This window comes from Alistipes senegalensis JC50 (genome assembly GCF_025145645.1).
GTDB classification, from domain to species: Bacteria; Bacteroidota; Bacteroidia; order Bacteroidales; family Rikenellaceae; genus Alistipes; species Alistipes senegalensis.
In genome coordinates, this window is record NZ_CP102252.1 from 3,805,443 (window position 1) to 3,863,113 (window position 57,671).

The following is a 57,671-nucleotide window of genomic DNA, read 5'->3' on the forward strand; positions in this document are numbered from 1 at the left end:
ATGGAGAGGTAATCGGTTTTCAGGCAAAATATTTTGAACGTACGATTGATGAGGCCCAAATCAGGAAATCTATTGATGCGGCGCATGAGGTCAATCCGCGACAAACAAAACTTTATTTATATACGAATATGATGTTCGGTAATCCACCCAAAGGAAATTCGATTACCGAGAAAGAGAAAAAGCTCAATGAATACGCCCAAAGTCGATCCATGGAAATAGAATGGGTAGTCGGCTCAATGATCTTGGATCAAGCAGCCAAAATAACATGGATTCGAGAACTGTTTTTCGAGGTCGGCCCCAATATGGAGACTTTGGTAAAAGAAGAACAAAGTCATAGCGGCAGTCTTCTTGCTTCGATATGCGACCGGATTGCATATTGCGGTCAAGTTATTAAGTTCAACCGAAATACATTTATAAAAACGATATTCGATACGATAAATAAGCACGAACATCTTGTTATCCATGGTGAAGGAGGTGCCGGAAAAACAGCTGTGATTAAAGATTTTTATAATCGATATAACAAGGATTTTCCGATTTGTGTCCGAAAAGCTCAAGAACTAAATGTTGCCGGTATATCAGATATTTTCAAGCATACATCGAATTATGATTTGTCGCAGTTTATCGAGGCGTATTCGCGGGATGATAAGAAAGTGTTCATAATCGATTCTGCCGAAAGGTTGCAGGATATTGAAGATGACTATCATATCAAATTACTGCTGCAAAAACTAACCGAAGCGGGGTGGTCTATTGTATTTACGGTGCGCAGCATATATGTCGAAGACCTCAGAAGCGATCTTCAATATACATATCATCTTGAATGTAAATTCATTTCATTAAACAATATTAGCGAACAAGAGTTAAATGAATGTGCCTTACAGTATCGGTTTCAGCTACCCTGTAACGACCGGTTTAAGGACAGACTTAGAAATCTCTTTTATTTGGATTTATATCTTCGACTATACGATGCGGATAGTCTCAATGAAACATATACGTCATTTATTAAAAGAGCTTGGATTGAAAAGATTGCAGGCCGCATTCGTAAAAACTGTTTGAATACGCAGCGTGAAAAGTGTTTCTCTGAAATAATTTGGGAGCGTGTAAACAGCGGCCAATTTTATTTAAGACCTGACGCCTATACTGATGAAGTGGTTTATGCCTTAAAATGTGATGAAGTTGTCGCCGTCGAAGAAGATAAAGGACTGTTCATCACTCATGATATATACGAGGAATGGGGGTTGAGCCATATTCTCGAATTGGAATGGACGCATAGGGAATCCATTCCCCTGTTTTTCTCGAAAATCGGCTCTTCGTTGTTGATGAGACGAGCATTTCGGTCTTGGCTGTCAGACAAAATAGATGAAAATAGATCGGACATAAACAGCTTGGTCGATTTTGTTTTCAAGCCGGAGCTGGAATCATTCTGGCGGGATAAAATTCTCGTCTCCATGCTGCGTTCCGAATATGCCGAGACATTTTTCGAAAGCCATAAAGAGATACTGTTGGCAGATAACGCCAAACTACTGAACAGAGCTATATTTCTATTGCAGATTTCGTGTAAATATATAGCCGAGGTTTTGTCGTATGAAGGGACTGAACATCCGATACTTAAGCCGCTTGGGAAAGGCTGGAATGCAGTCATCGATCTTATTTACGAGTCTCAGGGTAAGCATATTCCCATTGCGGGTTCTATCAAAATTATCGAAGACTGGACGGAATATTGCCATTCAGGGAAGACGACACGACAAGCAGGTTTAATTGCATTATCCGTATTCAAGAAACGAGAACTACTGGACAAGTATTATATTTCCAGTGAACTTGAAACTGCTTGCTTGCGTATAATCTGTCATGCTGCACATGAAATTAAATCGGAGCTTAAAAACATTTTTGACAAAGTGCTGAATAATAGGTGGCATAGACATGGCGATCCATATTATGCGTTGTGTTCTCACATATTGAAAAATTCGTTCTTTGCTGCCTATATATTCGAAGACCTGCCGAATGAAGTTCTTGCACTTGCTGAGTTGTATTGGAGAAAAGTCAAGATCAGACATGAAGACGATGGTTGTTCTTGGCATATGGAATTGGAAGATGAATATGCCTTAGACCATCGTGGTGTGCAACTTGATTTTTCAGGTGCGAGTGCATATTGTACACCGATATATAGTTTGCTCTATATCGACTTCCAAAAGACTTTGGATTTTATTATTCGTTTTGTCAATCAATCCATCGATAGTTATCGGAAATCCAAACATGGAAAAGAAGATGTAGTTTCGGTCGAGGTGCATATCTCCGACACGAAAAAAGTAACACAGTATTTAAGTCATGCGATCTGGTGTACCCATCGGGGAATTGGGTCTCCAATTATTCCGTATTTGCTTCAATCAATGCATATGGCTCTTGAAAAGTTTTTACTGGAGCAAGTGGGGCAGATGAAAGATCACTTGTTAGAGCAAATCCTAATATCTATTTTACAACGCGCCCAATCGGCCTCTTTGTCGTCGATAGTATGCAGCATCGTATTGGCTCATCCAGATAAATTTTGGAAAGTCGCTTTAATCTTATTCAAGACGATCGAATTTTTCCATCCGGATTTGATGCGTAGTATGCGTGAAACCGAAGTTAAAAGTTTATGCGGAATATCATTTTATTCGAATCCGCTTTATACGCGAGAGCGATTGGAAACTTGTGAACACGGGTTCCGAAAAGAGAATTTGGAAGGATTATTCATCAAATACCAATTTGTGAATATTTGTGGATTTACGGAACAAGAAGAACAAAAATTTTTAGACGAAATCTATTCTATAATCGATTATCACAAAAGTAAAGTCTAGTTATTGCGAAAAATTGAACGGCAGAAGCGAGAAATACTATTAGCTCGAATTGACAGACGGAATTTCAATCCCGAAGTCGAGCAGACCCCGAAAGGATTGCAGATTCATCTCAACCCAACTTTAACACCGGAACTCCAAGCAGTTACCCAGCAAGCAGAAAAAATGCAAGAAGAGTTTTGGCGCTATTCGGATTTGTTCTTTTGGGCAAGTTGGAAAGCGGAAGGAGATGCCAAAGCAAGTACCTATCCTCAATATGACCAAAATCCTCTCAAAGCATTGGAGGATGCTAAAAGAATGATTGAAGATGTGAATAATGGGTTATCGATTGCCCCAAATGAAGTTTGGACTCCCAACATCGTATGTTCTGTTCTTATACGATTTTATGCGAAAGACTTGAATGACGATGATCGGAAATATTGTAAACAAATTATCGAATCATTTATTGTTGAGTCATTTGAGGATGGATACCATTTCCAAACGGGCGATGGTTGGCCCAGTTGCGTACAAGCGATTCCGAGCTTAATAGGTCTATATCCACAAGAGTTAGATCATTACATAAAATTGCTGCTATTTGCATTATATAATCAACAATCGTATGGCAATATGATGTTATATGAGTATGCTGTGGCGGCAATCAATAAATTATGGCAAACATATCCGGATGATATGCTTCGTCTTGTATGCCAATTTATTAAAACAAAAGAGTTGTATTACAAATATAATCGGGAAAATTATAGAAAAAACAGAAGCAGATTTGCAATATTACAACGTATTGATCGTGAACTTCCAGATATAGATGCAGACATAAATAATCTTGATGTGGAAATTGTTTGCGCTCTACATTTGCACGATTTAGAGGTATTGTTGAGTTTAATGTCGGGACACTCTGCGCAGCCTGTTTTTCAAGCTATCGCCGAGAAAATTATGCAGATTGCATCTCGGTTATTGATTAACGAGGATGATCGTTTCGATCCCGCCAATCCATCTATTTATAAACGGTGCGCAGATTATATTTTGCCAAGTGAAGATGTTCCAATAGAGAATCTGCTTCGTCCATTTATGGAAAATCTGAGAAATTCCAGAGACGGAGAAATGTTTATTTCCGAATTTGTTACTGCTGCGACAGAAATTCAAGATCGTTCCCGGTTTTGGAACATTTGGCGCATGTTATATACTCCCATATTATCAATCAACGAAGGAAGATATAAAGATAAAATAATTGAGGAGTATCTTTTGGCAGGAGAATACCAGAATGTTAGACAATGGTATGATCTTAAAGACAATTTGGGGTTGTACGGAAATATTGCGAAAGATTTAGGGGACAATCCCATTGTACTATATTCTATTTCGAAAGTTGCTGATACGGGAATTATTCCGATTGACAAACTGATGGATTTGATACTCTTAATTATCGAGGACTATTCTATGTTGAATTTAGGATATAGAGAACAATCGACAATTCTCTATTTGGAGAGAATATTTCGACGGTATATTGGCGATAATAAGATATCCATTAAACGCAATGTGGAGTTAAAAAAGAAATTGATTCCGATTTTGACATTTATGTTAGAACGAGGTTCGGTGCATGGATATTTACTAAGAGAGAGTATCTTATAAAAGGTATTTGTTATAAAATCTTGCCCTTTTTTACCATTTCTGAATGTGATAAAAAGATCATTTGCATTGTTCTTTTAGAATCTATTCGTATATTTGCATTGTATTGAAAGGCCGATACATCGGTAAGCAATCCGATGTTCTTCACGCATGACCAAAGCGTGGTACAACGGAACCGTTCTTTTGCAATACGATTGATATACAGGGACTTCAAAATGCGGATGCGGCACCGTTTTCCGCTCACGAGGTCCTTCTATGAAGGACCTTTTTTGTTGGGCAGACATCTGGTACTCTGACCGTTGAGTGCGTTCGAATTACGAAGTAAGTCTATTTACGGCCTCCTCTTTTGTCGTGACAAAAAACACATTCGCGCCTTTATTGCTTTCGTACATGAAATCTTTCAGCGGTTTGCTCGTATAAGACGAGAAATCACCGTATATGGCAATACGACCGCCGTAATTGACGTATTTCTGCAAGATTTCACCCGCGACTCCGGTGCTGAGGATGAAAAAATTACGATGTATCCTGTTTTTGGCAATAGCAATGCTTTTCGTGCCGGCATCGAAACTGACATTCATAAGCAGCTCCAAAGCGGATTGCACATCCGCAATGACCGTTTCATCGCTTTCCACTACGGCGCACACCCTGCTATTTCGTTCGATTTTTATAATTTTCATACCCGCGATTTTCAGATTATTCGACAGCATGAAGTTAAGGAAAATCATTCGGGACGGCAAACGACCGTTCCGGACTTTTTCGTCGAGTTTCGAAAAAAAACTTTGCAGTTTTGATTCGAAATGATATTTTTTTGGTAGATTTGTAATCGGAGGTCTGCCGGGAACCGCCGGACAGAGATTCCGCGACAATCATAAAACCGAAAGATATGGAACAGTACATTTTGTCATTGGACCAGGGGACGAGCAGTTCGCGGGCTATCGTCTTCGACCGCAAAGGAGAGATCCGCTCGATGGCCCAGCGGGAATTTCCCCAGTATTTTCCCCAGCCGGGGTGGGTGGAGCACAATCCCCACGAAATATGGTCGTCGCAGGCCTCGGTGATCGCCGAGGCGATCTCGGCCATCGACATCAACGGACTGAACATCGCCGGAATAGGTATCACCAACCAGCGTGAAACCACGATCGTATGGGACCGCGAGACCGAAGAACCGGTCTACAACGCCATCGTCTGGCAGGACCGCCGCACTTCGGAATACTGCGACCGCCTGAAAGCCGACGGGCAGACGGAGTTCATCCGCGAACGGACGGGACTCATCATCGACGCCTATTTCAGCGCCACGAAGATCAAATGGATTCTGGACAACGTGCCGGGCGCCCGCAGACGCGCCGAGCAGGGCAAGCTGATGTTCGGAACGGTCGATACGTGGCTGATCTGGCGGCTGACGCGCGGCGAGGTCCATGTGACGGACGTGAGCAACGCCTCGCGTACGATGCTGTTCAACATCCACACGTTACAATGGGATGAAGAGCTGCTGAAGCTCTTCGACATCCCGGCGTCGATGATGCCCGAGGTGAAGTCGTCGAGCGAGGTCTACGGAGCGACGAAAACCACGATCTTCGCCCACAAGGTGCCCATCGCGGGCATCGCCGGAGACCAGCAGGCGGCGCTGTTCGGACAGATGTGCGTCGAGCCGGGATCGGTCAAAAATACATACGGCACGGGGTGTTTCCTGCTGATGAACAGCGGTGAAAAGCCCATCGCCTCGAAAAACAACCTGCTGACGACCGTGGCGTGGAAAATCGGCGACAAGGTCAACTACGCCCTCGAAGGAAGCATCTTTGTCGGAGGTTCGGTGGTGCAATGGCTGCGCGACGGGCTCGGGATCATCCGCTCCTCGTCGGAGGTCGAGGAGCTGGCTGCCTCGGTCCCCGACACCAACGGGGTCTATTTCGTGCCGGCGCTCACGGGGCTCGCGGCCCCGCACTGGGACCAGTACGCCCGGGGCGCCATCAGCGGCATCAGCCGCGGCACGACGGCGGCGCACATCGCCCGTGCGGCGCTGGAGGGAATCGCCTACCAAACGCTCGACATCGTGGGCGCCATGCAGCGCGACGCCGGCATCACGCTACTGGAACTGAAAGTCGATGGCGGCGCGGCACGCAACAACCTGCTGATGCAGTTCCAGTCGGACCTGCTCGGCACGAAGGTCATACGCCCGCGTGTGACGGAAACCACGGCGCTGGGAGCCGCCTATCTGGCCGGACTGGCCGTGGGCTACTGGGGCAGCGTCGCCGAAATCCGGGAACAATGGCAGGCGGAGCGCATCTTCGAACCCGCGGAGGAGCGCACGCAGATCGACAAAGCCGTCGCGGGGTGGGAAGACGCCGTGCGTCGGGTGCTGCACACGGAAAAAGACTGAGCGATGGAGACGACACTGATGACCAAATGCCTGTTCGAGTTCATCGGAACGCTGGTGCTCGTACTGCTGGGCGACGGGGTGGTGGCCTCGACCGTCCTGAAACATTCGAAAGGTTACGGCGGCGGCTGGATCGTGATCACGATGGCCTGGGGACTCGCCGTGATGTGCGGCGTGCTGATCGCCGGACCCTGGTCGGGCGCGCACCTCAATCCCGCGGTCTCGGTCGGACTGGCCGCCGCGGGCTCTTTCCCGTGGGAATTCGTGCCGGGCTACGTTGCGGCGCAGCTGCTGGGCGGATTCTGCGGAGCCGTGCTGGTATACTTATATTATAAAGACCATTTCGACGCCACGGACGACCCGGCGACGAAACTGGGAGTCTTCTGCACGATGCCCGCCATCATGAACAAACCCCGCAACCTCTTCTGCGAGGCGGTCGGCACGTTCCTGCTGGTATTCGTCATCCTCGTGATCGGCAACGAACAGAACACCCCCGAAATCGGGATGGGCAGCTTGGGGAGTTTTCCGGTGACGATGCTCATCATGGCGATCGGCATGTCGCTGGGCGGCACGACGGGCTATGCCATCAACCCCGCCCGCGACCTTCCGCCGCGGCTGGCCCACGCCGTCCTGCCGATCCGGGGCAAAGGCCCGAGCGGCTGGGATTACAGCTGGGTGCCCGTCGCAGGCCCCCTCGCGGGAGCGATCGCGGCCGGACTGGTCTACGGGTGCATCTACATCTGCGGATAAAAAAACGCCCGAACTCCTGAATCGTTCAGGTTATCCGGGCGCAGAACGGGCGGGAGAGCGTTCCGAAACAAATCGTCCGCCTCCTAAAATCCGCTTTTCAAACGGGCACGGACCCACTTTTCGACGGCATCTTTCGAACTGCCCACCGCACCGCCGCGGACGGGAAGTCCGTCGGGGACCTGCGACTTGGGACAGAGTTTGCGGATATCCTCTTCGCTGCGGCCCATGCGGCTGCCCTCGTGGGTCATGAACGGCACGACGGTCTTGCCGGCGAAGTCGTAGGAAGTGAGGAACGTCGCCACGGGAGGCGCCACGGTAGCCCACCAGCAGGGCGAACCGATGAAGATCACATCGTACTGCGACATATCCTCGACCCGGCTTTTCAAGGCGGGACGCGCTCCGGCTTCGATCTCTTTTTTCGCCTGATCGACCACCGTCCGGTAATCCGAAGGATAGGGCGTGACGGGGACGATCTCGAAGAGTTCGCCGCCCGAAACCCCGGCGATCTGGCGGGCCACCTCGCGGGTGTTGCCGCTGTGGGAGTAGTAAGCCACCAGCACTTTTTTGGCGGGAGCGGGCTGCGTCTGCGCACCGGCCCCCGAAGTAAGGATTGTTGCCATCGTTGCTAAAATCAGTTTTGTTTTCATCGCTTTCAGGGATTTAGGGATTTCCACTCTGCAAAAGTAGGAAACGGAAGGACAGCGGAGCTTACCCGGATTACGGGTCGTCGTACCATAATTACCGATTCGGCGCGGAACGGGTTCGGAACGAGGAAAAAAGTGATAACTTTGTGTCGAACAAAACCATCCGGAATATGAGCGACATCGTCAAATACGACAACATCTTCCAGTACAACGAAGCGCGCGGCGTCGAGACGCTGCACCCGCTGGTCAGCGTCATCGACTTCTCGAAGTGCGGTCCGGCCCGCTACGAACGGCAGGTCTACGGGTTTTACACGGTCTACCTCAAAGAGGTGAAATGCGGCGACCTGCGCTACGGACGCAATTACTACGACTATCAGGAGGGAACGCTCGTGTTCCTGGCCCCGGGGCAGGTCATCGGCTACGAGGACAACGGCCAAACCTATCAGCCCAAAGGCTGGGCCCTGCTGTTCCATCCCGACCTGCTGCGCGGAACGTCGCTCGGACGCAATATCGGCAGTTACTCGTTCTTCTCCTACGAGGTGAGCGAAGCCCTGCACCTCTCGGAGCAGGAGCGGAACGTGGTGGTGGATTGCCTGCAAAACATCCTCGCGGAGCTGAATCACGCCATCGACAAACACAGCCGCACGCTGATCGTCTCGAACATCGAGCTGCTGCTCAACTACTGCACGCGCTTCTACGAACGGCAGTTCATCACGCGCGTCAATGCCAACCGCGACGTGCTGGCCGGCTTCGAGCACCTGCTCGGCGACTATTTCCGGGACGACCGCCCCGAGCGGGAGGGAGTGCCGACGGTGCGTTGGTGCGCCGAGCAGCTGCATCTGTCGCCCAACTATTTCGGCGACCTGGTGAAAAAGGAGACCGGAAAATCGGCGCAGGAGTACATCCAGTCGAAGGTGATCGACATCGCCAAGGAACGCATTTTCGACACTTCGCGCTCGATCAGCGAGGTGGCCTATTCGCTGGGGTTCCGTTACCCGCAGCACTTCACGCGCCTGTTCAAAAAGGTAGTGGGGTGCTCGCCCAACGAATACCGGACCGCCAACTGAAACTGAAAAAACCCTTCCGCCGAACGGAAGGGTTTTTCACACACAAACATTAACAATACAAACAATGCAATGGCTGAAATCTGATTCTCATTGTTTCTGAGACAAAGGTCGGGCAAAATTTCGTGCGGCACAATCGCTATTAATAGGTATTTCGAGGGGCTTTTCACCCCGCATATAGGTAATTTCATCCGCCGGACGCGGCGGGAAACGCTTTTTTTATTTTGAATTTCGAATTTATGCATTATCTTTGCAAGCGAATTCGAACGAACCGGGCGACCGTCCGGTTTTTGAAAATCACATTGAACAATACAACGATATGCAGGATCTGAAAGCGCTGGAAGGAAAAAGCCTTGCCGAATTGCGTGAAATAGCCAAGGCTCTGGGCATCAAGAACATCATGATCAAGAAGCGCGAACTGATAGCGGAAATAGCCGGAAACGCCCCTTCGGAGGAGGCCGCTCCCGCAGAACCGCGACAGGAAAAGAAAGAAGCGGAAGAACCCCGGGAGAAAGCCCCTCGCGGGCGCCGTCCGCGGTTGTCGAAAACCGAACCGGCCGCTGCGGCGCCGCAGCCCGGAGTCGCAACGGAACCCGAACTTCCGATGGAAATATCACCCGCCGGGGAGCCCGAAGCGGCAGCCCCGGCCGCGGAACGGACGGAACAGCCGGAACCGGCAGCGCAGGCTGCACAGCCCGTCGCCGAACCCAAACGCCGCGGCCGCAAACCCAAAGCACAGGCTCAGGCTCAGACTCAGGCACAAGCCCAGGTTCAGGAGGCCGCCGCGCCCCAGCCCGCAGCCGAAACGCATGCGGAAGAGCCCGCACCCCGCGCCGTCGAAGAGGAGGTCATCACCAAGGACGACTTCGCAGGCGAGATCGAGGGCGAAGGCGTTCTGGAGATCATGCCCGACGGCTACGGATTCCTCCGCTCGGCCGACTACAACTACCTCAATTCCCCCGACGACATCTACGTTTCCCCGTCGCAGATCAAACTTTTCGGACTCAAACCCGGCGACACGGTGAACGGCGCGATCCGTCCCCCGAAGGAGGGCGAGAAATATTTTCCGCTGGTGCGCGTGAACGAGATCAACGGACTCAAACCCGAGTACATCCGCGACCGCGTGCAGTTCGAATACATGACGCCGCTGTTCCCCAGCGAGAAATTCTGCCTCACGGGCAACGGCCACAACAACATGTCCACCCGCATCGTGGACCTCTTTTCGCCCATCGGCAAAGGCCAGCGCGCGCTGATCGTCGCCCAGCCCAAAACGGGTAAGACGATGCTTCTGCAATCGATCGCCAACGCCATCGCCGACAATCATCCCGAAGTCTACATGATCGTCCTGTTGATCGACGAGCGTCCCGAGGAGGTGACCGAGATGGCCCGCAACGTGAAGGCCGAAGTCGTGGCCTCGACGTTCGACGAGCAGGCTTCGCGCCACGTGAAAGTGGCCGAAATGGTGCTCGACAAGGCCAAGCGCATGGTCGAGAGCGGTCACGACGTGGTGATCTTCCTCGACTCGATCACCCGTCTGGCGCGCGCCTACAACTCGGTGCAGCCCGCTTCGGGCAAGGTGCTCTCGGGAGGTGTCGATGCCAACGCCCTGCACAAACCCAAGCGGTTCTTCGGCGCGGCCCGCAACACGGAGGAGAAAGGTTCGCTGACGATCATCGCCACGGCACTGATCGACACCGGTTCGAAGATGGACGAAGTGATCTTCGAGGAGTTCAAGGGCACGGGCAACATGGAGTTGCAGCTCGACCGCAAACTCTCCAACAAGCGCGTCTACCCGGCCGTGGACGTCATCGCCTCGGGAACCCGCCGCGAAGACCTGCTGCTGCCGCGCGACGTGATGAACCGCACGTGGGTGCTGCGCAAATACCTCTCGGACATGACCCCCGTGGAGGCTATGGAGTTCCTGCAAAAACAGATGAGCCTCACGGATTCCAACGAGGAGTTCCTCGCCACGATGAACCACTAATAGCGACGTACAGAAACTGCAACACCCGCCGAATCCATGAAAAACTACCTGCTTTTAGGCATGTGCCTGCTCTTCGCCCGCGGCGCCTCCGCATGGGGACAGAAGGGGCACGATGTTACGGCTTACATCGCCGAATGCCACCTGACGTCCGAAGCGGCCGAGAAGGTTCACAAAGTGCTGGGAGGCTACTCTCCCGTCTACTTCGCCAACTGGCTCGATTTCGCCAGCCACCGGCCCGAATACGCCTACTCGAAGACTTGGCACTACCGCAATGTGGACGAGGGCGAAACGCTCGAAAGCATGCCCGAGAATCCCGATGGCGACGTGCTGAAAGCCGTGACCGAGATCACCGAAAAACTCAAATCGGGGAAACTCGCCCCCGACGAAGAGGCGCTGAATCTCAAAATGCTGATCCATCTGGTAGGGGACATGCACTGCCCGATGCACTTGGGACGTCTGAGCGACCTGGGCGGCAACCGGCGTCCGGTGCGGTTCTTCGACCGCGAAACCAACCTGCATTCGGTCTGGGACACGAATCTGCCCGAAGCGGCTCACAACTGGAGCTACACCGAGTGGAAAGAGCAGATCGACCGGCTGACCGACGAGGAAAAAGCCGGAATCACGGCCGGAGAGCCCGCCGACTGGGCGAAGGAGACGCACGAAATCTGCAAGGAGGTCTATGCTTCGAGCCCCGAAAGCACGAAGATCGAGTACGACTACATTTTCAAATACACGCCCGTCATCGAGAAGCAGTTCCTGCGCGGCGGACACCGTCTGGCACGCCTGCTGAACGAGATTTACCGATAGGGGAGTCCGGACGACGAAAACGCCCGCGGACCGCAAGGTCTGCGGGCGTTCGGTCTTACGGGAATGCCGGAGGGATGAAAACTATTCTCCCGGTTCGTGCCGGTACCCCTCCTCGTCGTATACCGGGCGGTCGTCCGCTACGATCTCGCCGATACCGTCCGGAATCCGGTCGTCAAGCGGAATTTCGGTATCCGTCAAATCTTCTTCGATCAGATTTTCGTCGCGTTCGTCGCCGGCGAAACCGTTGTTCTGCGTGGAAAGAATCGTGCGGTCGTTCCGAATTTCAATTTTTCCCATGATTTTCGTCTTATCGGTTATACGGCTTTCCGCCGCAACAACGATACCACGATAGGCCGTCACCCGAAAACGGCGTTCCGAGGGGCTTCACGGGCTAATGCCTCTTATTGTTTATAATTTGTTCATTAAAAATAGGGGCGTTCGCTTGCCCGTCGGGGAACTATGCCTACATTTGTTTCCGTGCAAGGTTCTCCGCCGGTCGCAACCGGCATGGAGATCAAAAGGGAACTCCTGTGAAAATCAGGGACTATTCCCGTAGCTGTAAGCTCCGCAACGGTCCGCACACTCTCTGAGCCACTGTCCGCAAGGGCGGGAAGGCGTGCGGACGGAGCGAGTCAGAAGACCTGCCTTGCCGGAAAAGGTACCAGCCTTCGGGATATAGGGCGATACCCGGACAAGATTTTACGAAACGACATTCAGGAAGACCCGACGGGCCTGTCCGCCGTGCGCGGAGAGGGGCGGAGCGTCTTTCGCACGGATGAAACACATAACGGATTTCAGAAGAATATGGGTATTTCAGAACTTTACATCATCAAGCGCGACGGCAAACGTGCGCCTTTCTCGGTCGAGAAGATCAAACGCGCCATCAGCAAGGCATTCCTTTCGGTCGGCGGATACGCCACCGACGACGACCTCACGTCGGTGCTGAGCCGCGTACACGTGTCCGACGGCATGTCGGTCGAGGAGATTCAGAACCAGGTCGAGGTGGCCCTGATGGCCGAGCGCTATTTCGCCGTGGCCAAGAGCTACATGCTCTACCGTCAGAAGCACTCCGAAGACCGCGAAGAGCGCGACAAGCTGCGCTTCCTGACCGACTACTGCGACGCCAAGAACCCCGCCACGGGTTCGAAATACGACGCCAACGCCAACGTCGAGAACAAGAACATCGCCACGCTGATCGGCGAGCTGCCGAAGCAGAACTTCATCCGCCTGAATCGCCGCCTGCTCACGGACCGGATCAAGGAGATGTACGGCAAAGAGCTGTCGGACAAGTATCTGCGCCTGCTAAAAGATCATTTCATCTACAAGAACGACGAAACCTCGATGGCCAACTACTGCGCCTCGATCACGATGTATCCGTGGCTGCTGAACGGCACGCTATCGGTCGGCGGCAACTCGACGCGCCCGACGAACCTCAAATCGTTCTGCGGCGGATTCGTCAACATGGTCTTCATCGTGTCGTCGATGCTCTCGGGGGCCTGCGCCACGCCCGAATTCCTGATGTACATGAACTACTTCATCGAACAGGAGTACGGCGAAGATTACTACAAGCGCGCCGACGAGGTGGTGGACCTCTCGAAAAAGCACCGCACGATCGACAAGATGATCACCGACTGTTTCGAGCAGATCGTCTACTCGATCAACCAGCCGACCGGAGCGCGCAACTTCCAGGCCGTGTTCTGGAACGTCGCCTACTACGACCGCTACTATTTCGAGTCGCTCTTCGGGGAGTTCGTTTTCCCGGACGGTTCGAAACCCCACTGGGAGTCGCTGTCGTGGTTGCAGAAGCGGTTCATGACGTGGTTCAACAAGGAGCGGACGAAGACCGTGCTGACCTTCCCCGTGGAGACGATGGCGCTGCTCACCAAGGACGGCGACGTGATGGACAAGGAGTGGGGCGACATCACGGCCGAGATGTACGCCGCGGGCCACTCGTTCTTCACCTACATCAGCGACAACGCCGATTCGCTGTCGTCGTGCTGCCGCCTGCGGAACGAGATTCAGGACAACGGATTCAGCTACACGCTGGGCGCCGGCGGCGTCTCGACCGGTTCGAAAAGCGTGCTGACGATCAACCTGAACCGCTGCATCCAGTACGCCGCGAAGAACGGCATGCACTACCTGAAATATCTGGAAGAGGTCGTGGACCTGGTGCACAAGGTGCAGACAGCCTACAACGAGAACCTCAAAGAACTGAAAGCCAAAGGCATGCTGCCGCTGTTCGACGCGGGTTACATCAACCTTTCGCGCCAGTATCTGACCATCGGCGTCAACGGGCTGGTCGAGGCCGCGGAGTTTCTGGGCATTCCGATCAACGACAACGACGAATACGCGGCGTTCGTGCAGGAGGTGCTGGGGCTGATCGAGCGCTACAACCGGAAATACCGCACCAAAGAGCTGATGTTCAACTGCGAAATGATCCCGGCGGAGAACGTCGGCGTGAAGCACGCCAAATGGGACCGCGAGGACGGCTACGCGGTGCCGCGCGACTGTTACAACTCCTATTTCTACGTCGTGGAGGACGAGTCGCTGAACGTCATCGACAAGTTCCGGCTCCACGGCCGCAAATACATCGACCACCTCACGGGCGGCTCAGCGCTGCACATGAACCTCGAAGACCATCTGTCGAAGGAGCAGTACCGCCACCTGCTGCGCGTGGCGGCGGCCGAGGGGTGCAACTACTTCACGTTCAACATCCCCAACACGGTTTGCAACAAGTGCGGGCACATCGACAAACGTTATCTGAAGGAGTGCCCCGAATGCCATTCGGACGATCTGGACTACCTGACGCGCGTGATCGGATACATGAAACGGGTCTCGAACTTCTCGGCGGCGCGCCAGCAGGAGGCATCGAGGCGTTTCTACGCCAAAGCGGAATAGGATGGTCCGGTATCACAACTTCGACATCGTATTCGCGGAGATCCCGGGCGAAACGACGCTGGCGTTCAACATCACGAACTGCCCCAACCGCTGCCCGGGGTGCCACAGTCCCCACCTGACCGCGGACGAAGGGCACGTGCTCGACGATGCGGAACTGCTGGCCCTGCTGGCCTGCTACGGACGTTCGGTCACCTGCGTCTCGTTCATGGGCGGCGACGCCGAGCCGCAGGAGATCGCCCGGCTGGCCGGCGTGGTGCGGAAGAACTACCCGGCGCTGCGCACGGGATGGTATTCGGGGCGCGACGAACTGCCGAAGGGCCTCGACATCCCGGCGTTCGACTACATCAAGCTGGGCGGCTGGATCGAGGCGCTGGGGCCGCTGACGGCGCCGACGACCAACCAGCGGCTCTACAAGGTCGGGCCGGAGGGCGGAATGGAGGACATCACGCACCGATTCCGCCGCAAGCCCTGACACGCCGACGGAACACTCGATTTGCGGAACCCGGAGATTCAGAGATTAGTAAAAACGTTGTCTGCCATACGACGATTTACCTCCGGTTCCGCAAATTTCATGTCCGGAGGCAGCCGGCCGCAGGGCAAGTCCGAAAAAAACGACTATTTTTGCCGCATGGATTCTTCGCTCCGATACACCGCCCGGGACCTCACTGCCGAGCTCCCCGCAACCGAATACATCGCCCGGTTCCGCGACGCCGGACGAATCGGCGGCTACTGCCGCGCCTGTCCCAATTACGGGAGGAGCTGGGGATGCCCGCCGTTCGGATTCGACATGGACGAATACCTCGCAGGCTACGCCTCGGCGCTGCTCGTCGCAACAAAGATCGTCCCCGAAACGCGCGACATTCCCATCTCGGAGTCCGGACGGCTGATCCGCCCCGAGCGGCTGCGGCTCGAAGCGCGCCTGCTCGAAATGGAACGGCTCTACGGCGGCCGATCGTTCGCCTACGTCGGAACGTGCCTCTATTGCCCCGATGGGAGCTGCACACGCCCCGCGGGAAAACCCTGCCGCCACCCCGACAAGGTCCGGCCTTCGCTCGAAGCGTGCGGATTCGACATCGCCCGCACGACCTCCGAACTGTTCGGCATCGACCTGAAGTGGGGCAGCGAGGGCCGCATCCCCGAGTACCTGACCCTCGTCTGCGGCTTTTTCCACAACGCGGACAGCGTTATATGGAACGAATGAGCTATCTTTGCACCCATGAAACGGATTTTACGCCATATACTGCCCGCAGCCCTGTGCCTGAGCGTTTTCGGGGGCTGCATGAAATGGGACTACGACACGCAGGAGGAGCTCTCGGCGACGGGAACGGGGCTTTTCATCACCAACGAGGGCATGTTCCAGTACGGAAACGCCTCGCTGTCGTACTACGATCCCGAAACGAAGCAGGTGGAGAACGAGGTTTTCAGGCGCGCCAACGGCTTCAAACTGGGCGACGTGGCGCAGTCGATGACCATCCGCGACGGCGTGGGCTGGGTCGTGGTGAACAATTCGCACGTCATCTTCGCCATCGACATCAACACCTTCAAGGAGCTGGGGCGCATCACGAACCTCTCTTCGTCGCGCTACATGCACTTCATCTCCGACGAAAAAGCCTACGTCACGCAGATCTGGGACAACCGCATCTTCATCGTCAACCCCAAACGCTACGAGATCACAGGGTACATCGAATGTCCGAACATGGGGATGCAGTCGGGCTCCACGGAACAGATGGTGCAATACGGCAAATACGTCTTCGTGAACTGCTGGTCGTACCAGAACCGGATTCTTCGGATCGACACCGAAACGGACCGGGTGGACGCGGAATTGGTCGTGGGCATCCAGCCCACGTCGCTGGTGATGGACAAGAACCACAAACTGTGGACCATCACCGACGGCGGGTACGAAGGCAGCCCCTACGGCTACGAGGCCCCGGCGCTGTACCGCATCGACGCCGCCACATTCCGGATCGAACAAAAGTTCCCGTTCAAACTGGGCGACAGCCCTTCGGAGGTGCAGATCAACGGCACGGGCGACAAAATCTTCTGGATCAACGACGACATCTGGTCGATGAACGTCGATGATGAGCGCGTCCCGGTGCGGCCGTTCCTGAAATACCGCGGCACGAAATACTACGGACTGACCGTCAATCCCCGCAACGGAGACGTATATGTCGCGGACGCCATCGACTATCAGCAGCCGGGCGTCATCTACCGTTACACGGCCGACGGCGAACCGGTCGATGAATTTTACGCGGGCATCGCACCCGGTGCATTCTGTTGGAAATAAGCCATGAGAAAGAGCGTTGCAATCATCGCACTACTGCTGTTTCCGGCGCTGCTGCGGGCGCAGTCGGACCGATCCGAGACCGGCGCGGCGTCGTGGCGGGAAAAAGGCGTCGTGACCATCCGCGAAGTCCCGGTCTGGGGCCGCCGGCCGATGAAAAGCATCGGCGTGCAGGAGACCCGGCTCGACTCCCTGATCCTGAAAGAGAACATCGCCCTGTCGATCGCCGACGTGCTGACCTTCAACTCGCCGATCTTCGTCAAACAGTACGGCCGGGCGACCCTCTCGACCGTATCGTTCCGCGGCACGGGCCCCTCGCACACGCAGGTGACGTGGAACGGCATGCGCATCAACAATCCGATGCTGGGCATGACCGACTTTTCGATGATCCCGTCGTACTTCATCGACGACGCCTCGCTGCTGCACGGCACCTCGTCGGTGAACGAGACGGGCGGCGGGCTGGGCGGACTGGTGAGGCTCTCGACGGCCCCGGCCGACATCCGTGGATTCGGACTGCAATACATCCAGGGAATCGGTATGTTCAGGACCTTCGACGAATTCCTGCGCCTCGAATGGGGCGACGAGCACTGGCAGGTCTCGACCCGCGCCGTCTACCAGTCCTCGGCCAACGACTTCAAATACCGCAACCGCGACAAGAAAGAGAACATCTACGACGACGAGATGAACATCGTCGGATCGTATTATCCCACCGAGCGCAACAAGAGCGGCGCCTTCGACGACGTGCATGTCTTGCAGGAGGTTTACTACGACACGAGGCGGGGCGACCGTTTCGGACTGAACGCCTGGTATATCAATTCGAACCGCGAGCTGCCGCTGCTGACGACCGACTATGCCGACGACAAACAGTTCGAGAACCGCCAGCGGGAGCACACCCTACGCAGCGTGCTTTCGTGGGACCACTACCGGAGCGACTGGAAGGTCGCGGCGAAAGCGGGGTATATCCATACGTGGATGGCCTACGACTACCGGAAGGACCCCGGCAGCGGGATCATGAACTCGATAACCCGCTCGCGCAACAAGGTAGACACCTTCTACGGACAGGCCGACGGAGAGTACACGCCCAACGGAAACTGGTTCTTCACGGCAGGCATTTCGGCCCATCAGCATCTGGTCGAAAGCATCGACAAGGACATCATCCTGCAACAGGGCGGCAAAGACATCGTCGGATACGACAAGGGGCGCATCGAACTCTCGGCATCGGTCTCGGCCAAGTGGCGCCCCACGGAGCGGCTGGGGCTGTCGGCGGTCCTGCGCGAAGAGATGTACGGCACGAAATGGGCGACGGTTCCGGCCTTTTTCGCCGACTGCCAGCTGTCGAAGCGCGGCAACATCGTCGCCAAAGCCTCCGTGTCGCGCAACCACCGCTTCCCGACGCTCAACGACCTCTACTTCCTTCCGGGCGGCAATCCCGACCTGCGGAGCGAAAGCGGCTTCAGCTACGAAGCGGGATTGTCGTTCGCCGTGGGGAAGGAGAACGTCTACTCGCTGTCGGGATCGGCGTCGTGGTACGACCAGCATATCGACGACTGGATTCTGTGGCTCTCGACGCCCAAAGGGTTCTTCTCGCCGCGGAACATCAAGCAGGTGCATGCCTACGGCGTGGAGATGCAGGCCAGCCTGGCCGTCATACCGGCCCGGGATTGGAAACTGACGATGAACGGCACGTTCTCGTGGTCCCCGTCGATCAACGAGGGCGAGCCGATAAGCCCCGCCGACCAGTCCGTCGGCAAGCAGCTGCCCTACGAACCGGAGTTCTCGGCCACGGTGACCGGACGGCTCACGTGGCGGAGCTGGGGGCTGTTGTACCAGTTCTGCTATTACAGCGAGCGCTACACCATGTCGAGCAACGACATCACCCTCAGTGGCCGGTTGACGCCCTACCTGATGAACAACCTCTCGCTCGACAAGGCTTTCGCCCTGAAATGGGCCGACCTCACGCTCAAAGGAACCGTCAACAACCTTTTCAACGAGGAATACCTCTCGGTGACCGCACGCCCGATGCCGCGCATGAACGTCGAGTTCTTCATCGGCATCAGACCCAAGTGGGGCGGTCGGAATCAGTAATCCGGGTAGGCATATCCGCAATTCGGGTAAGAGCGGGTTTGCACCGGCTTCGTACCTTTGCATCGTAAACCAATACGAATGCACGATGAAACGAATCCTGATCCTGACGGCGGCCCTGCTTGCGGCCTGTCCGCTCACCTGCTTCGGACAAAGCAATCACTCCGATACGACCATGAAACAAAACCCGAATCTGACCCGCGAGTGGGACAAGGTGTTCCCGCAGAGCGACCGAGTGAACCACTCGAAAGTGACTTTCCGCAACCGCTACGGCATTACGCTCGCAGCCGATCTCTACATCCCCCGGAACGCCTCCGGGAAACTGCCCGCCATCGCCGTCAGCGGTCCGTTCGGCGCCGTGAAAGAGCAAGCCTCGGGCCTCTATGCCCAGACGCTGGCCGAACGGGGATTCCTCACCGTCGCCTTCGACCCGTCCTACACCGGCGAAAGCGGCGGCGAACCCCGTTACGTCGCTTCGCCCGACATCAATACCGAGGATTTCAGCGCCGCGGTCGATTACCTCTCGACGCGCGACGACGTGGACCCCGAACGGATCGGTATCCTCGGCATCTGCGGATTCGGCGGATTCGCAATCAACGCGGCGGCGATCGACACGCGGATCAAGGCGACGGTGGCTTCCACGATGTACGACATCAGCCGCTGCACGGCGAACGGATATTTCGACTCGATGGATGCCGACGCACGCTACGAACTCCGCCGGCAGCTCAATGCCCAGCGCACGGAAGACGCAAGGACGGGCACCTGCGCGCTGGCCGGCGGGGTAGTGAACCCGCTGCCCGACGACGCCCCGCGGTTCGTGAAGGACTACTATGCCTACTACAAGACCCCGCGTGGCTACCATCCCCGTTCGCTCAACTCGAACGATGGCTGGAACAAGACCTCGTCGCTGTCGTTCATCAACATGCCCATTCTGTCGTACAGCGACGAGATCCGCAGCGCGGTGCTGCTGATCCACGGCGAAAAGGCCCATTCACGCTATTTCAGCGAGGATGCTTTCAAAAAGCTGAAAGGCAATAACAAGGAACTGCATATCATTCCCGGCGCCAGCCATGTGGATCTGTACGACAATCTGGCGGTGATTCCGTTCGACAAGATCGAAGGCTTCTTCCGGGAGTATCTGAAATAAACGCCCGGCAAGATTCTGCCCAAATACCTATTGAATCCATAAATAACACCCCCGTCCGGTCATGCGACCGAGCGGGGGTTTACGTACCCGGAGCCGATACACAACCTACTAAATATCATCCAACCAAAAGAATACAAACTACTTATTATTAGTATTTTATAAATATTCACAACTCTGCTATTTGCGCATTATTTGAGGGTTTTTCGTTGTTTTTTACACCTTTATTACACCCTGAATTAGAAAATAATTATATATCTTTGCACTATAAGATCAGGAAGATACGAAACTACTAATTTCCGGAATTATGGCAAAGTTGCAAGCAAAAACCAAAGAAAATCCAAAATTGATGCAAAAAACGCTGGCCGACGGTCGGCAAAGTTTGTATCTGGAGTACTATATGGGTTACAACAAGGTGATCGACGAGGTGACGGGTAAAGAGCATATCAAGCACATCCGGTCGAAAGAATATCTGGGTCTTTACCTGTTGCCGAATCCCCGCACCCCGGAAGAACGCCAAAAGAACAAGGAAACGTTAGCCCTCGCCGCAGAAATTCGCATCGACAAGGAAAAGGTGTTGGTTGCCCGTCGATATGACAAGTCCGCACCCGTCAAGCAGAAAATCAACTTTCTGGAGTTCTTCGATGCCTATGTCAGGAATTACAAGAAAAAAGATATTCGGATGATGGAAGGCTGCCTGCGACGGTTCCGGGGATTTCTTGCGGAATCCTATCCGAGTATGCAGACCAATATCAAGCCGGATCAGATGACTAAGGAGATGATGATCAAATTCGTGGACTATCTGCAACAGCACTCTTTCGGCGAGGGCGCAAGGGGATTTTTCCAACGATTCAAAAAGGTTATCAAATATGCCATAGACCAAGACATCATGCTAAAGAATCCCTGTACAGGTGTTCCCTGCGTTGTCGATGATACTGCTTTGCGAAAGGACGTGTTGAGCCTTGAGGAGATTGCACAACTCGCAAATACCCCTTATCAAAATATGGATGTACGCCGGGCATTTCTATTCTGCCTGTACGCAGGATTAAGGTATTGCGATGTGGTTGATCTGAAATACAGCAACGTCGATTATGCCAACAAGACGATCCGGTTTGACCAAAACAAAACCACCGGGCACTCGACACATTCGATTGTCACGATACCATTAAGCAATACGCTATTAAAGTTGATCGGCGAACGCCCGGAGAAAGACGGCCCCATCTTCACACTGCCGAGCCACACCGGATGCCTGAAAGCCCTGCGGATATGGGTTGCGCGTGCAGGAATTGAAAAACACATTACATGGCATTGTGCCCGCCACAGCTTTGCCGTGAATCTACTCGGCGAGTGTCACACCGATATTAAGACTGTCGCGTCCCTGCTTGGCCACAGCGGATTAAAGCACACGGAGAAATACACCCGTGCCGTCGATTCGCTCAAAGAAAAGGCGGTTAATGCCTTGCCGGAGTTGACAATTTAAGTTTTTAATTTATATTTGCGATAAAATCAATAAGTTATGGGGAATATACAGGACATCATAAGAATCTTTTCAGCTAATATCCTATTGGCTGCAAAAGAAGATTTATCCGTCAAAATATTAGCAGAGACGCTTATTATTAACGGATTAGGTGGACATCAACCAATTAAAGAAATGACAATAAACAATGCAGTTGATTATCTTGCTCATCATCATAAACAACAAATTGATTGTCGAAAAAATTTGTCGGACATAGAAAAAGAAGCGGAAAAAAGAGCAATAGATACCCAAAGTGAATTCTTAAAACAAGGAATCAAAGAAACATTTAAAGCACAGGCCCTGCTTCTTTGACATGAATATCAATTTTCTTGCTTCACTCAACAATAAGCAGTTAACGGCTTTGACCGAGCTGTTCAACGGCCAACATGTATTCCAGCCAGAAGTCGATACAAATACGGTCGCCGCCTTGTTCATGTGCAGGCTCAAAGAACCGTTGGTCGTTTGCAATGCCCGTACCCTCTGTTACATTTTCCACATCTTGAGCGAAGAGCGGTTAATCACTCCCATTTGGCAAGCCGTAGCAGCAAAGAATAAGTGCTTCGCATCGCTCAACGGCAAGCCCATAAGCCGCAACACGCTCTCAAGTGCAAAGTATTGCGCAATCAATTCCGACTCTCCCTACAGAGCCTACCTTATCAAAAGCTACATCGGCATCCTAAAAAACACCAAATAGCCCTTACAGCATCCCCGCAAGGACTTTTTATCCAGCCAAGAGTGAGCGAGAGTGAGCATATGAGAACAATCCGCCTCAATCACCCTTATATTTGCCGCTGATAATTTATTCCATGTCTAACTAAAAAACTACTTATGGAACATGAAATCAGTATGGAGCAGCGGCTGAACCGCATCGAGCAGTTGCTCGCAGGGCAGAAAAATGTCCTCACTTTCGACGAGGCTTGCACCTACACCGGAATCTCCCGAACTTACATGTACAAGCTCACCTGCGGGAGCCGTATCCCGCATTACAAACCCAACGGCAAAAACATCTATTTCGACCGGGCGGAGTTGGAGCACTGACTGCTCCAGAACCGGATCAAGCCTGCCGCAGAGATCGAGCAGGAGGCAGCCAATTACGTGGTAAATTCCAAGACCTAAAGACGGGATCAGCAACTATCGCCGACCTCGCCCTACGAGATTATGCGGATCTCTTCGGGCGAAGGTCGGCGAATCTTTCCAACGGCCCACGCTCCCCATCAGGCAACAATAAAGTAGGGTGGCAAGTTTGTGTTTTCGTAAACGAAAACGGGGCTTGCTCCCGCTGGTCGGCGCGGCATCCCGTTGGTCTAATCATTAAAATCGAATCTATGAAACGTGAATTGAACAAAGGCGGCCGTCCGGTGTTGGAAGCCGCCCAAAGACAGAAGTACATCGTCAGCGCAAGGCTCGACAGCGAACACTATTTCCGGCTGAAGAAGTTAGCCCGCATATCGGGCTGCCGTCCGTCCGAGATCATCCGGCAGCTTATCGGGCGCGGGTGAGTGCGTGAGCGGATGCGTCCGGAACATCTGAATTATATGACGCAGTTGAAAGGCATTGCCCGCAACCTCAATCAACTCACACGCTCGGCCAATGCCGGCGGGTTTACGACGGTAATTGTGTCCCACACGGCAATCATTACCGAGATCGAGGACTTTCTAAAACAGGTGCGCCATGATCGGTAAGATTATCGCCGGATCATCCTTTGGTGCGACGGTCGGCTATGTAATGAAAGAGCAGTCGCGGATATTGGGATTCGAAGGTATTGAGCCGCCGGGCGTGCAGGATATGGTGCGCGATTTCAAAGACCAGACGCTATTGAATCCCCGGATCAAAAATGCGGTCGGACATATATCGTTATCCTTCTCCCCGAAAGATGCCGACCGGCTGACCGACCCGGTTATGGCGCAGATTGCACGCGAGTATATGGAGCGCATGGGGATTCGGAACACGCAGTTTTTGATTGTCCGGCACACGGATCAAGCGCATCCGCATTGTCATATTGTCTACAACCGGGTCGGAAACAACGGGCAGACCATATTGGACAAGAATATCAAAATCCGAAACAGCAAGGTTTGCAAGGAGCTTACAGCCAAATACGGGCTTTACTACCCAAGAGGCAAGGAGCAGGTACGGCGCGAACGGTTGCGCGAGCCGGACAAGACCAAGTACACCATTTACGACGCTATCCGGGGTTGTCTGCCCGGCTGCAAGTCGTGGGGCGATCTGGAGAAACGATTGCAGGAACGAGGTATTACGACCACATTCAAGTATTGCGGCAATACCGACCGCAGGCAGGGCGTATTGTTTGGTATGAGCGGCTACACCTTTTCCGGCTCGAAGATCGACCGGGCTTTCAGCTTCTCCAAGTTAGACCGTCATTTCTCGCAGGCACAGCGGATCGTTACTCCCATCGTACAGCCCCGCTATTCGGCGCAGGCGATCGGGAATTTATCGGTAGCAGTTAGCCATTACCGTTCGGCGGTCACCGGGCTGTTCGGCAGTCGCGGTAATTCGGGCGAATCCGTCGATTTGGGCGGCTTCGGCGTGGCGGACGGTGTAACTTTACCGCCGGGCGGGTATTGCGGCTCAATCGCCCCGGAACAAATGCAGCGGCAGATCGGAGAATCCCACGAAGAACACATAGCCCGCGTTACGGCTTTGATCCGGCAGGCAACCGAAGCGATGCTGGTCGAGCAGATGGAGCGCAGCCGAAGAATCCGGGAACAGCGAACCAAGAAACGTCAAATTAAAATACATCGTTAAAGTATGGCAGAAGAAAAAACAGTCGCATTGGATTGCGACCAATACGAAGATTTCAAGGAAGAGTTTATCAAGGCTTTCAAGGCCGAGATTGCAAAGCTACAGGGCGGCGGCGATAATACAGCTCTGATGCAACGAATCGACGAGATAGCCCGTGTGCAGAATCTTTCGGCGGAGCAGATCACCAATTTTATCAACCGCATCGGGCAGATCGACATTAAACCCGTGGTCGAGGTACAGCCGCCCGACATGACGGACGTAAACAGGGCTTTCGGAAAGATCAACGTCAGCACGGAGATACTCGCCGAAGCAATGAAGCGGATAAATGCCGAGGTAAAGGGTGCATTAAGCGACGAGAAGATCAAAAAGGCGGTACAGCTGTTCGTAAGCCGCGAGGTGGAGAAATACAAAGAGATGTTAGACGGTCATTGGTCACGTATAAACAGTACGTTAGATCATTTGCTGCATCGGATTCCCTACAATTACGACATCAACAAACGGTTAGTTCGGGCGTGTGTATGACTGGCTCTGACTGCCGGGCTATCCGTTGTGGGAAATATTTGGCAGGCCGTGAACAATCGGCAATACCGCAAGAATGATTGGAAATACCGATATATGCAGGCTGTCTGGCACGGAGAAATGCAACTCATTACCGACCTCGACCGGGTGTTCGAACAAGGCGAGGATAAGAACATCGACGTGGTGAAAAGAGAGGTCAGGCAGTATGAAAAAGAGATCAAGAAACGCGGCGCGGCAGTCGTAAACCAAGAGCGGACAAAGGCCGAAAAAGAGAAAACGCAGAAAACAAAGGCCAAGAAAAAGTAGGATGACAGAAAAGGGGCTTGCGGGATCGTCAATGATCCTGCAAGTCCCCTTTTCGTTCGGATGATTGGCCGTTTATTGCCGTTCGCTCAATTCTTTATATAGCTCCAGCCGCAGGCCGCACAGGTTTTCGATAATCCCGCCCGCTTTGCGGACGCGCTCCATATGTATCTCCAACTTTTGCGGTGCGATGTCGAACCGAATGCCATAGGGAGACTTCATCAGAAAACTCTTCAGACGCGGCAGCGTGAAGATGTTTTCGATATGGGTGTCGTCGAAAGCAAGCATCAACTTCGTGGAAAGCGTCCGCATCCGGTCGTGCATGATGACTGGATCGTGGCTGTCGAACTCCAGACCGTGATAGACGTAGTAAAGCGTGTGATAGAAATAGACCATTGCCTGCGCCGAGAACTGCGCGGCCAGACGCATATTACGGCTCTCGCTGAAAGCGTCCTGCGCCTGTTCAAGCAGTTCATTGCCCTGCGTGCGGAACGTGTCGAAATGGAATTTAGCGTCGGCATACGCCTTGGCGAAGTCGATCGGGTGCTTCGGACGCTGAAAATGGTAACTGTCGCTACAATACAGCAACTCGCCTTCGGCATGGGCAAAGAAGAGGAACGGCGTTGAGTTCGATTCGACATAGCTCAACGTCATGATGTAAAGATTGATGTAGGTAATCTTCCGGCAGCTGTACGGCACTTTGTAGCGCAGGATGCGTTTGGTCTGCATCCAATCGTATTCCGGGGTTTCACGAACGACCATCAGCAGATCATATGCCATTGCGTCGCTATGCGGCGTGCCGCCGACCAATTTACCGAAAAGCAGGATATATTCGGGATCGAAATAGCCGTCCGTTAGGCAGTGGACGATCCGGGCGGCTTCGGCAGGATCGTAAAGTGGTTCGGCGGGCTGTTCGAGTGCAAGGGCTATGCGTTGTGCAGAGTTTTCCTGCACGAGGTTTTGATTCGTTTCCATTTGATTGATTGTTAGAAATTTGACATAGTAAGGGCTGTCCTTATCACCGCATTTCGGCAATAAAGAGAATAACGATTTGGTTAGCAGTTACTTGCTAATCTGGCGGGTGGAAATGGAAACGAATAAAGAGATTGCACGGCGGGAACCGCCTGCGGCTGGCCTTACGGCGTGTCTGCGTCGGAACGCGGACGGGATACATGGTTCGCATAAATAAAAAAAGGATGCGCAGCTGCGAACCATATATCCCCCTTTTACAGGCTCAATAAAGTGCCGTTCGCGGGTCGCTAAACCCCAACGACTCTACGCATACCTTTTCTAATGCGGTTGCTTTATTGAGCACCGACAGTAAAAGTTGTAGAAATATATGATTCGCAGGAACAAAGATAAGAAAAATTCGATGTAATTTTGCAATTACTATATAACTTTTAACCCGTTGGTTGAATTAAAATAAAGCATCTTTAACAAGACCAATTTTACGATGGTTACAGAAGTTGATGTATTGCAGCACGGTCATAGCAGCGATTTTTGCGGCAGTACGTGTAAACAGTCCGCCTGTCTGCTTTGCATAATTGCGTACCATCATGAATTGGTCGTTAAGTTGAGAGAAAACGGTTTCGATTCGCTTCCTGAAACGCCTGTAAGCCCACGAAGGATTTCTCCAATTCTTTTGGTTCAAGCGATACGGGACTTCAAGCTTGATATGAGCCGTTTCGAAAAGGTCTTGTTGCACCTCAGCACTTAAATACCCCTTATCTCCAAGCATAAGACAGTCGTGATAATCCCACTTTGCATCATCCAGATAATGTATATCATGAACATTTGCAGCCGTTATATCATAAGAGTGAATAACACCACTTATTCCACAGATAGCGTGGAGCTTATACCCATAGTAATACATTTGTTGGGAGGCGCAAAAGCCTTTGGAAGGTGCGCTTTGCGGATTATCATTTCCCATAACGCAACGCTTGGCTCGTGCCAGCTGGCATACTTTGACAGGCTTGGAGTCTATCACAAAGACATTTTCCCCACCGTCTATGCTCTTGGCAATATCCCTGCGGATGTCTTCTGCAAGACAAGCCGTGAGTTTGCGACGGACGTTGAACTGTCTTCTGGATATAAGGTTAGGGATATGTTCGGGAGATTCAGCCAATCTTTAAAAGAGGTTGTTCTCGCTGTCATAACCGAATGCTTCGGCTGTAAGAGAAAGAGCTATAACTTCCAAATCAGAAAAGGTGGGAATAACTCCACGGCGAGATACATTGCCATGTTCATTTACACGATTTCCTGCAAATTTCTTGCAGATGTCGTTGATTTTTGTGAATTTTTCGATGAAGTTGTGCATACGACGGTTTGAACTCAATAGTTTGGATGCTATTAAGTTACTAAAAACCAGAAATATGCACAACCTTTCATTTGTCATTTTACTAACTTTTTAATTCAACCAACGGGTAACTTTTAATAAAGTTTATCAATGGATACAACACTAATGTCAGAATACGTCGAATTGCATAAAAAAATCATAGAAAAACTATATAGATATGTGGAATATCATTATTTTGATGCAAATGATGCACCTCAATTACTCTCAAAAAATGACGCTGTTATTGCAGGGAATTTTGCCCGATTAATTAAACTAAATGTTTCAATATTGCAACATGTATGCGAATGCAAAGGTGAAATATTAATGATCTTATTAAGATGCTATATTGAAACATATGTCAATATTAAATATTTCTTATCAACGGACAACACCGTCAAAGAAGCTTACATAAAGGATTCGTTATCCAACGAAGTAAAATTCTCAGAAACAATAAAAACAAATATAACCAATAGAGATGGAAATATTCTGGATATTGAAAAAAGGATGATAGATTCAATTAACAAGGCTTTCTCAATATCAGGTTATCAAGATAAAAAGGTTAGCCGCAATTATCAGTGGAAAAGCATTAAAGAGCGAGTTAAAATTGTTGTTAATGATAAAGATACATTTTACAATGGACTGATAGGTATGTCGAGTCACTCTATTCATGGTAAATGGCAAGATATTCTTAAATATAATCTATTTTTGAAAGAAAATGATAAATTTTCAATCAATATTGAATGGACATCCCCACAGCCACAACTTATGGATTGCGTTATTTGGGCGAATATTGATTTATTAGATGTAATCAAAGGAGCATCTGAAATTACAATAGATGAATATAAACAACAATTAATATCTCTTATCTCTCGTCACGAAGAATCTCTTAAAAATACTCACAACACATCGAAATAAATATTTTGTCATTTTTTACACCTTAATTTACACCCCAACAAAAGCAAAATCCCTATTAATCAGCTGATTAATAGGGATTTTCCGTACCCGGAGCCGCATTTGAATATACTAAATTCTATTAAACCTAAATAGAAGTCAAAATAGATGACTTTGCATTTATTTTATTTATTATCAATAATATATAAATATTCAATCATTTTACCAGATAAATTCAGATTGAACATATTTTAGCAGATGTGGGGAAAATGTGGGGAATTTTTCGTATTTTTGCTCTGTCAATCCGGAATCTGGGTACTATGAAAATAACTCTCATCATCAAAAAGAGCGTAAAACGCTATGATACAGAATCGAAGGCGACCATTTACGCACGTCTGCGGGATGGCAGACAGGTAGATATGGTCGCACCGACCCGGCTCACCATCAATCCCAATCTTTGGGATGACAAGGCCGAACAGGTCAAAAGCAAAATCGTTTGCGACGACGAAATGCGTTCCTATTACAACGATGAAGCCCGCAAACTCAAGTCCTACCTCGAAAAAGCCTATCAGTCCCGACAGACGGCAGAACCGCAGAAAGAGTGGCTGAAAGAGACTTTGGAACAATATTACAATCCGCAAAAGTACAATGTCGAAACGGCCACGGAAGAAACGGCCAAACCGACATTGATCGCATTGTTCGACGAATTTCTCGAAAAGCACCGTCTTTCCGATGTCCGCAAAAAGAATTACCGGGTCATCAAACGAGGATTACAGCGGTATGAACTTTATATCCGGACAACCAAGAGGGGGCAAAAAGCATTCGTATTGGACATCGATCAAGTAACGGCCGACACCTTGCGGAATATTTGGGATTTTTTGGAAAATGAATACCGCTACTGCGCTCTTTACCCGGAAATCTACGCAGCTATCCCCGAAGCACGCACGCCGCAACCCAGAGGAAAGAATACGTTATTGGATTGTTTCTCGCGCATCCGAACTTTCTTCTACTGGTGCAACAGCAACAAAAAGACCCGGAACCGACCGTTCGACGATTTCCCGTTGGAGGAATGCACATACGGAACGCCTTATTATATCACGGTCGAGGAGTTGCACAAGATTTACGGCACGAATCTGATGCGGCATCCGCAACTGGCCGTTCAGCGCGACATCTTCGTTTTTCAATGTCTGATCGGCTGCCGGGTGGGTGATCTGCTGAAAATGACGAAATCGAATCTGATCGACGGAGCCATCGAGTATATACCACGCAAGACCAAAGAAGGGCGGCCGCTGACCGTGCGGGTTCCGCTGAATCAGACAGCCAAAGAGATCGTATCCCGTTATAAAAGTCTGGACGGCGACAAACTGCTACCGTTCATCTCCGAGCAGAAATACAATCTGGCGATCAAGCGGATTTTCAAAGCTGCCGGATTGAAACGGTTGGTTACGGTCATAAACCCCACTACTCGCGAAGAAGAAAAGAGGGTGCTTTACGAGATCGCCTCGTCGCATCTGGCCCGCCGAACATTCGTCGGAAACCTGTACAAGCAAGTCAAAGATCCCAATCTGGTCGGAGCTTTAAGCGGACATAAGGAAGGCAGCAAGGCTTTCGCACGTTATCGCACCATCGACGATGAAATGAAAAAAGAATTAGTAAATTTGTTATCGTAAAGGAGATGATTGCGTCCGCAGCGCGGTCGGAATGCAACGAACATTAGCCCGCAATCATAAATCACATTAAACAGTGATTTTATTTGACTTATTCATAAATTGCGCTATATTTGCATTAAAATCACATCAAATTGGGATTTATGGACAAAGTCGGTAATGCAATAAAAGAGCGCCGCAAGATATTGAAAATAACGCAACGGACACTTGCGGAATTGGCCGGCGTGGGTATCAACACGCTCACAAAAATTGAGCGCGGAGAAGGGAATCCCACGGTCGAAGTTCTTGAAAAAATACTCGATACGCTGGGGCTGGAACTACAAATCGGAGTCAAACAGCGGAATGAATTACGAACTATATTAAAAAATGCGGAAAAAGAGTAATAATATCGGAGAATGGTTCCTGCTAAGGTCTGTTGGAGACGAATCCGTCGACATATTCTTTATCGTGCGCAACAACAGCAAAAGCCTGCCTGACGAGTTTATTTGCGACAGCGATCATAGCGAGTTTTCCCGACTTTCCGTTTTGCCTGAGCCTCGTATAAGTCTCTTTGCATTGGGCATTGAACCTACTGGCAGGCCAAGCGGCGATATAGAGAAGTCCTCTGGTGTATGCGTCTCCGTTTCGGTTGATATGCCCTTTGATGTTTACCGAAGTTCCGGATTGTTCGTAAGTGGGACAGATACCGAGATAGCGGGACACCTGCTTGGCATTCTGGAAGTAAGTGAATCCTCCGGTAGTGATGATGAGCGCCGTGGCGAGCGTTATGCCTATACCTTTGATGGTTGTCAGGAGTGCGAGTTGCCGGCTGAACTCGACTTCGACAAGATCCGTGAGTTCCGACTGAAGCCTGTCACGCTTCTTTTCAAGGAACTTGATCGTTTCGTCTACGGTATGAGTTGCACCTTTGTCCGGGACAGGCAGACATGCGAGAGAGCCACGAAGGTTCGACATGGCGGTAATCTGCTTAGTAAGTTGGCGAATGACGGTTCTTTTCTGTCGGAGCCGCAGGATGGCCTCTCCCTGGACCTTGAAAGGACGCGGGTTCATCTTCTCTCCGTACAAGGTAATGAGTCGTGCATCGCTCTTATCGGTCTTGATCGTAGAGAGCATGGCTTTGGCGAAGTTCTTTACCTTCAGCGGATTCTCCATGCTGACAGTAATTCCGGCGACATTGAGCATATACAGCAGCAAGGCACTGTAGTTCCCTGTCGCCTCCATAACACAGTGGATACTGCCATCTTTGGGGAGAGTCCCGATAAACTGTCTGATACCAGCGGTCGTGTTGTTAAAAGTACGGATCTCCCCGCCTTTGTCGGAGGAGTAAGCTACCACGAATGTAGCCTTGCTCACGTCGATTCCAATGTACCTCATGGCCGTTCGTTTTTTGGTTCTAACGACATCGCTTACATCTTGGTCCTTCATTGCGAATGCGGGCTCAAACACCTTACGAACTATCCGGATTCTGATGTAAAGAGTATGGGGTCAGAACATAATTCCCGGTTTAGAAGACCAATGAGAGATCGGACTTATTCCATACTCTGATGTCTTTACTATTCAAATTTAATTAACTAAGTACAAATATACAATGAGACAAGGGGCAGTATACATGAATGGCAAGTTAGCCGGCATATTGACAGAAATATCGCCGACTGAATATGTTTTCAAATACGATGATACATACTATGCTGATGATATGCAGCCAGCCGTCAGTCTGACATTACCCAAAACACAACAGGAGTATAGATCAGCCTATCTGTTCCCCTTTTTCAGCAACATGCTTTCCGAGGGCCGCAACCGCATCGTTCAATCCCGCATGCTGCATATCGATGAAAACGACCATTTCGGCATTCTGCTGGCAACAGCGCAAACGGATGTTGCCGGAGCAGTAACCGTAAAACCCCTATAACAATGAACCCGATTACGATTTGCCCATCCACATTGGCCGAAGGATATGACAGCTACTCTCCGATTGCGATAAAACATCTGTTCGACGGCCGGCAAGTGTCTCCATTTTTGGATTATACACCCATTGATGACGACAACAATTCCGCAGCCCAAGAAGAGTTTCTGCACAATCAGGAGCGAATCTCGCTGTCGGGAGTACAACCCAAATATTCGATGATCGTTCGCAACGGTAAACTGGCTTTAACTCAAAAAGGCGAACAAGGCCACTATATCCTCAAACCGAAGTTAAGCGATTTCCGCAACCGGATATATAGTTCCGCGAATGAGAATCTGACCATGCAAATCGCGTCACAGGTATTCGGAATCGAAACCGCCGCAAACGGACTTTGCTTTTTCAAAGGAGGAGAACCGGCTTATATCACCAAACGGTTCGATGTCAAACCCGACGGCACAAAGCGCAGAAAAGAAGATTTCGCATCGCTCGCCGGACTGACTACGCAAAACGGCGGTAAGAATTACAAATATGAGTACTTGACATACGAAGAATGCGGAGAGTTAATTCGACGATACCTGCCCGCATGGAAAGTAGAGACCCTGAAATTTTTCGATCTCATCATATTCAATTTTCTGATTTGCAACGGCGACGCCCATCTGAAAAATTTTTCGGTACTCGAAACCGAATCAGGCGATTTCCGTCTGTCCCCGGCATACGACCTGATAAATACCAAACTGCATGTAGACGACCGGATATTCGCTCTCGACAAAGGGTTGCTGAAAGACAATGCCGCCGAATCTATGCCTTATGGAATGACCAACAGCACAACTTTCCGGGAATTCGGCAAAAGATTAGGGCTCCCCGACAAAACTATCCGACGGGAACTCGACAAATTCTGCACCTCTTATCCGCTTTTAGATACGCTGATCGCCAACTCCTATTTATCCGATGAATTGAAAGAGAATTACCGGAATATGTATCTCGGACGGCGGGATTCTTACCTGAAAATCGGATTGTAACAGGAAACGACTTATGGGCCAGCAAGAATACGAGGCTTTCAAAGCGAAGTTGCGGGAATGGATGAACACCCACCCCGACGAATACGCCGCATTCGAAGAGGCGATGAACGCCCGTGACTATGCAGGGTGCCAGTCGGTCATATTCCAAGCCATGTCCCTTATCCCCCGGTACCGGCGCCTCATGTCCGACAAAGCCAATGAAGGACTGTTCGAGCATGTCGATGAGATCGAACAGGCGGCCCGACAACACGACCTTGCCGGCAAGATCATCCGGGAGTGCGAACAGCCCGGCAAGGATTCCACCCTTCCGGCGATGCTTTGCTGGCTCTACTTCGGCAAGAGTTTCGAACGGATGGTGGAGCGTTGCGAAGAGCTGCGGCGTTCGCCCGATCTGGGATTCTTGCAGAAAATGACCATGAGTGCCACGATCAAACTGCTAATCTCCCGCTCCATCAAATTAGAACTGCGCACCAAGCAGGATTGGGATGCCCACCGCGAAGCGATGCGGCTGGCCGAAAGCGACCGGGTGCTGGAATGGGCTGCGGGCACTCTTCCGGCCGAAGATGCGGGTGAAAAGAGGAAACCCGGCCGGCCGAGTACGACCAAATCATTGATGGACATGTTTTCGCCAGCTGTCACGCATCCCGACGTGTTGCGGCAAAAGATCGGCGAATACCTCACGAAGAGACACAGCCAGACCGACATCGCACGGTTGAAGATTGCACTCGATGAATTGCGCTATCTGGTAGTTCCAACCAACATCAAACCGTTCCGCGATGCCCTGCAAGCGGAATACGGCTCTGACATCCGCATCGTCCACGAGCGGGGCATACAGGAAGCATACAGCCGTCTGACGGAACCGCTGCTTATCGGATCGGCCGTCAGCAGTCGGGGCGGCGAGGCCCTTATCATCCGGGAAATAAAAGATTTTCTATCGGAATAAGGCTCGTTAAATTCGTCTTAATACAACGCGAATTAAACGCTTAAATATCGCTCAATCATAACATTATATTTGCGCCGTCGCTCGGATTTCCGGGCGGCGGCGTTGCTTTCCCGTCCGCCGGAAGGCTACGCCTCACAACGGGCGGAAAGCAATGTATGAAAGATTTATTATCCATCCTCCGGGATGCTCCGGGCAGCATCCGGCTGGAGGTAAGCGGCGAGGATCTGTTGGCTTTCTCCAAAAGCCTTATCGACCGCGCCAAAGAAGAGCTGGCAGCACAAGTCGCCGAAGCCCGCAAGGAACGTTACCTGACCAAAGAACAGGTCAAAGAGCTATGCGGCGTTTGCGATGCGACGCTCTGGCATTGGAACCGCAAAGGATATCTGAAAGCCGTTAAGGTCGGTAACAAGGTTCGCTACCGCACCTCGGACATTCAACGGATTCTCGGCGAGCGCGATGGCAAATAAGGTGTCAGACAGCGTTGCAGTCCCCGGCAAGCAGTCCCGGAACGAGCGTATCGAGGGGTTTCTGCGGGAGCATTACGCCTTTCGCTACAACACGGTCAAAAGCCGTGCGGAGTTCCGCAGCAGCGACGGCGAGTTCCTCCCCGTGACCAAATACCGGCTCAACTCCTTCCGGCGGGAGCTCGACCGCACCATCGGCATCTCCACCTCGGCGGAGAACCTGCGCAGCATGCTCGAAAGCGACTTTTCCGAGCGTGTGAATCCCGTGCAGGCGTATTTTCATAAACTGCCGCCGGCAACGGGAACGCAGGCCATCGACGAACTGGCCGCGACCGTCACTGTGCGCAACGCCCTGCATTGGTCGGAGTACCTGACCAAATGGCTCGTCGGCGTGGTCGCCAATGCAACGAACGACCTCGGATGTCAGAACCACGTCTGTCTGGTATTGACCGGCGAGCGGGGAAAGTTCAAGACCACATGGCTCGACAACCTCTGTCCCCGCTCACTCGCCAGTTATCTTTTCACGGGAAAGATCGACCTGCAGAACAAGGACGTGTTGACGCTGGTCGCCGAATACCTCTTCATCAACATCGACGACCAGCTGAAGGCGCTCAACAAACGGGATGAAAACGAGCTGAAGAACCTCATCACGGCTCCTTCGGTCAAATACCGGCGGCCCTACGACGTCTACATCGAAGAGTATCCCCACTTGGCGAGCTTCATGGCCTCGGTGAACGGGAACGACTTTCTGACCGATCCGACCGGCTCGCGGCGCTTCCTGCCCTTCGAGGTGTTATCCATCGACATTGACCGGGCGATATGGGTCAATATGGATCGGGTATATGCCGAAGCCCGAACACTCCTGAGCAACGGATTCCGCTATTGGTTCGACGAAGCCGAAATCGAAGAACTGCACCGGGGAAACGCCGCATTCCATGTCCAGACCATCGAATACGAAATGCTGCTGAAAGGGTTCGAGAAACCTCCGGAACATGCCGTCACGGATTGCTTTATGACCACCGTGGAGATTCTGGACTATCTGCGCAGCTATTCGTCGCTGAACCTCTCCGAGAAACGTATGGGCGAAGCCTTGCGCAAGGCCGGGTTCGAACGACGCTCGAAACGTGTCAACGGAAATCCCGTCTACGGCTGGGTCATCGAGAAGATCACACCCAATCCTTTCGTCTCTTACGGATTGTAGTTACTACGCTACTACACACTGCGATAAAACATTGAAAAAGAACACGCAGGCGTGTAGTAGGATGTAAAAACACACCTTACTGCATCTTACGACGCTACTACGTCAATTACTACGGTAGTAAGCTGCTATGCACTTCATTACTACGCATAGCAAATTGTTTATCAAACGATTACGCGAATGTAGTAAGTAGTAAGGTAAAATCGGCAAACTTCAAAAAACAAAAAATGATGAATGATTTGAAAAATATCAGCATCAGGCAATTCCTCGCACGGCGGGGCATTCAGCCCAAATACGAACGCAACGGCTACGGCATGTATCTTTCACCCTTGCGGGAAGAACGCACGCCGAGTTTCAAAGTGGACTACGTGCGAAATCTCTGGTACGATTTCGGACTGGGCGAAGGCGGCACGCTACGCACCCTCATGATGCGGTTGGAGCGGTGCGACAGCCGCGAGGCGATCCGACGGCTGCAAAACAGTGAAAAAAGGGACGCCGGTTCCGCTTCTCTTTCACCGGGTATTTGCCTACGTCCTGTCGTTGGCGGGGCATCGCCGATCGTGCGTCCGGCCGCCGTCCCCACGTTCCGCATCCTCTCCGACGCTTCGCTCCGGCATCCGGCATTGGTCGGTTATCTCGCCTCGCGCGGCATCGTCCCGTCGGTCGCCGCAGCATTCTGCCGCGAAGTTCGCTACGAGGTAAACGGCCGCGCCTTTTTCGCCGTCGGGTTCCGCAACGATGCCGAAGGGTGGGAGCTCCGCTCCGCACGGTTCAAAGGCGGCTCCTCGCCCAAACATATCACCACCATCGACAACCGTTCCGATACGGTAATCGCTTTCGAGGGATTTATGGATTTCCTCGCATATCTCTCGCTGAAACATCCCGAACGACTGCGCATCGACGCCACGGTTCTGAACTCGGTCGTCAACCTGCCCAAAGCCATCCCGTTTCTCTCCCGGCATCCGGTGATTCACGCCTTCTTTGACAACGACGAAGCCGGGCGTAAAACGACCTCCGATCTGATCCGTCTTTGCCCCCGCAGCGAGGTAATCGACCAAAGGCATTTTTACAGCGGGCACAAGGACGTAAATGACTATCTGACCGCCCGCATAAAAGACCGAACACAAAAGCCTTCGACACAGAAGAACGCCCCCGAAACAAAGGCCGTTCAGACTCTTCGGAATAATCTGCAAGCCCTGAAAGCGGAAACGGCGGAAATTGAACCACCGCGTCGGAAAGGGGTAAAGATTTAAGAAAGGCAAGGTTGTGTTTTCGTAGACGAAAACTCCGCCTTCCCCGCTGGTCGGCGTAAAATCCCGCTGGTCTGAAAAAAAATGCTTACAAACCACTTATCATGGAAACACCGAAAAAAACATACGGCAAACAAGGCGGACGCCCGAAAGTCAGTATCGGCCGCATCCGCAAATACGTCGTCAGCACGCGGCTCAGCCCCGAACGGAAACTCCGATTCTCGGCCCTCTGCCGCGAAGCAGGACAACCGCCTGCCGAAGTCCTGCGCCAGCTGATCGACCGAGGAACGGTAAGAGCACGGATCACCCGCGAACAACTGGATTTCATGGCCCAACTCAAAGGCATTGCCCGCAACCTGAACCAACTGACCCGGCTGGCCAATGCCAAAGGTCTGGCGGCTGTCAGGGTACGGCATGCGGCGATCGTCACGGCCATCGAAAAACTCCTGAAACAGATATGCGATGGTCGGTAAGGTAATATCGGGATCGTCTTTTTCGGGGACGGTAGGCTACGTGATGAAAGAAGAATCCCGGATCTTGGAAGCCGAAGGAATTATGCCTCCGGAAGTGAAGGACATGGTGCAGGACTTCAAAGACCAGACCTTATTGAACCCGCGGCTGAAAAACACCGTCGGGCATATCTCGCTGTCTTTCTCACCCAAGGACGCTCCGCGGATGACCGACGCCCTGATGACGCAGATCGCAAAGGAGTACATGCAGAAAATGGGCATTACCGATACGCAGTATCTATTGGTTCGCCACCTCGACCAGCCCCATCCGCACTGTCATCTGGTCTACAACCGGGTCGGAAATGACGGACAGACCATTTCGGACAAGAACATCAAGCTCCGAAACGCCAAGGTATGCAGGGAGCTGACCGAGAAGTACGGATTGTATCTCGCACCGGGAAAGGACGACGTACGGCGGGAGCGGCTGCGCGAACCCGACAAGACCAGATACGAAATCCACGATGCGATCAAAAGGTGTCTGCCCCGATGCGCCGGATGGAAAGGGCTGGAGAAGCAACTGGAAAAACAGGGCATCGGCATCCGTTACAAGTATTGCGGAAATACCAACCGCAAGCAGGGTGTCCTCTTCTCGAAAAACGGTTTCGAGTTCTCCGGATCGAAGATTGACCGGGCTTTCAGCTTTACGAAACTCGACCAGCATATTACCCACGTGCAGCAACAAATCCAACACCGGGCAACGCTCTTCGGGAACCTCTCGGCGGCGGCAGGCAATTACCGTTCGGCATTTGCCGGGTTATTCGGCAACATGGGCAGAGGCGGCGGCAGTGCGCGCGAAGAGCTACCATCGGTAAACCTCGGAAAGGCAGGCGGGATTCCGCTGCCGCCTGCCGGTTCGCCCGTCGGAGTGTCCGCCGAGCAGTTACAGCGCAAGCCGGGAGAAAGTCCCGAAGAGCATATAGCACGAATCACGGCGCTGCTCAACGCCGCAGCCGAAGCAATGGCCATCGCCGCGATGGAACGTCGCCGCAGGCTCGAAGAACAGAAAAGAAGAGCCAAAATGAAAATATAACCTTAAAACCGGAAAATCATGAACAACGAAAATAAGATCGACCTCTCGATCGAAATGTATGAAGACCTCAAGGAAACACTTGTCAAAGCCATCAAAAACGCCAAAGCAGGCGGCACAGGAAACGCAGGTTGGGAGAATACGCAGCTGGAACGGATCGAACGGCTGATAGAGGCTGCGGAACGCTCGCAAGGGCAGATCGCACAGCAGCTCGAACAACTGCAACGGAATACGGCCTTGTCCGGAGCAAAAACCGAGCAGATGCAGGAATTTACCGACAGATACAACGCGTTGCTGGCGCAGTTAGCGGGCAAACTGGGGACAATCAACCACGAGACCCAGCAAACGCATACATTGATCGAGCAGGTCGGGCAGGCCGTCGAAGCATTGAAAAGGCCCGGCGCCCTGCCCGTGCAGGAGCATCGACATACTTATACGCTCGACATTAAATCCTCGAAAACATTTCTGACGATGTTCGCCATGCTTGGATGTATTTTCCTGCAAGCTGCATTCATCTACCGAATCTCGGAGAATAATCGTCAGTTAGCTACCAACGATCTGAAATACCGTTACGTGAAGATGTGCGGGAAAATCGGCGAAAAGGAGCTGATGGAATTGGAAACGGTATTTTGGGACGAACAGTATAGAAACCTCCGCGATACCGTCCGAAACCAAGTCGAACGCTACGAAGAAGCCGTAAGGCGTCAGGCTGAACGGTTGGAGCAGGCGACTGTTAAGGAGCGGAAAGCGAAAAAACTACTCGACGATGCTGAGATATTGCGACAACAAAATTAAAATAATTCCAGATTCAATAATCTCGATTTCAACAGTAGGTGGGGTGTAAATCAAACTGTGTTAAAGTTTGTATTCGGATCGATTTTGGGTGGCAGGAAAAATATTTTTCCATTCTATTGTATTTTTCATTTTATTTTCATACATTTAGAATGTTAATAAAATTAACGCTTTATGAAAAAAATTATTTCTTTTATTATGGTAATCTCTATTTTTTTCCTCTTGTAAAATAGAGAAAAATGCCGACTCTCAATTAACGACTACAGAGTCCAACATTGAGCATGTATGTATTCCGTTAACCGACGCACAAATTATTGGGTTGTATAACACATTAACTACTGTACAGACTCGTGCGGTTGTTTTAGTAAGCAGTTTAGAAGAATTTAAGAGCTATTTGAATACTTCTCTGGTTGCTGTCTGTTTTACAGCGACATGGAGTGGACCATGTAAAATGTATAAGCCCATTTATCATAAAGTATCAGAAAAATACACTGCCAGTGTATGTCGTTTCTTGGAAGTTGATGTGGATGAATCTCCAGAACTGGCAGAACTATTCAATGTTGCTAAAATTCCTACAACTATTATAATTAAAAATGGAGAGGTTGTGGCTACCTTTGTGGAAATATTGAGTGAAAAAGCACTAACAGAATTAATAGAAAGCTATAAAGTCAAATAATTATTTTAATTTTTTCAATTTATGAAGAAACTTGTCTTATTGTTAGGGATTATTCTATACCTCGTATCTTGCAAGGTCGAAGAACCGAAATTTGCAAACCAGTCAACATTTTTAGAAGCCGAAACCACTACAATCGAACACGTGTCAATACCATTGACAAATTCGCAATTACTCGAATTATTTCGCAATATGAGTCCTTTGGCACAAACACGAGTAGCCGTATTTAACCTCCTGACCGAGGGTGAAGTTGAATTCTGGTCAACAGAGGGACCTGGGGTATTGGTGATGTATTTTACAGCCCCATGGAATGGTCCATGTAAGAGGTATCGCTTAATATTTGAAAAAGTTGCAAATGATTATACAAATAAAGAATGTCATTTTGGACGTATTGACATCGATCAAGCAGGAGAAGATATTGCAACAAAATACGGTGTAAACACATTACCTACCACTCTAATTATTAAAAATAATAAAATTGTTGCCAAAGCAGTCGGTCTTATAAGAGAAGAAACTTTAAGAGCACTGGTAAATCAATACAAAGCATAAGTAAAATAAATATAACAAGAGACTATCTAACAAGTCCGGTTTAATGATTTCACCCTCGCCAGAACAAGCTCTGACGAGGGTGATTTCAATTTCAGGGACTTATTAGACAGTCCCTTGTTATAACGAAAAAGGCTGACTTATTCAGTCTCTCGCTCGAATGTAAAGGAAATATAAGGATAATATTGAGCGGTCGGTTTATTTTCTTCGTAATACAATTTATCAATCAAAAATGATTTTGAATCAAAATCAATAAAATACATCTCCATTTTATTGGCATCTCCATCCTTAAAACGGACTCCAATATAAGCTTCTGTATCTTGACTCTGCTCTATTGCAGAAAAATAGCGATTTACATTATCCAGAAGGATTAATTGAACCGGAATTTTCCCCGACATGCTGTATAATGTAAATTCGCCACCATTCGAGATACCCGAATTCTCCCGGAAGAAGTTTTTCAAGGTCGATTCAAGCGAGGTCGTAAGACCCTCTTCCGTGAAAATCAACCGGTCCTTTGCATTATATGCGGGTAAAGCAGCCATATCGGCGTCGAACGTAGGTTTGTCGTATTCAGAACTGCTTCCATTCAGATTGGCATACTCCATAGGATCATAATTACCTTCGGCACTCATTTTCCATGTACCTTCCAGTTTGCTGAAATACGATCCGAAAATCGTTACGGTAATCTCGTTATACTGTCCCCGGACGAATCCTTTGTTGTTCTCCAGTCCGGTTTTCAGAACGACCTTGTCTTTTCCGGTTTCCAGCGTGCCGGCTTTAAGGGTAATGGCACCTGAACTTTTACCCTGAGCGACAACCAGTTGTTTAGCCCCCTCGAACGTAAAATTGGTATTCTCGACAGCCGTCGAACCTTCGGCGATCTCAATGGGAATGACGATATCCTGCTCCGCAGTATATTTTGCCCCCGTAGCCGTATAAAGATCCAACTGAACGGAACCGGTCTCACCCATGGTCATGGATTTGACAGAGAAGGAATACATAATTTTACCTTTCACTCCCAGACTGATCTTCGCCGTGGCATTTTTCCCGGGGATAAAGTCAGCCACCGAGCCCAACGTCGCAACGATTTCCTTGGCTTCGTCGTAGTTGTCCAAAGCCGTTACCGTAATCGAAAGCGACTGATTGTTACCTCCCAATATGAATTGTTCGGCCGATACGGAATACTCGGAACCCTTGACAGCCGTACCCGAGAAAGCAACGGGAACGGTGACGGGCGACGCAAGCGATGATAAATCGACACCGGAGACTTGCAGATCCAGTGTTACGGAACCTGTCGAAAGCGCGAGCACCGGCTTCGCAAAAGAAAGCGTAGGCGTCGAATCATCGTTGTCATCCGAACAAGCGCCGAATAACAGCGGCGCTGCGAGCAATGCAAATAAAAATTTTCTCATAACCAAAGTTTTAATTAATAAAGGTTTGTTCAACAGTTATTTCGAACCTTCCAGAAAGGCTTCATATTCATCTTCTTCGCTTGCGATCTGCGCCCAATCCTCATTCCCGAGAAATACACCGTCGGGCATAATGTATTTCGTCAAATAATCCTTAGCCAAAGGCGGCGTCTCATCATAGTTGTCATCACAGCCACTCAGCGACACAACAGCCGCAATCGCTGCGACAAACGCAATCATTCGTCTTTTCATCGTATTGTTCATAATCCTGATTCTTTTATTCCATTTTATCGTACCCCGGATTTTGCTCCAACCCCTCGACCAATTGAATATCGGGAGCGTAAAGCGGGAAAGTATACATCCAGGAATAAGTCGTGTATTTCAGTCCCTGCTTGGCGACCCAGAACTCCGGACATCCGTTACGTTTGAGTTCGTACCAGCGATCTCCTTCAAGGAAAAGTTCCTTGCGGCGTTCGCAATGAATAGCATACAGCAGCGGAGTCAGCGCATTTCCCTTGGCATCGACCTGAATCAAATCGTCGTGATCGACCGGAGGCAGAGTCTGCATCGTGTAGTCCGAGACATCGGCAATGCGCTTTCGTCGCAGTTCGTTCAAAGCAGCAAGGGCCTTTTCGGGTTCATCGCTATGATAATAACTCTCAGCCAGAATCAACTGCAATTCAGCGCTTCGCAGGCAGGAAAGCAGGTTCTTAGCCGGCAGTCTTTTGGCATCGATCGACAGCGCGAAACGCACATCTCTTTCCTTTTCGGCGAAAAGATCGTAAAACCGGCGGGAACAAGGTCTGTTTTTCAAATAATTCTTTGAATTCGTCAGCGCTGTAGATTCCGAAGATCCAGCATAAATCTGTGCCTTGAAGATCATGTTGCCACTCTTGGCCATCTGTTCCCCGATCATCGCCTTGTAAGGTTCCGCATCGAGCAACGGATATTTTTCCAATAACTCCGAGGCATACTGAGCTGCCAAACGATACTGCTGTGTCCAGAAATAGAGCCGGGCCAGATAGCCTTTGGCGACATCGGAATTGAAGCGGTAGATCTCATCCTGAATGTCGTATTCGATCGCTTTATTCAAATCCTCTTCGATCCGTTTGACGGTCTGGTTATAAGTACTGCGAGTAGGCTTCGCCTCCATATCAAATTCTGTAACCAACGGTACACCAGGCCCCGGATTATCCGGATTGCAAGCCTGACAGAAGTTGCGCAGCAAATTATAATAGCAGATACCGCGAAGGGCATACGCCGTACCGAGCACGTCCATCCCGAGCCGGCTGCTCCGGTCTTCGAGATAACCGATTATGATGTTGCAATCCCGAATCACCGCATAAAGATTCGTATACAGAGTTTGCTTAGCGGAAAGTTGCTCTCCTATGTAAAGCGAAATATAATTTCCTCCGGGATATTGAGTCAGATTAGCAGCCAGGTTATCGGCATAACACTCCAAATCGGCCATTTCCAATCCGTCGCCCATCACGACCTCCTCTCCGTAATCGATCTCGTCGAGATGCGCATGGAGCAACGCTGAAAATTCCTCGGCTGTTTCGGGGATGGTCTGTCCGTAAGGTTTTATATCCAAATAGCGGTTGCAGGATACGGCTAATAACACGAGTGCAATCACTGTGAATGTCTTTTTCATACTCTCTGTTTTGAAATTACCGTTTCGGAATTAAAATCCGATCGAAAGTCCGATCGAATAGGAGCGGCATTGCGGGTACACCGCACCGGGAGTTTCAGGGTCCAGCCCCGAGTAATTCGTGAACGTCGCCAGATTGTTCATCGTAAACGACACGCTGCAATTTTGCATGTGAAGTTTCTTCACCCACGCGCCGGGAAGGTCGTAAAGCAATGTCAGGGAACTGATTTTCAAATAAGAAACATTCTCCAGCAACAGACAGTTCGTAACTCTTGATTCGGAAGGAAGACTCTGGGCGATAAGATTGCCGTTCTGATCGTAAAGGCGCCCTCCGTATATGTCGATCAGACGCGGATAACCGTCCGTAACAGGATTATCCGGAGTCCAGCGATAGGTTACATCACGCACGACATTGAGATGGTTGACATAAAGGTCGTATTTGGAGTTGGGAATGGGCTCCTTATCCACACCGGTCATATTCCGGTCACTCACCGAACTGTAGGATGCGGGGGATACGATATCGTTCAGCACTTTGCCGTTCAACGAAAACGCACCGTTCATACTGAGCGTAAGCCCCTTGTAACGAACGGACGTATTGAACCCGCCCGTCCAGGGAGCCGTCGATGTACCTACATAGAAAAGATAGTTTTGCATGTTCCGGTAGTCCGCGACTTCGTTTATTTTCGCATCGGGACGCAGTTCGTAATTGTAGAATCCCGTCGATGGATCGATGCCCATACTCTTGCCCGTGATGATCATCCCCTGGGGATAACCTACATAATACTGACCATAGATACCGCTGTTGGGCGACACGTATTTGGTCAGTTTGTTCATATTGTAAGCCACATTGGCAGTAAAATTCCACGCAAAATCCTTATAACGCAGAATCGTCGCCCCCAAAGTGAACTCGACGCCCCGGTTCACCTGTTCGGATGTATTATATCCCTGCGAAATAAATCCGACTGCCGAATTCACGCGCGAAGAAGTCACGAGATCGTATCCTTTACGGTTGTATGCTTCGACCTGCAATCGCAAACGATCCTTGAAAAATCCGATGTCCAGACCCGCTTTGATATCCCAGGTCTTCTCCCAGCTCAGATGCGGATTCGGGGCATTCGAAATGGTCCCCATCCGGTAGGAATCCGTATCGGAAATTCGAAACGTGTTATCGTATTTCATGATGATTACCGGATAGACCGACTTATTGACACCGCCCGTATAACCCGTGGCCAAACGGAGCGTCATCGAACTGATCACATCCGAGATTTTCCCTTTCATCCACGACTCTTCGTCTATATTCCAAGAAAAACCTGCCGACCAGGTAGCATTGAACTGCTCCTTGCTGCCGAAATTATTCGATCCGTCGGATCTTACCGAGGCATTGAAAACATAGCGGTTGAGCAGGATATAGTCGATCGTACCGTAGAACGAGGCCATAGCGTTTTCCGTAATAGCTTGCCCGGTGGAATTATCGAGGGTCTTCCCGAAACTGACAAGTTTATCGTAATCGATCACCGAATTGTTTCCGCTCGCAGGATAAAGCGGCGTCGAGTGGTTGCCCGTAACGGGGTCGTAGCCGTAACGTTTGGTAAAAATCGTCTTGGCGTAATTCCGGCTGATCTGCGCTCCGGCCAGCACATTGAGCCGATGTATTTCGTTGAAAGTATGTCCATAGGCGAAATGTCCCCGTAACATATAATTGGTATTGTATGTCGAAGTCTGATAAATGGAACCATAGATTCGTTTCGAAGTCGTCGTATTGTTTTCGAACGGCCGGTCCATCCATGCCGCATAGGTATTCTTTCCATTGATATTCTCCCCGTGATCCGAAATATAGGAGAACGACGCCAGACCCACGAACTTCAGATCCTTGGTGATATTGACCGTCGTATTTCCCGTCAGTGTGAAGTTTCCGCTGGTACTCTTGGCCGAAGTCTCATTGATCTCCCGCATCAGGTTGAATCCGTTTTCGGGAAGCGCTACCGTATAGCTTCCATTGATTTCACTCAAGGAAAAATAAGTCTCGTCAGCCCGATAGGAACCGTCGTCATTGTAAGGACGTTCATAAGGATTGGCGAAATAGGCGTATTTGAACATATCTACATTACTCGACGGTGCCTTGGATGTCTGATAGGAGAAATCCGTACTGATACCGAACGATACGACTCTGTTCGGTGTTACATCAATCTTGCCGTTGAAATTGTAACGGTCGTACGAGTTTTTCAACACAATGCCCTGATCGTTACCATATCCCATTGAGAGATAATAGGCCATTTTGGGATTACCTCCCGAAATGGAGAGATAGTGGCTTGTGGAAACTGTCGTCCGGAACAGTTCCTCGAACCAGTCTGTCGTATGGCTGCCCAGTTCCGCAATCCTGGCATTCTGCTCTGCGACGCTCAATCCCTTATATTTGCCGTATCCCGAACGAATCATGCCCACGATACCCACAACCGGATAGTAACTTTTGCCATCCTGAAGATTATTCGCATAACCGGCAGCTGCAAATTCGTCCCATAATTCCTGCTCCCAGGCCAGTTTCTCGCGTGAGTTCATCAAATTGGCAGACCGTACAGGCCGCGTCTGAATGGATACGGTTCCCGAATAGTTGACGTGCGTAGGTCCCGACTTGCCGCGTTTGGTCGTTACCACGATCACACCGCCGGCAGCCTGAGATCCGTAAATTGCGGCAGCGGCAGCGTCCTTCAACACGGAGATCGACTCGATGTCGTTAGGATTGATCCCACCGATGCCCGTAGCAAAAATATTCGAAAAGTCTCCGGAGCGAATCTGCGTGTTGGAAACAGGAGGTGTCGGGACCTCCTTCTGCATCGGTACGCCGTCAATGACCCACAGCGGTTCGGCATTGCCCGTGATGGTGCTCGTTCCGCGAATGCGGATCTTCACGGCTTCGCCCGGACGGCCGGATACGGATTGCACGCTCACTCCGGCCAGTTTGCCCTGCAACAGTTTGTCTACTCCCTCCAAAGGCGAAGTCTTGAGATCTTTTCCTTCAATCACGGCAACCGAACCGGTGCTTTTGCGAATCTCAGTTTTGGCAAAGCCTGTCACGACGACTTGTCCGATGTCCGTGGACTGCTCCTTGAGCGTTATATCATAACCGACCCGATCAGGCTTTATCTTGAGTTCCTGCGGTTCATAACCAATGTATGAGAATCGCAACGTAGCGCCGTCGGCAACTATGATCCGGAACGTACCCTTAATATCAGTATTCACACCGGAATGCGTTCCTACGACAACCACGGACACACCGACAAGCGGTACACCATTCGCATCCTTGACCGTACCCCACACCGGATGTTTGTTCCCCTCGCTCTCAGAAGCAGCGACGGCAGGAAGTATCGTTACAAGTAACAATGACGTAAATACGAATGGTAAAAAATTTCTTAAAGTTTGCTTCATACGCATTATCCATTAGTTGTGTTTGACTATATCGATCTCCTGCTGAGGCAACCCGAGAAGATGTTCCGTAAAATAATAGCGGATCAGATTTACATAATATGAGTTCCCGAGACCATGATCCGCTCCGGGAATGACCGTCATGTCGAAACGCTTGCGGGCCCGGATCAGCGCATCGGCCAGCCGGGCCGTAGATGCCGGATGCACATTGTTGTCCATGTCTCCGGTGATGAGCAGCAGCCGTCCGGCCAGCCGGTCGGCCAATTCGATGTTGGTCGGAATATGACATTCGAAATGCGGTTTCCCGTCTTTCCCCCAGGTCTGCTTTACTCCGTGGAAAGTTTCGCCCCACCACTGGGAGTAAATATTATTGTCATGGTTCCCCGAAGCAGCCACCCCGACCTTGTAAAATTCCGGATGGTTCAGCATGGCGGCGACCGTCATGAAACCGCCTCCGGAATGTCCGTAAATTCCGACTCTTTCAATATCGGCGCAAGGATAGCGGGCTGCAATCTGCCGGATCGCGGCCATGTCGTCGGCCAAAGCATAATCCCGCAGATTCCCGTAGCCGAACGTATGGAAATCGCGTCCGCGCCAGGGGCCGCTGCCGCGGTAGGCGAAATTTATGACGACGAATCCCAGCTGTGCGAGCGATTGATTGTAGTTGTCATCCAAGGTAAAGGCCTGCGGAACCAGATCGACATGGGGGCCGGGATAGACATTGCTGATGATCGGGTATTTCCGCCCGGGTTCCCGGTCGAAAGGAAGGTAGACGATGCCATAGAGCCGGGTCACGGAATCCGCAGCCAGCACTTCGACGACTTCCGGTTCGTGCCATCCGCGGGCATAGAGTTCCGAAAGGTCGCACGGCTCCAGTTCGATACGGCCGCGGCCTTTCATGTCGCAGACCTGATGCCGCGGGGCACGATCCATACGCGACCAAGTGTCCGTCAGGAAACGTCCGTCGGGAGAGAATGCCACCGAATGTTCGCCGTTTCCGGGAGTGAGCAAAACCGGCTCGCCGCCGTTGAATCCGGTTTTGTAATAAAAGCGGTAATGCGGATTGACACCCGATTCCCGTCCGTAACCCTCGTAGACGATCGTCCGGGCGAGCGTATCGATACGTTCGATCTTTCCGGCGACGTATGCGCCCGAAGTGACGGCCCCTTGCAGGCGTCCGTTTCCATCGTACAGGTAATAATGACCGTATCCCGTTCGCTCCGACCACCAGAGGATATCGCGGCCTTCATTCAGGATATGGAAACAAAATTGCTGGTCATTCTGGGCCGGTTTGCACACCTCGCGGATAATCGGCTCGACACGGTGCGCCGCGAAATCGACCCGGCACAGTTCCACGCTGTCGCACGTCCGGCTGCGACTAACGAGCCAGGCATAACGGTCCGTATGAGCGATCATGCTGAACCGGGGAACTTCGACTTTCTGATCGGGCCAGCGGGCGATGTCGAGTTTCCGAATGCACATGCTGTCGGCATCGACCAGCCAGGCATCGTATTGAACGACATGCTCATCGCCGGGCATGGGAAATTTGTAGCTTTTAGCCTTGGGGCGCGGTCGGGCGAGGTTGTCCACCAGCGTGAGCTCCTCCACCTCGCGCTTGTCTTCGCGCACCAGCAGGTAATAATGGCTTTTCCCCATCCAGCGGCCGATGGCGGAGCTGCGCGCCTCCGGCCCGACGACGTTGTTCCCGCCGGTGGAGAACGAATGATAGCGCTCCCCGTCGTGGGTCAGCCGTACACTGTCGCTTCCATCTCCGCGAAAGAGCATGAGGTCATGACCGACAGCCGTAACATAATACGAGCTGTCGGCGGAATAGCTGCGCCGATAGTCGCCCCGCGAGAAAAGATTCCCGCGGGAAGCATCCTGCCGGGGCTTTTCGCTCAGTTTGCCATTTCGGCCATCGTAGTGCAGCCGGTGCTTATTGAAATCGAACGTAAAACCGCGGGGATCGGAAGAATCGAATTCAAGGCCGTAGAGCCGTAACTCCTTCGGGGTCGGCATCCGTGATGAATCGGCGTATGCGGCCAACTGCCGCGTCATCGAGAAACTGTCGAACAGCGGGCGTTTCCGCCAGGTGCGGGTATCGACCAACCAATAACGGCGTGCATCGGCGTCATCCGACGTATAATGGAACCAACGGCACTCCTCGCCGATCCACTGAACCGAAACATATTGGTTACGGATCAATCCACCGAGCGAATCGGACGAAAAGCGGTCGGCCCGCGCCATATAGGATTCCTGAGCACAGAGCGGATAAAGACTCCATACCGTTAAAAATACAAGCAACCGTTTCATCGCTCTCCGAATTTGCTGATTTTCGACGCCTCTTTCATGGCCGCCTGCGCATTGAGAATCCCTCCACCGAGACAGACCTGACGCCCCTGGATCATGCGGGAAGTTTCGGATTTCCCGGGAACAGGCATCTCGTCCGCCGGAAAATGCGTAACGGTACGAATCAGAATTTCCCGTATCTCACGAGCCGAAAGATCGGGATAGAAACTCCGCAAGACCGCTGCGACACCGGAAACTATCGGCGCAGCGATACTCGTTCCCTGCGCCGTATCGTATCCGCCCTCGGGAGCGGTCGATCGTACATTTTCTCCGGGGGCGAGCAGATCCACATTTTCCGCTCCGTAGTTGCTGAAAGAAGCGACCCGTCCGTCGGGCGTCGAGGCCCCCACGACGATCTGGTTTTCCAGACGGCGTCCTTTCGTGTCCCGGCAAGTCGGAAATATCGGACGGACATCGACATTGACGCCGTCGTTGCCGGAGGCCATAACCAGCAATACGTCCTTGCTCCGGGCATATTTCATCGCAGCCAGTACTTCATCCCGGTGAGGCGATAGGTACTTGCCGAAACTCATATTCACCACCTCTGCGCCGTTATCCACCGCATAACGGATTGCCGCAGCTACATCGCGGTCGTATTCATCGCCTTCGGGAATGGCACGGACGGAGAGGATCTTTACCGGGCGCGGCAACTCCCCGGCCGTCGCCGCACACGCCGCAATCACTCCGGCAACCATCGTCCCATGATAGGGATCGTCGCCGATAAGATTGTTTCCGTAACGGAAATTCCGGAAATCGTCCGGGCGATTGCCCAATTTTATATGAGGATCGTCATTCAGGGAATCGAGGCTGGCCACACGTACGGCGGACAAACGATATTCGCTGTCGATCTTTTCCAGCGCTTCGTGCCACGGCATGTCGGGTGTGAACATAACGGGTGTGGAAGCCGCAATCGACAGAGGCAGCGCAAGCCCGGTCGTGTCGGCCAATTCAAGACGCTGAAAATCGGCGACCGTTGTTTCTCGATCACCGTATTTCAGGCGCATCAATGAATCGCAAATGCGGAAAGCATCGGAACGAATACGCTGATATTCGGTAAATTTGATGTAGGTATCGAGCCGGGCGGCCCGTTCCATCTGCTTATAATAGGCATATTCGGCCTTTGCCGAAAGAGTAAGGCGGCTTGTATCAGCGTCCTTGAAGCGAGGCCGAAGCCGTTTGTATTCCCGGAAAGGTTCCGTGCCGGCCCTTCGAAGACTCTCTCCAACAGCATTGCCGAGGAAATTCCAGCCGTGAATGTCGTCTACATAGCCGTTTTTATCGTCATCACGGCCGTTAGCAGCCTGTTCGCGTGGATTGGTCCAGATGAAATCCGCAAGAGCCGTATGCGAAACATCGAACCCGCCGTCGATGACGGCGACGATTATTTCAGATTTTTTTCGGGAGGGGGGGGGGAATTTTACCTCTTGCCGCACAAATCTCTGTCAGACGGACTCCGCATAGCGAATCGGAAGCGGACAAAAACCAAGGGGCATCCGTTTGTGCAGATGACGGTACTGCCGCCAACAGATACACGGCAGAAAATAATACTTTTGAATTCATATTGCAATAGATATCTGACGCGACAAATATAGTGAAAATCTGAATTTATTACATTTTTTATATACCTTAATGTCAAATTCAGTAATACATTAACACTTCGTTCCAAAAAGATAAAATTGTCTGCGGGGAAAACGTGGGGAATTTCATCAAAACAAAAATCGCTTAACTTGCTATAATCAACAAATTAAGCGATTTTCCATGTACCCGGAGCCGGGATCGAACCGGCACGGCCATTGCTGGCCACAGGATTTTAAGTCCGGCGTGTCTACCGATTCCACCATCCGGGCGCAATCTTTCAGCGAAAGACGAACGCAAAAGTACGAAAATATTTGCGATTTGCCAAAACATCCGCAACATAACGCCGCGGCAGGCCGAAATTCCTCGTTTTCCCTATTTCGAACCGACATAGGCGATTATCGCCGCATCGTCGTCGGGTGCGAACCAACGGATCTCCGAGTCACGGCGGAACCACGTGAGCTGCCGCTTGGCATAACGCCGCGAATTGCGCTTGATCAGCTCCACAGCCTCGTCGTACCCGATGCGCCCGTCGAAATAATCGAAAAATTCGCGGTAACCGACCGTTTTCAGCGCATTCAATTCCCGATAGGGATACAACGCCCGGGCTTCGGCTTCCAGCCCGTCGGCCAACATCCGATCCACGCGGCGGTTAATGCGGTCGTAAAGCACGTCGCGCGGCAGATCAATGCCGATCTTCACGATTTCGAACGGCCGCGGACGGCGCTCCCCGGTACGCTGCCGGGAGTAGGGCATATGGGTCTGAAGACAGACCTCCAGCGCACGCATCACCCGCGCCGGATTATTGAGATCGGCGGTCCGGCAATACTCCGGGTCCAGTTCCCTGAGTTCTTCGGCAAGCGCCCCGAGCCCCTCCTCCGCCAGTCGGTGCTCCAGCTTCCTCCGCAGCGGTTCGTCAGCCTGCGGCAGGTCGTCCATGCCTTCGCACAGAGCCCTCACATAGAGCCCCGACCCGCCGACGGCAACGACCCAATCATGGTCTGCAAAGAGTTCTTTGAGCCGCGCAAGGGCCTGCACCTCATACTCCCCGCAGTTCAAGTTGTCCGTCAGATCGTGAGAGGCAATAAAATGATGTTCAACAGCTTGAAGCTGATCGACAGAAGGCTGTGCCGTACCGATCGGCATCCCCCGGTAGACCTGACGCGAATCGGTCGAAAGAATCGGTGCGCCATAATGGAGCGCCAGACGGATGCCCAGGTCCGTCTTGCCCGAACCCGTCGGACCGACCACGACCAGCAGTCGTTTAATAGGCATCGTCGTAGTTGTCGTCGCCCTCGAAATCGTTGAAATCGCTCATCATCTCGCCGAAGATCGAGCCTTCGTCGTCCACACGGTTCTTCGAAGGGTCGTACTGGTCGGGAGCTTCGGCCTGGGCGTAAATCTCACGCGGGTAGGAGGCTTCCTTGTCGGCTTCGTAAGCTCCGGTCAGCTCCAAGTAATAAGCCCGGTCGCCGAACAGGTCGAACAGATAGATCAGACGGTCGCGGCGGTCGTGAATGATCTGCCCCAAAGTCACCTTTTCCATAGCCACCGGAGCGTTCTCACTGCCGTCGTCCATATCCATAAAGGTAAATTCGCGCTGTTTCTCCCAGCGGTCGTCGGCCGTAAAAAACGAAGCCATGCAATCCTCGTATTCGAGCGATCGGAGGATGAAATTGTGGAAATCGAGCAGCGTCGTATCGTACAGCACCTCGTAATCGCGCACGAAATTGTCGTTCTCATCGCTCAACATCCGGAATCGGAAAACCATCGACATCGCAGTAATCTATTTTTTATCCGTACAGCAAATATAATACTTTTTCTCAATTCAGCGCCGCCAGCCACGCGATTACATCCCGGTCGTCGGGATAATCGGTCAGGGCGGGCGACTGAGCGCATCCGAAAGCGGCGCGACGGCTGTGGGGGAGACATTCGGTGACGATGCACTGCAATTCGTCGTCGTGCATCGCAAGCCATCCGGCGACCTCGTCCGGCGTCTTGTAATACGTGTAGGAGATCTGACTCAGAGCCGCCGGGAAATCCCGCTGTTCGACGGCCACGGCAGCCCCCAGATCGCGGAACGGCCGTCCCTGCATCGTGAGCAGTGCCCGCGTCTGACGGTAATTGTTTTTGTATTTGTCGTTTACATCCGGCATCTGAAGCGTCGGTTCATATCCTTCGGGCAGGAACAACAGCGACACGCTGCGGCATCCCAACCCGGAGTAGGCCCAAATATCGTCGGCCAATCCAGCCAGCTGCTCCGGCGTTTCATCGCCCGAAAGCACGGCAGCCGACTGACGGCTTCCCCGCAGCAGCGAGGGAATCCCGGCATAGCGGGCGCGGAAATAGCGGTTGGCATTGTCGCTGCCCGTGGCGATCACCGCATCGACGGGCGACACTCCGTCGTAAAATTCCACAGGCACCGATGCGTCGATGTCCCGGAGCTGGCCGACGACATACTCCATCAGCACGGTATCTTTGGCCGAGGGTTTCAACAGACAGCGGTGACCGCTGACGACCGTACACAACAGGTCGAAAAAACCGACGAGCGGAATGTTCCCGGCCATGACCACCAACACGCGGCGCGGCACGGCGACCGGCACGGCAGGGTAGTTCCCCAACCAGGCTTCGAGCTTTTCACGGCTCAGCATATCCCGGGCGATCGCCCCGACGGCACGGCGGACATCGGCCGGCGTAAACCATCCGTTAGCGCGGCAGGCAGCCTCCATAACGGCCTGCGTCGCATTGTCGTCGCCGAATCCGCGCAGACGCGCCCCCAATTCGGAAAAGAGATCAATTACGTTCTTCATGAACACAAAGATACTATTTCGCTTCGGATTCCGCACGTTTTTCCCGAAGTTGTGCTATTTTTGTAAAAAAGCATTCGACACCAAATACAACGACGACTATGGAAAGAAATCTGAAAGAGGCCCTGCGCCACCGCCGCAGCTATTACGAACTGACACCCCAATCCCCGATCGACGACGCACAGATCGAAGAAATCGTGCGTTTTGCCGTGAAACACGTTCCCTCGGCATTCAACTCGCAGTCGGCACGCCTCGTGCTGCTGCTGCACGAACACCACAAGGCATTCTGGGAGTTGGTGAAGCGAACGCTGCAAGCCATCGTCCCGGAAAAGGCGTTCGCTGCCACGGAGAAAAAAATCGACGGCAGTTTTGCATCGGGCTACGGTACGGTGCTCTATTTCGAAGATACGGAAATCGTGAAAGGACTTCAGAAACAGTTCCCGCTTTACGCTGACAACTTCCCCGTCTGGTCCGAACATACTTCGGCAATGCACCAGCTGGCGGTATGGACGATGCTCGAAGACGCCGGATTCGGAGCCTCGCTCCAGCATTACAATCCGCTGATCGACAACGAGGTCCGCGAACATTGGGGATTGCCGGGACAATGGCGACTAATAGCCCAGATGCCGTTCGGCATTCCGGCCGGCGAACCTCAGGAGAAGAATTTCGAGCCGTTGGATGACCGCCTGCGCGTCTTCAAATAACGGATAGGAGAGAAGGGCAGATCGTAAAGAATTTGCAAAATGGAATTGAAAAATTTGGAGATTCGGATTTTTTAGCTACCTTTGCATTCACAATTACGAAACATGCCATGCGGAAATAGCTCAGTTGGTAGAGCGCAACCTTGCCAAGGTTGAGGTCGCGGGTCCGAGTCCCGTTTTCCGCTCATAGGAAGCGAGTGATAATCAACAGATTATCGCTCGTTTTTCTTTTTGCGGGTGCGAAATGAAACTCTCCATAATGCCTTTTTCGCACCGTTTTCCGAAGAATGTTTTACCATTTGTTTAACCATGTTTTACGGCGGTAAAACACCGCCCGCGTCTGTCTGCATAATGCCGCAACATTATGAGTGTCAGCATTAATGCCATTTGCAGAAAAGACCGCATCAATCAAAACCGCACTACGAACATCTACCTGCGTTTTACCGTCAATCGCCGCAGCCGCTATGTAAGCACGGGAATCAATATCCCCGCCGACGATTGGGATTTCGACACCCAAACGCTTAAAACGCAGAATCCCGCCGTTCAGCTACGGATTTACGAGCAAATCGAGAAATACGACAAGCGCGTCAAACGGCTCGAAGCGTTGGAGGTTCCCGTAACGCTGGATAACGTTCTGGAAACCGACGGACGGAGGGTCTATTGCACGATAGCCGAATATTTCCGCCGCACGATTACACAGTTGGAATCGGTGGGTAAAATCGGCTCGGCATCGAAACACAAGGTCACGTTTTCACTCCTGCAACAATTCCGCTCGACCAATATCCGTTTCGACGAAATTACGGTCGGCTACCTGCGTGATTTCGAACTGTTCCTAATGAAAAAGGGTAACAAGAGCAATTCGATAGCCACGAAATTCAGCGTTCTGAAAGCCGTCTATAACAAGGCTCTTGCCGAGGGGATTTTCACCACGCCGCACAGTCCGTTTCTGCAATTCAAAATCGGACGGTTGTGGACAGCCACCCGCAAACGCGCCATCCGCAAGGAGGATGTGCAACGGCTGATGCAGTCGGAGATACCCGCCGACGGTTCGGCCTATCTGGATTTCGCACGGGACATTTTCCTGTTTTCGTACCTCTCGGCAGGCATCAATTTCAAGGACATCGCCACCCTGCGTTACTGCGACATGGACGAGGAAAGAATCTACTATGCCCGCCACAAAACCAGCAAGGAGATGACCTGCCACCTCTCGGAGCAGTCGAAAGCGATTATCGGCAAATACGCCAAATCCGACCATGCGGACGAGGATTATATTTTTCCGATACTCGACCGCCGTATACACAAGACCGAGCAACAGATTTACGACCGAGTGCGCAAGGTGCTGAAACATGTGAACAAGGCCCTGCACGAGTGGAGCCGATTATTGGGGCTGAAAATCGAACTGACTACCTATGTCGCCCGTCACACGTTTGCAACGGTTTTGAAGCGGTCGGGAGTGAATATTGCCATCATTTCCGAATCGCTCGGCCATTCCGATTTATCGACCACCCAAATCTATTTGGATAGCTTCGAGAACAGCCAAATCGACGCGGCAATGCAGAACCTTTTGTAAATAAATTAGCTGGCCTATAATTTGAATAGAATAGGTTGGCTAATTTATTTTTTTTATCTTTGTAAAAACTATATGTAATTACGATTGCTATGATAATTCAAAAACTAATATTGCACAACTGGAAAAACTTTCAGAATGTAGAAGTTTCTCTTTCAGAAAGATGTTTTATCATTGGCGCAAATGCCGCAGGCAAATCAAATTTAATTGATGCGTTGCGTTTTTTGAGGGATATTGCTAAGCAATCGGGAGGTTTACAAACAGCAGTAGAAGATAGAGGAGGAGTAACCAAAATACGCTGTTTGGCGGCTCGTACAAGTACAAATATTGTAATAGATGTAGAGTTAGGAGAACCAGATTCTAATATTCCTACTTGGAGATACAAGCTCGATTTTGCACATGTAGGAGGTGGAATTATAAAGAAGCAAGCTACAATTCTATCTGAAACTGTCTGGCATAATAAAAAAGTAGTACTTGAAAGAAAGAAAAGTTCAAAGGACGAGGATTCTGAAACTTTAAAATATACTCATTTAGAGCAAATAACAGCAAACAGACAATTTCGAGAAATACAAATATTTTTTCAGAATATTGAATATCTGAATGTTGTTCCTCAATTAATTAGAGAGTCTGGCTCTTATTTGCAAACACAGAGTAAAGAAGATTTTTATGGACGAAATTTTCTTGAAAAGTTAGCAAAAATTAATGATCGTACACGAACTGCTTATTTCAATAGAGTAAATGAAATATTGAAATATGCTGTTCCTCAATTAGACAAATTACAATTCATAAAAGATGACAATGGTATCCCTCATTTAGAAGCAAGATATGTTCATTGGCGAGCACAAGGAAGCAAACAACAGGAAATGCAATTTTCTGATGGTACGTTACGTTTAATTGGTTTTTTGTTTGCTTTGTTATACAGTTCGGGCGTTGTTTTATTAGAAGAACCTGAGATTAATTTACATGCTGGAATTGTAAAACAGTTACCTGAATTTATTTCAAAATTACAACGATATAAATCAAAGCAAATAATTATAACTACCCACAGCTACGATATATTAAGCAACGAGGGCATAAGTACAAAAGAGGTTTTAGTTTTAGAACCGAGTAAGGAAGGAACTATTGTGAAGACAGTTTCGGAAATACCTGAAATTCAAAGAATTGTTGATGCTGGATTTTCCATCGCAGATGCAACCATATCTGCAACAACACCTCAGGGAATTGGTAAATTTACTCAGCTAACACTAAATTTCTAACTCTAATGAATGCAGCCATAGTTGGGGAAGACCAAGTAACAAGAGAAATAATAAAAAAATTAATCTCTATATATGCCCCACATTTAACTCAACTTAATGAAATACCAGCACGAGGAAGCCAAGCATTAAACGCTGTTAATGTTGAAAG

Annotated in this window: 54 protein-coding genes, 2 tRNA genes, 1 pseudogene and 1 riboswitch (2 of these 58 cut by a window edge); of the genes and pseudogenes, 41 read left to right on the forward strand and 16 right to left on the reverse strand. The window is 51.1% G+C overall.

Annotation, left to right across the window (positions count from 1 at the left end; translation table 11 throughout):
* Positions 1 to 2,831 carry the 3' portion of an ATP-binding protein gene (locus NQ519_RS15165; protein ID WP_019150308.1) on the forward strand. The gene continues 175 nt to the left of window position 1, outside the view, so the window shows 2,831 of its 3,006 coding nt (coding positions 176–3,006); its start codon lies off the left edge, out of view; it ends in the stop codon at positions 2,829 to 2,831.
* A gap of 3 nt (positions 2,832 to 2,834) precedes the next feature.
* Complete coding sequence (locus tag NQ519_RS15170) at positions 2,835 to 4,448, forward strand: hypothetical protein (RefSeq protein WP_019150307.1); 1,614 nt, start codon at positions 2,835 to 2,837, stop codon at positions 4,446 to 4,448.
* Between the two features lie 311 nt (positions 4,449 to 4,759).
* On the opposite strand, the gene NQ519_RS15175 is transcribed toward NQ519_RS15170, so the two are convergent.
* A complete protein-coding gene (locus tag NQ519_RS15175; protein ID WP_026076430.1) occupies positions 4,760 to 5,122 on the reverse strand; it encodes a DUF4180 domain-containing protein in 363 nt (120 codons plus the stop codon).
* Between the two features lie 206 nt (positions 5,123 to 5,328).
* Here NQ519_RS15175 and glpK point away from each other — a divergent pair, with 206 nt between their 5' ends.
* Positions 5,329 to 6,822 (forward strand): glycerol kinase GlpK, encoded by a 1,494-nt coding sequence (gene glpK / locus NQ519_RS15180; RefSeq protein ID WP_026076429.1) that lies wholly within the window; start codon positions 5,329 to 5,331, stop codon positions 6,820 to 6,822.
* Positions 6,823 to 6,825: 3 nt separating this feature from the next.
* A complete protein-coding gene (locus NQ519_RS15185; RefSeq protein WP_019150304.1) occupies positions 6,826 to 7,569 on the forward strand; it encodes an MIP/aquaporin family protein in 744 nt (247 codons plus the stop codon).
* 83 nt (positions 7,570 to 7,652) lie between these two features.
* Here the strand turns inward: NQ519_RS15185 and NQ519_RS15190 are convergent, their stop codons facing one another.
* The gene (locus tag NQ519_RS15190; RefSeq protein ID WP_083871057.1) at positions 7,653 to 8,189 is read right to left on the reverse strand and encodes a flavodoxin; all 537 of its coding nucleotides are present in this window, start codon (positions 8,187 to 8,189) and stop codon (positions 7,653 to 7,655) included.
* A 194-nt stretch (positions 8,190 to 8,383) separates the two neighbouring features.
* Here NQ519_RS15190 and NQ519_RS15195 point away from each other — a divergent pair, with 194 nt between their 5' ends.
* The 3 genes from NQ519_RS15195 to NQ519_RS15205 all read left to right on the forward strand — a co-directional run bounded on the left by NQ519_RS15195 (position 8,384) and on the right by NQ519_RS15205 (position 12,068).
* Positions 8,384 to 9,280, forward strand: a complete 897-nt coding sequence (locus NQ519_RS15195; RefSeq protein ID WP_019150302.1) for a helix-turn-helix domain-containing protein — start codon at positions 8,384 to 8,386, stop codon at positions 9,278 to 9,280.
* Positions 9,281 to 9,596: 316 nt separating this feature from the next.
* Positions 9,597 to 11,261, forward strand: coding sequence for a transcription termination factor Rho (rho, locus tag NQ519_RS15200; RefSeq protein ID WP_026076428.1), 1,665 nt, complete (start codon positions 9,597 to 9,599; stop codon positions 11,259 to 11,261).
* A gap of 36 nt (positions 11,262 to 11,297) precedes the next feature.
* Positions 11,298 to 12,068 carry a S1/P1 nuclease gene (locus NQ519_RS15205; RefSeq protein WP_019150300.1) on the forward strand — a complete coding sequence of 257 codons (771 nt, stop codon included), beginning with the start codon at positions 11,298 to 11,300 and terminating at the stop codon, positions 12,066 to 12,068.
* Positions 12,069 to 12,149: 81 nt separating this feature from the next.
* Here the strand turns inward: NQ519_RS15205 and NQ519_RS15210 are convergent, their stop codons facing one another.
* Positions 12,150 to 12,365, reverse strand: coding sequence for a hypothetical protein (locus NQ519_RS15210; protein WP_019150299.1), 216 nt, complete (start codon positions 12,363 to 12,365; stop codon positions 12,150 to 12,152).
* A 168-nt stretch (positions 12,366 to 12,533) separates the two neighbouring features.
* A riboswitch (cobalamin riboswitch) is annotated at positions 12,534 to 12,731 on the forward strand.
* Between the two features lie 141 nt (positions 12,732 to 12,872).
* On the opposite strand from NQ519_RS15210, the gene nrdD reads away from it, so the two are divergent.
* The 15 genes from nrdD to NQ519_RS15285 all read left to right on the forward strand — a co-directional run bounded on the left by nrdD (position 12,873) and on the right by NQ519_RS15285 (position 25,574).
* The gene (nrdD, locus tag NQ519_RS15215) at positions 12,873 to 14,966 is read left to right on the forward strand and encodes an anaerobic ribonucleoside-triphosphate reductase (protein WP_019150298.1); all 2,094 of its coding nucleotides are present in this window, start codon (positions 12,873 to 12,875) and stop codon (positions 14,964 to 14,966) included.
* Position 14,967: 1 nt separating this feature from the next.
* Positions 14,968 to 15,438: a radical SAM family protein gene (locus NQ519_RS15220; RefSeq protein WP_019150297.1), complete on the forward strand. Its 471-nt coding sequence runs from the start codon at positions 14,968 to 14,970 to the stop codon at positions 15,436 to 15,438.
* Positions 15,439 to 15,594: 156 nt separating this feature from the next.
* Positions 15,595 to 16,167, forward strand: a complete 573-nt coding sequence (locus tag NQ519_RS15225) for a DUF2284 domain-containing protein (protein ID WP_026076427.1) — start codon at positions 15,595 to 15,597, stop codon at positions 16,165 to 16,167.
* 15 nt (positions 16,168 to 16,182) lie between these two features.
* Complete coding sequence (locus tag NQ519_RS15230) at positions 16,183 to 17,250, forward strand: YncE family protein (RefSeq protein WP_019150295.1); 1,068 nt, start codon at positions 16,183 to 16,185, stop codon at positions 17,248 to 17,250.
* A 3-nt stretch (positions 17,251 to 17,253) separates the two neighbouring features.
* Positions 17,254 to 19,332, forward strand: coding sequence for a TonB-dependent receptor (locus NQ519_RS15235; protein ID WP_019150294.1), 2,079 nt, complete (start codon positions 17,254 to 17,256; stop codon positions 19,330 to 19,332).
* A gap of 85 nt (positions 19,333 to 19,417) precedes the next feature.
* Complete coding sequence (locus tag NQ519_RS15240) at positions 19,418 to 20,476, forward strand: alpha/beta hydrolase (protein ID WP_019150293.1); 1,059 nt, start codon at positions 19,418 to 19,420, stop codon at positions 20,474 to 20,476.
* 304 nt (positions 20,477 to 20,780) lie between these two features.
* On the forward strand, positions 20,781 to 21,953 hold the full coding sequence (locus NQ519_RS15245; RefSeq protein WP_019150292.1) for a site-specific integrase: 1,173 nt from the start codon (positions 20,781 to 20,783) through the stop codon (positions 21,951 to 21,953).
* 36 nt (positions 21,954 to 21,989) lie between these two features.
* Positions 21,990 to 22,301, forward strand: coding sequence for a hypothetical protein (locus tag NQ519_RS15250; protein ID WP_019150291.1), 312 nt, complete (start codon positions 21,990 to 21,992; stop codon positions 22,299 to 22,301).
* A 1-nt stretch (position 22,302) separates the two neighbouring features.
* Complete coding sequence (locus tag NQ519_RS15255; protein WP_019150290.1) at positions 22,303 to 22,683, forward strand: hypothetical protein; 381 nt, start codon at positions 22,303 to 22,305, stop codon at positions 22,681 to 22,683.
* Positions 22,684 to 22,817: 134 nt separating this feature from the next.
* Positions 22,818 to 23,027, forward strand: coding sequence for a helix-turn-helix domain-containing protein (locus tag NQ519_RS15260; RefSeq protein WP_019150289.1), 210 nt, complete (start codon positions 22,818 to 22,820; stop codon positions 23,025 to 23,027).
* A gap of 287 nt (positions 23,028 to 23,314) precedes the next feature.
* Positions 23,315 to 23,488, forward strand: a complete 174-nt coding sequence (locus tag NQ519_RS15265) for a hypothetical protein (protein ID WP_019150288.1) — start codon at positions 23,315 to 23,317, stop codon at positions 23,486 to 23,488.
* 36 nt (positions 23,489 to 23,524) lie between these two features.
* The gene (gene mobC / locus NQ519_RS15270) at positions 23,525 to 23,671 is read left to right on the forward strand and encodes a plasmid mobilization relaxosome protein MobC (protein WP_019150287.1); all 147 of its coding nucleotides are present in this window, start codon (positions 23,525 to 23,527) and stop codon (positions 23,669 to 23,671) included.
* Positions 23,661 to 24,752: a relaxase/mobilization nuclease domain-containing protein gene (locus tag NQ519_RS15275; RefSeq protein WP_019150286.1), complete on the forward strand. Its 1,092-nt coding sequence runs from the start codon at positions 23,661 to 23,663 to the stop codon at positions 24,750 to 24,752. The genes mobC and NQ519_RS15275 overlap by 11 nt, the downstream gene beginning before the upstream one ends.
* 3 nt (positions 24,753 to 24,755) lie before the next feature.
* Positions 24,756 to 25,271, forward strand: a complete 516-nt coding sequence (locus NQ519_RS15280) for a hypothetical protein (protein ID WP_019150285.1) — start codon at positions 24,756 to 24,758, stop codon at positions 25,269 to 25,271.
* Between the two features lie 48 nt (positions 25,272 to 25,319).
* Complete coding sequence (locus tag NQ519_RS15285; protein ID WP_231839858.1) at positions 25,320 to 25,574, forward strand: hypothetical protein; 255 nt, start codon at positions 25,320 to 25,322, stop codon at positions 25,572 to 25,574.
* Positions 25,575 to 25,646: 72 nt separating this feature from the next.
* Here the strand turns inward: NQ519_RS15285 and NQ519_RS15290 are convergent, their stop codons facing one another.
* Together NQ519_RS15290 and NQ519_RS15295 are read right to left on the reverse strand one after the other, a co-directional pair.
* Positions 25,647 to 26,546, reverse strand: coding sequence for a hypothetical protein (locus NQ519_RS15290; protein WP_019150283.1), 900 nt, complete (start codon positions 26,544 to 26,546; stop codon positions 25,647 to 25,649).
* Between the two features lie 442 nt (positions 26,547 to 26,988).
* Positions 26,989 to 27,966: pseudogene (locus tag NQ519_RS15295) on the reverse strand (IS982 family transposase).
* Positions 27,967 to 28,017: 51 nt separating this feature from the next.
* Between NQ519_RS15295 and NQ519_RS15300 the strand changes: the two are divergent.
* The 3 genes from NQ519_RS15300 to NQ519_RS15310 all read left to right on the forward strand — a co-directional run bounded on the left by NQ519_RS15300 (position 28,018) and on the right by NQ519_RS15310 (position 30,847).
* Positions 28,018 to 28,821, forward strand: a complete 804-nt coding sequence (locus NQ519_RS15300) for a DUF5677 domain-containing protein (protein WP_147513161.1) — start codon at positions 28,018 to 28,020, stop codon at positions 28,819 to 28,821.
* A gap of 296 nt (positions 28,822 to 29,117) precedes the next feature.
* The gene (locus tag NQ519_RS15305; RefSeq protein WP_019150281.1) at positions 29,118 to 30,467 is read left to right on the forward strand and encodes a site-specific integrase; all 1,350 of its coding nucleotides are present in this window, start codon (positions 29,118 to 29,120) and stop codon (positions 30,465 to 30,467) included.
* A gap of 140 nt (positions 30,468 to 30,607) precedes the next feature.
* Positions 30,608 to 30,847: a helix-turn-helix domain-containing protein gene (locus NQ519_RS15310; RefSeq protein ID WP_227901077.1), complete on the forward strand. Its 240-nt coding sequence runs from the start codon at positions 30,608 to 30,610 to the stop codon at positions 30,845 to 30,847.
* A 22-nt stretch (positions 30,848 to 30,869) separates the two neighbouring features.
* Here NQ519_RS15310 and NQ519_RS15315 read toward each other — a convergent pair whose 3' ends face one another.
* Entirely contained in the window at positions 30,870 to 31,838 is a 969-nt protein-coding gene (locus NQ519_RS15315) for an IS110 family RNA-guided transposase (protein WP_009597560.1), read from the reverse strand.
* Between the two features lie 214 nt (positions 31,839 to 32,052).
* Here NQ519_RS15315 and NQ519_RS15320 point away from each other — a divergent pair, with 214 nt between their 5' ends.
* From NQ519_RS15320 to NQ519_RS15370, 11 genes are all read left to right on the forward strand, one after another.
* Positions 32,053 to 32,373 carry a HipA N-terminal domain-containing protein gene (locus NQ519_RS15320; RefSeq protein ID WP_014775883.1) on the forward strand — a complete coding sequence of 107 codons (321 nt, stop codon included), beginning with the start codon at positions 32,053 to 32,055 and terminating at the stop codon, positions 32,371 to 32,373.
* Between the two features lie 2 nt (positions 32,374 to 32,375).
* Complete coding sequence (locus tag NQ519_RS15325) at positions 32,376 to 33,386, forward strand: type II toxin-antitoxin system HipA family toxin (protein WP_009597477.1); 1,011 nt, start codon at positions 32,376 to 32,378, stop codon at positions 33,384 to 33,386.
* Positions 33,387 to 33,399: 13 nt separating this feature from the next.
* Complete coding sequence (locus tag NQ519_RS15330; RefSeq protein ID WP_019150277.1) at positions 33,400 to 34,329, forward strand: DUF6043 family protein; 930 nt, start codon at positions 33,400 to 33,402, stop codon at positions 34,327 to 34,329.
* A gap of 155 nt (positions 34,330 to 34,484) precedes the next feature.
* Positions 34,485 to 34,796, forward strand: coding sequence for a helix-turn-helix transcriptional regulator (locus NQ519_RS15335; protein ID WP_014775881.1), 312 nt, complete (start codon positions 34,485 to 34,487; stop codon positions 34,794 to 34,796).
* Positions 34,786 to 35,994: a virulence-associated E family protein gene (locus NQ519_RS15340; RefSeq protein WP_019150276.1), complete on the forward strand. Its 1,209-nt coding sequence runs from the start codon at positions 34,786 to 34,788 to the stop codon at positions 35,992 to 35,994. Before NQ519_RS15335 ends, NQ519_RS15340 begins: the two co-directional genes overlap by 11 nt.
* A 224-nt stretch (positions 35,995 to 36,218) precedes the next feature.
* A complete protein-coding gene (locus tag NQ519_RS15345) occupies positions 36,219 to 37,244 on the forward strand; it encodes a toprim domain-containing protein (protein WP_019150275.1) in 1,026 nt (341 codons plus the stop codon).
* Between the two features lie 101 nt (positions 37,245 to 37,345).
* Positions 37,346 to 37,714, forward strand: a complete 369-nt coding sequence (locus tag NQ519_RS15350) for a MobC family plasmid mobilization relaxosome protein (protein ID WP_015546164.1) — start codon at positions 37,346 to 37,348, stop codon at positions 37,712 to 37,714.
* Entirely contained in the window at positions 37,704 to 38,780 is a 1,077-nt protein-coding gene (locus NQ519_RS15355; RefSeq protein WP_227901076.1) for a relaxase/mobilization nuclease domain-containing protein, read from the forward strand. Before NQ519_RS15350 ends, NQ519_RS15355 begins: the two co-directional genes overlap by 11 nt.
* Positions 38,781 to 38,798: 18 nt before the next feature.
* Entirely contained in the window at positions 38,799 to 39,572 is a 774-nt protein-coding gene (locus NQ519_RS15360) for a hypothetical protein (protein WP_019150272.1), read from the forward strand.
* 316 nt (positions 39,573 to 39,888) lie between these two features.
* The gene (locus tag NQ519_RS15365; protein ID WP_147513160.1) at positions 39,889 to 40,245 is read left to right on the forward strand and encodes a thioredoxin family protein; all 357 of its coding nucleotides are present in this window, start codon (positions 39,889 to 39,891) and stop codon (positions 40,243 to 40,245) included.
* A gap of 21 nt (positions 40,246 to 40,266) precedes the next feature.
* A complete protein-coding gene (locus tag NQ519_RS15370; RefSeq protein ID WP_083810264.1) occupies positions 40,267 to 40,791 on the forward strand; it encodes a thioredoxin family protein in 525 nt (174 codons plus the stop codon).
* A gap of 137 nt (positions 40,792 to 40,928) precedes the next feature.
* Here NQ519_RS15370 and NQ519_RS15375 read toward each other — a convergent pair whose 3' ends face one another.
* From NQ519_RS15375 to NQ519_RS15420, 10 genes are all read right to left on the reverse strand, one after another.
* On the reverse strand, positions 40,929 to 42,200 hold the full coding sequence (locus tag NQ519_RS15375; RefSeq protein WP_026076424.1) for a hypothetical protein: 1,272 nt from the start codon (positions 42,198 to 42,200) through the stop codon (positions 40,929 to 40,931).
* Positions 42,201 to 42,236: 36 nt separating this feature from the next.
* Positions 42,237 to 42,461 carry a hypothetical protein gene (locus NQ519_RS15380; protein ID WP_015548030.1) on the reverse strand — a complete coding sequence of 75 codons (225 nt, stop codon included), beginning with the start codon at positions 42,459 to 42,461 and terminating at the stop codon, positions 42,237 to 42,239.
* Between the two features lie 13 nt (positions 42,462 to 42,474).
* On the reverse strand, positions 42,475 to 43,851 hold the full coding sequence (locus NQ519_RS15385; protein WP_019150269.1) for a RagB/SusD family nutrient uptake outer membrane protein: 1,377 nt from the start codon (positions 43,849 to 43,851) through the stop codon (positions 42,475 to 42,477).
* A gap of 30 nt (positions 43,852 to 43,881) precedes the next feature.
* On the reverse strand, positions 43,882 to 47,271 hold the full coding sequence (locus NQ519_RS15390) for a SusC/RagA family TonB-linked outer membrane protein (protein ID WP_026076423.1): 3,390 nt from the start codon (positions 47,269 to 47,271) through the stop codon (positions 43,882 to 43,884).
* Between the two features lie 12 nt (positions 47,272 to 47,283).
* Positions 47,284 to 49,581 carry a S9 family peptidase gene (locus NQ519_RS15395; protein WP_227901075.1) on the reverse strand — a complete coding sequence of 766 codons (2,298 nt, stop codon included), beginning with the start codon at positions 49,579 to 49,581 and terminating at the stop codon, positions 47,284 to 47,286.
* A complete protein-coding gene (locus tag NQ519_RS15400; RefSeq protein ID WP_227901074.1) occupies positions 49,578 to 50,711 on the reverse strand; it encodes a S8 family serine peptidase in 1,134 nt (377 codons plus the stop codon). Before NQ519_RS15400 ends, NQ519_RS15395 begins: the two co-directional genes overlap by 4 nt.
* A 667-nt stretch (positions 50,712 to 51,378) precedes the next feature.
* Positions 51,379 to 51,464: transfer RNA gene (locus tag NQ519_RS15405), tRNA-Leu, on the reverse strand.
* 103 nt (positions 51,465 to 51,567) lie between these two features.
* On the reverse strand, positions 51,568 to 52,467 hold the full coding sequence (miaA, locus tag NQ519_RS15410) for a tRNA (adenosine(37)-N6)-dimethylallyltransferase MiaA (protein WP_019150265.1): 900 nt from the start codon (positions 52,465 to 52,467) through the stop codon (positions 51,568 to 51,570).
* Positions 52,457 to 52,969, reverse strand: coding sequence for an IS1096 element passenger TnpR family protein (locus NQ519_RS15415; RefSeq protein ID WP_019150264.1), 513 nt, complete (start codon positions 52,967 to 52,969; stop codon positions 52,457 to 52,459). The genes miaA and NQ519_RS15415 overlap by 11 nt, the downstream gene beginning before the upstream one ends.
* Before the next feature lie 46 nt (positions 52,970 to 53,015).
* A complete protein-coding gene (locus tag NQ519_RS15420) occupies positions 53,016 to 54,002 on the reverse strand; it encodes an acyl-CoA reductase (protein WP_019150263.1) in 987 nt (328 codons plus the stop codon).
* Positions 54,003 to 54,100: 98 nt separating this feature from the next.
* On the opposite strand from NQ519_RS15420, the gene NQ519_RS15425 reads away from it, so the two are divergent.
* The 5 genes from NQ519_RS15425 to NQ519_RS15445 all read left to right on the forward strand — a co-directional run.
* Positions 54,101 to 54,703 carry a nitroreductase family protein gene (locus NQ519_RS15425; RefSeq protein ID WP_019150262.1) on the forward strand — a complete coding sequence of 201 codons (603 nt, stop codon included), beginning with the start codon at positions 54,101 to 54,103 and terminating at the stop codon, positions 54,701 to 54,703.
* Positions 54,704 to 54,812: 109 nt separating this feature from the next.
* Positions 54,813 to 54,885, forward strand: a tRNA-Gly gene (locus NQ519_RS15430).
* Positions 54,886 to 55,064: 179 nt separating this feature from the next.
* The gene (locus NQ519_RS15435; RefSeq protein WP_019150261.1) at positions 55,065 to 56,270 is read left to right on the forward strand and encodes a site-specific integrase; all 1,206 of its coding nucleotides are present in this window, start codon (positions 55,065 to 55,067) and stop codon (positions 56,268 to 56,270) included.
* An 89-nt stretch (positions 56,271 to 56,359) separates the two neighbouring features.
* Entirely contained in the window at positions 56,360 to 57,523 is a 1,164-nt protein-coding gene (locus tag NQ519_RS15440; protein ID WP_083870979.1) for an AAA family ATPase, read from the forward strand.
* A gap of 5 nt (positions 57,524 to 57,528) precedes the next feature.
* Positions 57,529 to 57,671: the start of a DUF4276 family protein gene (locus NQ519_RS15445; protein ID WP_227901073.1), read on the forward strand. 349 nt of this gene lie beyond the right edge of the window; 143 of the gene's 492 nt are visible here — the first part of the coding sequence; it begins with the start codon at positions 57,529 to 57,531; its stop codon lies off the right edge, out of view.

What these genes read in the sequence shown, in the direction of transcription:
- NQ519_RS15255 (WP_019150290.1), top strand. Translation starts at nt 22,303, where the DNA reads ATGAATATCAATTTTCTTGCTTCACTCAACAATAAGCAGTTAACGGCT.
- NQ519_RS15230 (WP_019150295.1), top strand. Translation starts at nt 16,183, where the DNA reads ATGAAACGGATTTTACGCCATATACTGCCCGCAGCCCTGTGCCTGAGC.
- miaA (WP_019150265.1), bottom strand. Translation starts at nt 52,467, where the DNA reads ATGCCTATTAAACGACTGCTGGTCGTGGTCGGTCCGACGGGTTCGGGC.
- NQ519_RS15425 (WP_019150262.1), top strand. Translation starts at nt 54,101, where the DNA reads ATGGAAAGAAATCTGAAAGAGGCCCTGCGCCACCGCCGCAGCTATTAC.
- NQ519_RS15300 (WP_147513161.1), top strand. Translation starts at nt 28,018, where the DNA reads ATGGATACAACACTAATGTCAGAATACGTCGAATTGCATAAAAAAATC.
- rho (WP_026076428.1), top strand. Translation starts at nt 9,597, where the DNA reads ATGCAGGATCTGAAAGCGCTGGAAGGAAAAAGCCTTGCCGAATTGCGT.
- NQ519_RS15390 (WP_026076423.1), bottom strand. Translation starts at nt 47,271, where the DNA reads ATGAAGCAAACTTTAAGAAATTTTTTACCATTCGTATTTACGTCATTG.
- NQ519_RS15395 (WP_227901075.1), bottom strand. Translation starts at nt 49,581, where the DNA reads ATGAAACGGTTGCTTGTATTTTTAACGGTATGGAGTCTTTATCCGCTC.
- NQ519_RS15190 (WP_083871057.1), bottom strand. Translation starts at nt 8,189, where the DNA reads ATGGCAACAATCCTTACTTCGGGGGCCGGTGCGCAGACGCAGCCCGCT.
- NQ519_RS15210 (WP_019150299.1), bottom strand. Translation starts at nt 12,365, where the DNA reads ATGGGAAAAATTGAAATTCGGAACGACCGCACGATTCTTTCCACGCAG.
- NQ519_RS15205 (WP_019150300.1), top strand. Translation starts at nt 11,298, where the DNA reads ATGAAAAACTACCTGCTTTTAGGCATGTGCCTGCTCTTCGCCCGCGGC.
- NQ519_RS15240 (WP_019150293.1), top strand. Translation starts at nt 19,418, where the DNA reads ATGAAACGAATCCTGATCCTGACGGCGGCCCTGCTTGCGGCCTGTCCG.
- NQ519_RS15345 (WP_019150275.1), top strand. Translation starts at nt 36,219, where the DNA reads ATGATGAATGATTTGAAAAATATCAGCATCAGGCAATTCCTCGCACGG.
- NQ519_RS15440 (WP_083870979.1), top strand. Translation starts at nt 56,360, where the DNA reads ATGATAATTCAAAAACTAATATTGCACAACTGGAAAAACTTTCAGAAT.
- NQ519_RS15340 (WP_019150276.1), top strand. Translation starts at nt 34,786, where the DNA reads ATGGCAAATAAGGTGTCAGACAGCGTTGCAGTCCCCGGCAAGCAGTCC.
- NQ519_RS15175 (WP_026076430.1), bottom strand. Translation starts at nt 5,122, where the DNA reads ATGAAAATTATAAAAATCGAACGAAATAGCAGGGTGTGCGCCGTAGTG.
- glpK (WP_026076429.1), top strand. Translation starts at nt 5,329, where the DNA reads ATGGAACAGTACATTTTGTCATTGGACCAGGGGACGAGCAGTTCGCGG.
- NQ519_RS15310 (WP_227901077.1), top strand. Translation starts at nt 30,608, where the DNA reads ATGGACAAAGTCGGTAATGCAATAAAAGAGCGCCGCAAGATATTGAAA.
- NQ519_RS15320 (WP_014775883.1), top strand. Translation starts at nt 32,053, where the DNA reads ATGAGACAAGGGGCAGTATACATGAATGGCAAGTTAGCCGGCATATTG.
- NQ519_RS15315 (WP_009597560.1), bottom strand. Translation starts at nt 31,838, where the DNA reads ATGAGGTACATTGGAATCGACGTGAGCAAGGCTACATTCGTGGTAGCT.
- NQ519_RS15325 (WP_009597477.1), top strand. Translation starts at nt 32,376, where the DNA reads ATGAACCCGATTACGATTTGCCCATCCACATTGGCCGAAGGATATGAC.
- NQ519_RS15350 (WP_015546164.1), top strand. Translation starts at nt 37,346, where the DNA reads ATGGAAACACCGAAAAAAACATACGGCAAACAAGGCGGACGCCCGAAA.
- NQ519_RS15375 (WP_026076424.1), bottom strand. Translation starts at nt 42,200, where the DNA reads ATGAGAAAATTTTTATTTGCATTGCTCGCAGCGCCGCTGTTATTCGGC.
- NQ519_RS15305 (WP_019150281.1), top strand. Translation starts at nt 29,118, where the DNA reads ATGAAAATAACTCTCATCATCAAAAAGAGCGTAAAACGCTATGATACA.
- NQ519_RS15275 (WP_019150286.1), top strand. Translation starts at nt 23,661, where the DNA reads ATGATCGGTAAGATTATCGCCGGATCATCCTTTGGTGCGACGGTCGGC.
- NQ519_RS15335 (WP_014775881.1), top strand. Translation starts at nt 34,485, where the DNA reads ATGAAAGATTTATTATCCATCCTCCGGGATGCTCCGGGCAGCATCCGG.
- NQ519_RS15245 (WP_019150292.1), top strand. Translation starts at nt 20,781, where the DNA reads ATGGCAAAGTTGCAAGCAAAAACCAAAGAAAATCCAAAATTGATGCAA.
- NQ519_RS15385 (WP_019150269.1), bottom strand. Translation starts at nt 43,851, where the DNA reads ATGAAAAAGACATTCACAGTGATTGCACTCGTGTTATTAGCCGTATCC.
- mobC (WP_019150287.1), top strand. Translation starts at nt 23,525, where the DNA reads ATGACGCAGTTGAAAGGCATTGCCCGCAACCTCAATCAACTCACACGC.
- NQ519_RS15355 (WP_227901076.1), top strand. Translation starts at nt 37,704, where the DNA reads ATGGTCGGTAAGGTAATATCGGGATCGTCTTTTTCGGGGACGGTAGGC.
- NQ519_RS15225 (WP_026076427.1), top strand. Translation starts at nt 15,595, where the DNA reads ATGGATTCTTCGCTCCGATACACCGCCCGGGACCTCACTGCCGAGCTC.
- NQ519_RS15220 (WP_019150297.1), top strand. Translation starts at nt 14,968, where the DNA reads ATGGTCCGGTATCACAACTTCGACATCGTATTCGCGGAGATCCCGGGC.
- NQ519_RS15330 (WP_019150277.1), top strand. Translation starts at nt 33,400, where the DNA reads ATGGGCCAGCAAGAATACGAGGCTTTCAAAGCGAAGTTGCGGGAATGG.
- NQ519_RS15185 (WP_019150304.1), top strand. Translation starts at nt 6,826, where the DNA reads ATGGAGACGACACTGATGACCAAATGCCTGTTCGAGTTCATCGGAACG.
- NQ519_RS15260 (WP_019150289.1), top strand. Translation starts at nt 22,818, where the DNA reads ATGGAACATGAAATCAGTATGGAGCAGCGGCTGAACCGCATCGAGCAG.
- NQ519_RS15400 (WP_227901074.1), bottom strand. Translation starts at nt 50,711, where the DNA reads ATGGAACGGGCCGCCCGGCTCGATACCTACATCAAATTTACCGAATAT.
- NQ519_RS15415 (WP_019150264.1), bottom strand. Translation starts at nt 52,969, where the DNA reads ATGTCGATGGTTTTCCGATTCCGGATGTTGAGCGATGAGAACGACAAT.
- NQ519_RS15290 (WP_019150283.1), bottom strand. Translation starts at nt 26,546, where the DNA reads ATGGAAACGAATCAAAACCTCGTGCAGGAAAACTCTGCACAACGCATA.
- NQ519_RS15360 (WP_019150272.1), top strand. Translation starts at nt 38,799, where the DNA reads ATGAACAACGAAAATAAGATCGACCTCTCGATCGAAATGTATGAAGAC.
- NQ519_RS15235 (WP_019150294.1), top strand. Translation starts at nt 17,254, where the DNA reads ATGAGAAAGAGCGTTGCAATCATCGCACTACTGCTGTTTCCGGCGCTG.
- NQ519_RS15265 (WP_019150288.1), top strand. Translation starts at nt 23,315, where the DNA reads ATGAAACGTGAATTGAACAAAGGCGGCCGTCCGGTGTTGGAAGCCGCC.
- NQ519_RS15380 (WP_015548030.1), bottom strand. Translation starts at nt 42,461, where the DNA reads ATGAACAATACGATGAAAAGACGAATGATTGCGTTTGTCGCAGCGATT.
- NQ519_RS15435 (WP_019150261.1), top strand. Translation starts at nt 55,065, where the DNA reads ATGAGTGTCAGCATTAATGCCATTTGCAGAAAAGACCGCATCAATCAA.
- NQ519_RS15195 (WP_019150302.1), top strand. Translation starts at nt 8,384, where the DNA reads ATGAGCGACATCGTCAAATACGACAACATCTTCCAGTACAACGAAGCG.
- NQ519_RS15370 (WP_083810264.1), top strand. Translation starts at nt 40,267, where the DNA reads ATGAAGAAACTTGTCTTATTGTTAGGGATTATTCTATACCTCGTATCT.
- NQ519_RS15420 (WP_019150263.1), bottom strand. Translation starts at nt 54,002, where the DNA reads ATGAAGAACGTAATTGATCTCTTTTCCGAATTGGGGGCGCGTCTGCGC.
- NQ519_RS15280 (WP_019150285.1), top strand. Translation starts at nt 24,756, where the DNA reads ATGGCAGAAGAAAAAACAGTCGCATTGGATTGCGACCAATACGAAGAT.
- nrdD (WP_019150298.1), top strand. Translation starts at nt 12,873, where the DNA reads ATGGGTATTTCAGAACTTTACATCATCAAGCGCGACGGCAAACGTGCG.
- NQ519_RS15250 (WP_019150291.1), top strand. Translation starts at nt 21,990, where the DNA reads ATGGGGAATATACAGGACATCATAAGAATCTTTTCAGCTAATATCCTA.